Source organism: Streptomyces sp. LARHCF249 (assembly GCF_052871255.1).
Map to the genome: position 1 here is coordinate 1 of NZ_JBIXJQ010000004.1, position 56,636 is coordinate 56,636.

Annotated in this window: 50 protein-coding genes and 1 pseudogene (1 of these 51 running past the window's edge); 32 read left to right on the plus strand and 19 right to left on the minus strand. The window is 72.9% G+C overall.

From position 1 onward, the window contains the following. Positions 1–33: 33 nt before the first annotated feature. The 3 genes from ACIPUC_RS11775 to ACIPUC_RS11785 all read left to right on the plus strand — a co-directional run bounded on the left by ACIPUC_RS11775 (position 34) and on the right by ACIPUC_RS11785 (position 3,641). Complete coding sequence (locus tag ACIPUC_RS11775; protein ID WP_446588950.1) at positions 34–2,010, plus strand: helix-turn-helix domain-containing protein; 1,977 nt, start codon at positions 34–36, stop codon at positions 2,008–2,010. Between the two features lie 65 nt (positions 2,011–2,075). Beyond that, on the plus strand, positions 2,076–2,372 hold the full coding sequence (locus ACIPUC_RS11780; RefSeq protein WP_446588952.1) for a hypothetical protein: 297 nt from the start codon (positions 2,076–2,078) through the stop codon (positions 2,370–2,372). A gap of 90 nt (positions 2,373–2,462) precedes the next feature. After that, a complete protein-coding gene (locus tag ACIPUC_RS11785; RefSeq protein ID WP_446588954.1) occupies positions 2,463–3,641 on the plus strand; it encodes a hypothetical protein in 1,179 nt (392 codons plus the stop codon). 24 nt (positions 3,642–3,665) lie between these two features. Here the strand turns inward: ACIPUC_RS11785 and ACIPUC_RS11790 are convergent, their stop codons facing one another. Both ACIPUC_RS11790 and ACIPUC_RS11795 read right to left on the minus strand, forming a co-directional pair. Next, on the minus strand, positions 3,666–4,286 hold the full coding sequence (locus ACIPUC_RS11790) for an L-threonylcarbamoyladenylate synthase (protein ID WP_446588956.1): 621 nt from the start codon (positions 4,284–4,286) through the stop codon (positions 3,666–3,668). Positions 4,287–4,329: 43 nt separating this feature from the next. Continuing rightward, entirely contained in the window at positions 4,330–4,560 is a 231-nt protein-coding gene (locus tag ACIPUC_RS11795; RefSeq protein ID WP_446588958.1) for a DUF6296 family protein, read from the minus strand. A 200-nt stretch (positions 4,561–4,760) separates the two neighbouring features. Here ACIPUC_RS11795 and ACIPUC_RS11800 point away from each other — a divergent pair, with 200 nt between their 5' ends. Continuing rightward, positions 4,761–6,008, plus strand: a complete 1,248-nt coding sequence (locus tag ACIPUC_RS11800) for an MFS transporter (RefSeq protein WP_446588960.1) — start codon at positions 4,761–4,763, stop codon at positions 6,006–6,008. Between the two features lie 107 nt (positions 6,009–6,115). Here the strand turns inward: ACIPUC_RS11800 and ACIPUC_RS11805 are convergent, their stop codons facing one another. From ACIPUC_RS11805 to ACIPUC_RS11825, 5 genes are all read right to left on the minus strand, one after another. After that, positions 6,116–7,657: a cellulase family glycosylhydrolase gene (locus ACIPUC_RS11805; RefSeq protein WP_446588961.1), complete on the minus strand. Its 1,542-nt coding sequence runs from the start codon at positions 7,655–7,657 to the stop codon at positions 6,116–6,118. 57 nt (positions 7,658–7,714) lie between these two features. Further along, positions 7,715–8,338 carry a class I SAM-dependent methyltransferase gene (locus tag ACIPUC_RS11810; RefSeq protein ID WP_446588963.1) on the minus strand — a complete coding sequence of 208 codons (624 nt, stop codon included), beginning with the start codon at positions 8,336–8,338 and terminating at the stop codon, positions 7,715–7,717. Between the two features lie 83 nt (positions 8,339–8,421). Beyond that, a complete protein-coding gene (locus ACIPUC_RS11815) occupies positions 8,422–8,661 on the minus strand; it encodes a chaplin (RefSeq protein WP_446588965.1) in 240 nt (79 codons plus the stop codon). A 249-nt stretch (positions 8,662–8,910) separates the two neighbouring features. Then, on the minus strand, positions 8,911–9,810 hold the full coding sequence (locus ACIPUC_RS11820) for an aminoglycoside phosphotransferase family protein (RefSeq protein ID WP_446588967.1): 900 nt from the start codon (positions 9,808–9,810) through the stop codon (positions 8,911–8,913). A gap of 75 nt (positions 9,811–9,885) precedes the next feature. Beyond that, complete coding sequence (locus ACIPUC_RS11825) at positions 9,886–10,188, minus strand: putative quinol monooxygenase (protein WP_446588969.1); 303 nt, start codon at positions 10,186–10,188, stop codon at positions 9,886–9,888. A 154-nt stretch (positions 10,189–10,342) separates the two neighbouring features. Here ACIPUC_RS11825 and ACIPUC_RS11830 point away from each other — a divergent pair, with 154 nt between their 5' ends. Both ACIPUC_RS11830 and ACIPUC_RS11835 read left to right on the plus strand, forming a co-directional pair. Further along, positions 10,343–11,506 carry a hypothetical protein gene (locus ACIPUC_RS11830; RefSeq protein ID WP_446588971.1) on the plus strand — a complete coding sequence of 388 codons (1,164 nt, stop codon included), beginning with the start codon at positions 10,343–10,345 and terminating at the stop codon, positions 11,504–11,506. Between the two features lie 67 nt (positions 11,507–11,573). After that, positions 11,574–11,780, plus strand: coding sequence for a hypothetical protein (locus ACIPUC_RS11835; protein ID WP_446588973.1), 207 nt, complete (start codon positions 11,574–11,576; stop codon positions 11,778–11,780). 99 nt (positions 11,781–11,879) lie between these two features. Here ACIPUC_RS11835 and ACIPUC_RS11840 read toward each other — a convergent pair whose 3' ends face one another. Beyond that, positions 11,880–12,134: a DUF6059 family protein gene (locus tag ACIPUC_RS11840; RefSeq protein ID WP_446589693.1), complete on the minus strand. Its 255-nt coding sequence runs from the start codon at positions 12,132–12,134 to the stop codon at positions 11,880–11,882. A 122-nt stretch (positions 12,135–12,256) separates the two neighbouring features. After that, positions 12,257–13,855, minus strand: a complete 1,599-nt coding sequence (locus ACIPUC_RS11845) for an AMP-binding protein (RefSeq protein ID WP_446588975.1) — start codon at positions 13,853–13,855, stop codon at positions 12,257–12,259. Positions 13,856–14,078: 223 nt separating this feature from the next. Between ACIPUC_RS11845 and ACIPUC_RS11850 the strand changes: the two genes are divergently transcribed. From ACIPUC_RS11850 to ACIPUC_RS11905, 12 genes are all read left to right on the plus strand, one after another. Beyond that, on the plus strand, positions 14,079–15,371 hold the full coding sequence (locus tag ACIPUC_RS11850; protein WP_446588977.1) for a condensation domain-containing protein: 1,293 nt from the start codon (positions 14,079–14,081) through the stop codon (positions 15,369–15,371). Next, positions 15,368–16,645: an MFS transporter gene (locus tag ACIPUC_RS11855; RefSeq protein ID WP_446588979.1), complete on the plus strand. Its 1,278-nt coding sequence runs from the start codon at positions 15,368–15,370 to the stop codon at positions 16,643–16,645. The genes ACIPUC_RS11850 and ACIPUC_RS11855 overlap by 4 nt, the downstream gene beginning before the upstream one ends. A 74-nt stretch (positions 16,646–16,719) precedes the next feature. Then, entirely contained in the window at positions 16,720–19,176 is a 2,457-nt protein-coding gene (locus tag ACIPUC_RS11860) for an ATP-grasp domain-containing protein (protein WP_446588981.1), read from the plus strand. Positions 19,177–19,258: 82 nt separating this feature from the next. Continuing rightward, a complete protein-coding gene (locus ACIPUC_RS11865; RefSeq protein WP_446588983.1) occupies positions 19,259–20,917 on the plus strand; it encodes a carbamoyltransferase C-terminal domain-containing protein in 1,659 nt (552 codons plus the stop codon). Further along, positions 20,914–22,269, plus strand: a complete 1,356-nt coding sequence (locus tag ACIPUC_RS11870) for a KamA family radical SAM protein (RefSeq protein ID WP_446588985.1) — start codon at positions 20,914–20,916, stop codon at positions 22,267–22,269. The genes ACIPUC_RS11865 and ACIPUC_RS11870 overlap by 4 nt, the downstream gene beginning before the upstream one ends. After that, positions 22,266–23,546, plus strand: a complete 1,281-nt coding sequence (locus ACIPUC_RS11875) for a pyridoxal phosphate-dependent aminotransferase (protein WP_446588986.1) — start codon at positions 22,266–22,268, stop codon at positions 23,544–23,546. The genes ACIPUC_RS11870 and ACIPUC_RS11875 overlap by 4 nt, the downstream gene beginning before the upstream one ends. Further along, positions 23,543–24,256: a maleylpyruvate isomerase family mycothiol-dependent enzyme gene (locus tag ACIPUC_RS11880; protein ID WP_446588987.1), complete on the plus strand. Its 714-nt coding sequence runs from the start codon at positions 23,543–23,545 to the stop codon at positions 24,254–24,256. The genes ACIPUC_RS11875 and ACIPUC_RS11880 overlap by 4 nt, the downstream gene beginning before the upstream one ends. A gap of 29 nt (positions 24,257–24,285) precedes the next feature. Further along, entirely contained in the window at positions 24,286–25,434 is a 1,149-nt protein-coding gene (locus ACIPUC_RS11885) for a hypothetical protein (protein ID WP_446588989.1), read from the plus strand. A gap of 66 nt (positions 25,435–25,500) precedes the next feature. Further along, positions 25,501–25,779, plus strand: a complete 279-nt coding sequence (locus ACIPUC_RS11890) for an acyl carrier protein (RefSeq protein WP_446588991.1) — start codon at positions 25,501–25,503, stop codon at positions 25,777–25,779. Next, the gene (locus ACIPUC_RS11895) at positions 25,776–26,963 is read left to right on the plus strand and encodes an acyl-CoA dehydrogenase family protein (RefSeq protein ID WP_446588993.1); all 1,188 of its coding nucleotides are present in this window, start codon (positions 25,776–25,778) and stop codon (positions 26,961–26,963) included. The genes ACIPUC_RS11890 and ACIPUC_RS11895 overlap by 4 nt, the downstream gene beginning before the upstream one ends. Then, a complete protein-coding gene (locus tag ACIPUC_RS11900; protein WP_446588995.1) occupies positions 26,956–28,098 on the plus strand; it encodes an acyl-CoA dehydrogenase family protein in 1,143 nt (380 codons plus the stop codon). Before ACIPUC_RS11895 ends, ACIPUC_RS11900 begins: the two co-directional genes overlap by 8 nt. Beyond that, positions 28,095–29,618 (plus strand): AMP-binding protein, encoded by a 1,524-nt coding sequence (locus tag ACIPUC_RS11905; RefSeq protein ID WP_446588996.1) that lies wholly within the window; start codon positions 28,095–28,097, stop codon positions 29,616–29,618. Before ACIPUC_RS11900 ends, ACIPUC_RS11905 begins: the two co-directional genes overlap by 4 nt. Before the next feature lie 83 nt (positions 29,619–29,701). Here the strand turns inward: ACIPUC_RS11905 and ACIPUC_RS11910 are convergent, their stop codons facing one another. Both ACIPUC_RS11910 and ACIPUC_RS11915 read right to left on the minus strand, forming a co-directional pair. After that, on the minus strand, positions 29,702–30,856 hold the full coding sequence (locus ACIPUC_RS11910; protein WP_446588997.1) for an oxygenase MpaB family protein: 1,155 nt from the start codon (positions 30,854–30,856) through the stop codon (positions 29,702–29,704). A 242-nt stretch (positions 30,857–31,098) separates the two neighbouring features. Next, positions 31,099–32,298 (minus strand): serine hydrolase domain-containing protein, encoded by a 1,200-nt coding sequence (locus ACIPUC_RS11915; protein WP_446588998.1) that lies wholly within the window; start codon positions 32,296–32,298, stop codon positions 31,099–31,101. 224 nt (positions 32,299–32,522) lie between these two features. Here ACIPUC_RS11915 and ACIPUC_RS11920 point away from each other — a divergent pair, with 224 nt between their 5' ends. Both ACIPUC_RS11920 and ACIPUC_RS11925 read left to right on the plus strand, forming a co-directional pair. Next, positions 32,523–32,933 carry a hypothetical protein gene (locus ACIPUC_RS11920; protein WP_446588999.1) on the plus strand — a complete coding sequence of 137 codons (411 nt, stop codon included), beginning with the start codon at positions 32,523–32,525 and terminating at the stop codon, positions 32,931–32,933. Further along, a complete protein-coding gene (locus ACIPUC_RS11925) occupies positions 32,930–35,056 on the plus strand; it encodes a tetratricopeptide repeat protein (RefSeq protein ID WP_446589000.1) in 2,127 nt (708 codons plus the stop codon). The genes ACIPUC_RS11920 and ACIPUC_RS11925 overlap by 4 nt, the downstream gene beginning before the upstream one ends. Positions 35,057–35,130: 74 nt before the next feature. Here ACIPUC_RS11925 and ACIPUC_RS11930 read toward each other — a convergent pair whose 3' ends face one another. Next, positions 35,131–36,117 (minus strand): CHRD domain-containing protein, encoded by a 987-nt coding sequence (locus ACIPUC_RS11930; RefSeq protein WP_446589001.1) that lies wholly within the window; start codon positions 36,115–36,117, stop codon positions 35,131–35,133. Positions 36,118–36,414: 297 nt separating this feature from the next. Between ACIPUC_RS11930 and ACIPUC_RS11935 the strand changes: the two genes are divergently transcribed. After that, positions 36,415–37,302, plus strand: coding sequence for a creatininase family protein (locus ACIPUC_RS11935; protein WP_446589002.1), 888 nt, complete (start codon positions 36,415–36,417; stop codon positions 37,300–37,302). Here the strand turns inward: ACIPUC_RS11935 and ACIPUC_RS11940 are convergent. Next, positions 37,295–37,866, minus strand: a pseudogene (locus ACIPUC_RS11940) (hypothetical protein); the annotation flags it as partial. The gene ACIPUC_RS11935 and the pseudogene ACIPUC_RS11940 sit on opposite strands and share 8 nt — an antisense overlap. 468 nt (positions 37,867–38,334) lie before the next feature. Between ACIPUC_RS11940 and ACIPUC_RS11945 the strand changes: the two are divergent. The 8 genes from ACIPUC_RS11945 to ACIPUC_RS11980 all read left to right on the plus strand — a co-directional run bounded on the left by ACIPUC_RS11945 (position 38,335) and on the right by ACIPUC_RS11980 (position 47,237). Further along, positions 38,335–39,102, plus strand: a complete 768-nt coding sequence (locus tag ACIPUC_RS11945; RefSeq protein WP_446589694.1) for an ABC transporter substrate-binding protein — start codon at positions 38,335–38,337, stop codon at positions 39,100–39,102. Further along, the gene (locus tag ACIPUC_RS11950; protein ID WP_446589003.1) at positions 39,069–39,899 is read left to right on the plus strand and encodes an amino acid ABC transporter permease; all 831 of its coding nucleotides are present in this window, start codon (positions 39,069–39,071) and stop codon (positions 39,897–39,899) included. Before ACIPUC_RS11945 ends, ACIPUC_RS11950 begins: the two co-directional genes overlap by 34 nt. 7 nt (positions 39,900–39,906) lie before the next feature. Further along, positions 39,907–40,755: an amino acid ABC transporter ATP-binding protein gene (locus ACIPUC_RS11955; RefSeq protein WP_446589004.1), complete on the plus strand. Its 849-nt coding sequence runs from the start codon at positions 39,907–39,909 to the stop codon at positions 40,753–40,755. 156 nt (positions 40,756–40,911) lie between these two features. Beyond that, entirely contained in the window at positions 40,912–41,115 is a 204-nt protein-coding gene (locus ACIPUC_RS11960) for a cold-shock protein (RefSeq protein ID WP_073907826.1), read from the plus strand. A 195-nt stretch (positions 41,116–41,310) separates the two neighbouring features. Further along, entirely contained in the window at positions 41,311–43,314 is a 2,004-nt protein-coding gene (locus ACIPUC_RS11965) for a hypothetical protein (RefSeq protein ID WP_446589005.1), read from the plus strand. 4 nt (positions 43,315–43,318) lie between these two features. After that, positions 43,319–44,797, plus strand: coding sequence for a branched-chain amino acid ABC transporter substrate-binding protein (locus ACIPUC_RS11970; RefSeq protein WP_446589006.1), 1,479 nt, complete (start codon positions 43,319–43,321; stop codon positions 44,795–44,797). Positions 44,798–44,876: 79 nt separating this feature from the next. After that, positions 44,877–45,431 (plus strand): PadR family transcriptional regulator, encoded by a 555-nt coding sequence (locus tag ACIPUC_RS11975; RefSeq protein ID WP_446589007.1) that lies wholly within the window; start codon positions 44,877–44,879, stop codon positions 45,429–45,431. Positions 45,432–45,494: 63 nt separating this feature from the next. After that, the gene (locus ACIPUC_RS11980; RefSeq protein WP_446589008.1) at positions 45,495–47,237 is read left to right on the plus strand and encodes an acyl-CoA dehydrogenase family protein; all 1,743 of its coding nucleotides are present in this window, start codon (positions 45,495–45,497) and stop codon (positions 47,235–47,237) included. A gap of 47 nt (positions 47,238–47,284) precedes the next feature. Here ACIPUC_RS11980 and ACIPUC_RS11985 read toward each other — a convergent pair whose 3' ends face one another. Both ACIPUC_RS11985 and ACIPUC_RS11990 read right to left on the minus strand, forming a co-directional pair. Next, on the minus strand, positions 47,285–49,222 hold the full coding sequence (locus tag ACIPUC_RS11985) for a protein kinase domain-containing protein (protein ID WP_446589009.1): 1,938 nt from the start codon (positions 49,220–49,222) through the stop codon (positions 47,285–47,287). An 89-nt stretch (positions 49,223–49,311) separates the two neighbouring features. Next, the gene (locus tag ACIPUC_RS11990; protein ID WP_446589010.1) at positions 49,312–50,412 is read right to left on the minus strand and encodes a M20 family metallopeptidase; all 1,101 of its coding nucleotides are present in this window, start codon (positions 50,410–50,412) and stop codon (positions 49,312–49,314) included. A 125-nt stretch (positions 50,413–50,537) separates the two neighbouring features. On the opposite strand from ACIPUC_RS11990, the gene ACIPUC_RS11995 reads away from it, so the two are divergent. The 3 genes from ACIPUC_RS11995 to ACIPUC_RS12005 are packed head-to-tail and all read left to right on the plus strand — an operon-like array spanning position 50,538 to position 52,188. After that, positions 50,538–50,966 (plus strand): hypothetical protein, encoded by a 429-nt coding sequence (locus tag ACIPUC_RS11995; protein WP_446589011.1) that lies wholly within the window; start codon positions 50,538–50,540, stop codon positions 50,964–50,966. Then, the gene (locus ACIPUC_RS12000; RefSeq protein ID WP_446589012.1) at positions 50,960–51,220 is read left to right on the plus strand and encodes a helix-turn-helix transcriptional regulator; all 261 of its coding nucleotides are present in this window, start codon (positions 50,960–50,962) and stop codon (positions 51,218–51,220) included. The genes ACIPUC_RS11995 and ACIPUC_RS12000 overlap by 7 nt, the downstream gene beginning before the upstream one ends. Next, complete coding sequence (locus tag ACIPUC_RS12005; protein ID WP_446589013.1) at positions 51,217–52,188, plus strand: NAD(P)-dependent alcohol dehydrogenase; 972 nt, start codon at positions 51,217–51,219, stop codon at positions 52,186–52,188. The genes ACIPUC_RS12000 and ACIPUC_RS12005 overlap by 4 nt, the downstream gene beginning before the upstream one ends. Here ACIPUC_RS12005 and ACIPUC_RS12010 read toward each other — a convergent pair. The 4 genes from ACIPUC_RS12010 to ACIPUC_RS12025 all read right to left on the minus strand — a co-directional run. Then, complete coding sequence (locus ACIPUC_RS12010) at positions 52,178–53,500, minus strand: LCP family protein (protein ID WP_446589014.1); 1,323 nt, start codon at positions 53,498–53,500, stop codon at positions 52,178–52,180. The two genes, ACIPUC_RS12005 and ACIPUC_RS12010, sit on opposite strands and share 11 nt — an antisense overlap. Positions 53,501–53,610: 110 nt before the next feature. Next, positions 53,611–55,017 (minus strand): hypothetical protein, encoded by a 1,407-nt coding sequence (locus tag ACIPUC_RS12015; protein WP_446589015.1) that lies wholly within the window; start codon positions 55,015–55,017, stop codon positions 53,611–53,613. Positions 55,018–55,176: 159 nt separating this feature from the next. After that, on the minus strand, positions 55,177–55,968 hold the full coding sequence (locus tag ACIPUC_RS12020; protein WP_446589016.1) for a DUF2785 domain-containing protein: 792 nt from the start codon (positions 55,966–55,968) through the stop codon (positions 55,177–55,179). An 82-nt stretch (positions 55,969–56,050) separates the two neighbouring features. Then, on the minus strand, positions 56,051–56,636 hold the 3' end of the coding sequence (locus ACIPUC_RS12025) for a Shedu anti-phage system protein SduA domain-containing protein (protein ID WP_446589017.1). It continues 608 nt past the right edge of the window; 586 of the gene's 1,194 nt are visible here — the last part of the coding sequence; its start codon lies beyond the right edge, outside the window — the gene reads right to left on this strand; its stop codon occupies positions 56,051–56,053.

Consider the following 56,636-nt stretch of genomic DNA (forward strand, 5'->3'; position numbering starts at 1 on the left):
CCCCCCCCGGCCCCGCACCACGGAGAGCCCGACATGGCCACCACCGCGAAGAGCCCCGGCGACGGCGAAGCATGGACCGCTCTGCGCCGGCTCCTGGACCTGCTGGCCCAGGGCGCGCCCGCCGAACACTTCGCGCGCCCGGCCGACGCCGCCCGGCAGGCGGGCCTCACCGCCGCGCGGACGCAGGAGATAGCCGAGGCGACCGAGGTGGCGCTCGCCATCCGCCGCACGCTCAGCCAGCACCGCCGCCGCGAGGCCGAACTGGCGGCCCTCTTCGACACCGCCGGCGACCTCGCGGCGCTGCGCGACCTGGACGCCGTCCTGCGGGCCATCGTCCACCGGGCGAAACTCCTCCTCGGTACGGACGTCACCTATCTGTCCCTCAACGACGACGAGGCCGGCGACACCTACATGCGGGTGACCGACGGCTCCGGCTCCGCCGCCTTCCAGCAGGTGCGCCTGGGCATGGGGGAGGGCCTGGGCGGGCTGGTCGCCGAGACGGCCCGTCCCTACACCACCGGCGACTACCGCGACGACCCGCGGTTCAAGCACACCGCCACGATCGACAGCGCCGTCGCGGAAGAGGGGCTGCGGGCCATCCTCGGGGTCCCGCTGCGCCTGGGCACCCGCGTGATCGGCGTCCTCTACGCCGCCGACCGCACCGCCCGCACCTTCACGCCGGACGAGGTCGCCCTGCTGGCCTCGCTCGCCGACCACGCCGCCATCGCCATCGACAGCGCCCGGCTCCTGGAGGAGACCCGTACCGCCCTGGTCGACCTCAACGCGGCCTCCCAGACGATCGAGGCCCACAGCCGGGCCATGCGGCGCGCCGAGGACGCCCACGACCGGCTGACCGACCTGGTGCTGCGCGGAGCGGGCATCACCGAGGTCGCGACCGCCATCGGCGCCGTCCTGCAGGGCGGCATGCTCATCCACGACGCGGACGGAACCGAACTCGCCCGGGCGGGCGCGGACCCGCAGGCTCCGCCGCCCCAGGCCGTGGCCGCCTCCCGGGCGGGCGGTCGGGCGGTCCCGGTCCGGGGCACCTGGGTGTGCGCGGTCCTCGCCGGGCACGAACTCCTCGGCAGCATCGCCCTGACCGGCCGCCCCGACCTCGACGACGCCGACCGCAGGCTCTTCGAACGGGCCAGCGTCGTCACCGCCCTGCTGCTGCTCCTGCGCCGATCGGTCGCCGAAACGGAGGACCGGGTACGGGGCGAGCTGCTGGGCGACCTCCTCACCCGGGCCGCCGACCCCGCGGGTCTGTCGGCCCGCGCCCGCCGCCTCGGCGTGAACCTCGCCCGGCCGCACGCCGTGTTCGTCCTGCACGCGGACGCGATCCCCCGCCCGCGACTGCTGGCGGCGGCCGCCCGCACCGCGCAGGCGCGCCAGGGGCTGGCCGGACAGCACCACGACGACGTGGTCCTCATCTGCCCCTCGGACACCCCCAGTACCTGCGCGGCCTCGCTCGCCGCCGAACTCGGCCAGGCCGTGGCCGCCCCGGTCACCGTCGGGGCGGCGGGCCGCCCGGTGACCGGCCCGCCGGACTTCGCCGAGGCGCACGCGGAAGCACGCCGCTGCCTGGCCGCCCTGCAGGCCCTGGGCCACCGGGGGACCGGGGCCGCCCTCGCGGACCTGGGCTTCGTCGGCCTGCTGCTGGGCGACCAGACGGACCTGGGCGGCTACGTACGGCAGACCCTGGGCCCGCTCCTGGACTACGACGCGAAGCGCGGCACCGACCTCACCCACACCCTGCGGACCTACTTCGCGCTCGGCATGAGCCAGGCCAAGACCCGGGCCGCGCTCCACGTCCACGTCAACACGGTGGTGCAGCGCCTGGACCGCATCGGGCGGCTCCTCGGGCCGGACTGGCACCTGCCGGAGCGGGCCCTGGAACTGCAACTGGCCCTGCGCATCCACCAGGTGTCGGCGGTCGGCGGATCCGGGGGCGACGGCAACCAGTCGGTCCGGGATCGGGAAACGACCGGGAAGGTCCGGCCGACGCGCTGATACCGATTCGGTTGCGACCGCCGGCCTGCTCGTACCCGATCCGCTCGTACGGCAGTTGCAGGGTCATGGAAGCCACCACCCCAGAGACGTACGCAGTGCTCGACGGCGCGTACTGGCTCGACCCCGCCGACGGTGACTGCGCCCCCTGCGTCCACTGCGCGCTCCTGCACCGGAGCCTCGCGCCCGATGCCCCGAAGGAGCCCGGGCAGGGCGGGGCAGCCGGCCAGGAGGACCAAGACGGGCTGCTGGACCGACTCCAGACCGCCCTCACCTGCGGGAACGCAAGCAGGTTCCGGGCCGTCATGGTCAGCTGCGCGGTCGGCACCGTCATCGTGGGAGCGGCGGCGACCCTGCGTCGCTGAGCGGCGAACGGCTTTGATCGGCAAAGGGGTTGTTGCCTAGCATGTGCACGCCATACGCACCTCGCGTGCCCAGCCCGACGAAAGCACCCCATGCGCATCAAGCGGACCCTCGCCGCGACCGTTCTCCTCGCCTCCCTCACCACGCTCGCGGCCTGCGAGGACGCCGAGCCCGGACGGTCGGCGACCGTACCGCCGGGAGTCGGCGGCCCGTCGGCACCGGCGCCCGCCTCCCTCGCCGAGGCGCAGAAGTACGTCCAGCAGTACGCGTCGTGCGAGAAGATGGGTACGGAGCCGGGCGACAGCCGGCTGCCGCTGACCGACCTGACGACGGTCGGAAAGTGGTCGGTGACCGAGCGCGGCGTGTGCACCGACCGCACCGAGCACGGCGAGATCATCTTCTACATGGCCTCGGACATGAAGGAGTTCCAGGCGGGCTACAAGCAGCGCGTCATGGACAAGATCGCCGGGGGCAGCGGGTCGTACGGCCTGAACAGCCGGGTGTTCGTCGGCAAGAACTTCGCCGTCACCCCGACCGAGACCAAGACGGCCCTCGCCCTGGCCGCGTCCGAGCTGCGCGTCCTCACCTGCAACCCGACCTTCGGCGTACCCAAGGGGTACAAGAAGGAGCAGGCGCTGGTCGAGGGCTGCGTGCTCAGCGACTTCGTCGGAAGCACGGACGGCAGCGGCAGCCCGAACTTCGAGACCCCGCAGGAGGATCCGGCCGCGGCGGGCGGGGCGTCCGCGAAGCCGGGACAGCCGGCGCAGGGCAGCCTCGGCCTGCCCCGGGCGGACAGCCTCGGCGAGCTGAAGAAGCTCGTCCACCCGCACACCGTCGACTGCACGAACATGTCCACCGCTCCCGATGCCCTTGCCGTCGAGTCCATCGACTACAAGCCGGTCGTGGCGGGGGAGCAGCTCGCGTGGGGCATCAAGGAGCGCGCCGTCTGCGGGGAGATGGCGGGGGAGCGGCGGGCGCACAACCTGAACTGGCTCGACGTCGTCCGCGACATGAAGATGCTGCAGACCAAGGCGAAAACCGCCCAGCAGGCCGACCTGAAGGACGACGGCCGCCTCAAGGCCACTGCCAGCATGCTCCTGGTCGGCGAGAACATCGCCGTGGAGACCAACAACGACTCGATCCGGCACGGGCTCTACCAGCTGCAGTTCCTCGCCCTGAACTGCGAACCAGGCTTCAGCGCCCCGGCGGGCTACCGGCTGGAGAAGTCCCAGGTAGAGGGCTGCGTCCTCACCAACTACGAGCGGCGCTGACAGGGCCGGCCGGCCGGGAGGGGGCTACTCGAAGCGGGTGGTGTCGCCCGCCCCCACGCGGACGATCTCGGCCTCGCCGCCGGAGAAGTCGATGACGGTGGTGGGCCTGGTCCCGCAGTCACCCGAGTCGACGACCGCGTCCACCAGGTGCTCGAGGCGCTCCTTGATCTCCCAGCCCTGCGTCATGGGCTCGTCCTCGTCGGGCAGCAGCAGGGTGCTGGAGAGCAGGGGCTCGCCGAGTTCGGCGAGCAGCGCCTGGGTGACGGCGTGGTCGGGGATCCGTACCCCGACCGTCTTCTTCTTCGGATGCATCAGCTGACGCGGTACCTCGTTCGTCGCCCGGAGGATGAAGGTGAACGGGCCCGGCGTCGACGCCTTGATCGCACGGAACACGTCGTTGTCGATGTGCACGAACTGACCCAGCTGCGCGAAGTTCTGGCAGACGAGGGTGAAGTGGTGCCGCTCGTCGAGGTTGCGGATCGACCGGATCCGGGCCATGCCCTCACGGTTGCCCAACTGGCAGCCCAGCGCGAAGCAGGAGTCCGTGGGGTACGCGACGAGCGCGCCGGACCGGATGCTGTCGGCCACGCTGCCGATCGTGCGCGGCTGGGGGTTCTCGGGGTGCACATCGAAGTACTTCGCCATCCACCGAGACTACCCGGCCCGTGTGCCACCTGCGTCACCCGCGTCACTCGGGCAGCGGGCGGGCCTGGACGCCGTGGGCGGGCACCTGCTGGCTGCTCGACGGGAGCATGCGGACTTCGCCCTGGTCGCTGATCTCCGCCTGGACGATGCCGGTCTCGTCCCAGTAGACGGGGTGTCCGCCGGGGCCGGTGCGCTCCGTACGGCTCACCACCACCACGTCCTGGCCTTCCTCGGTGCCGTCGGGGAACACCAGCTCGTACCGCTCCGCGTGCATGTCGTTCCCTCCGGCCGGTCACGGTCTGGCAGCTGCGGACGGCAGGCCGCCCGCCGTTTCATCATGCGGGCCGTGCGCCGGGACCGCATCGCCGTCGATCACGGAGGGTGACACCGGCGCGAGAGGGGCGACGTGGTGCTAGAATGCACGCGTTGGCCTCCGGCGAGCGCACCCCGCGCACACGTCCGAAGGCTTTTTTTATGCCTTCTTCCCCTTCCGGGCCCATCGCGCCCACCGCCCCCGCCACCGGATACCGCGAACTGCTGCGCAACGGCGAGTTCGCCGGTCTGTACGCCGGCTTCACCCTGACGGTCGCCGCGACCACCCTCTCGGGCTTCGCACTCGGCACCATCGTCAACCAGCAGACCCACTCGCCGTTCCTGACGGCCGTGAGCATGTACGGCGCCACGTTCGCGACGGTACTGGGCGCCCTGACCCTGATGTCCGTCGCGGACGGGAAACGTCCGCGGCGCACCCTGGTCGTGCTCCAGTTCCTCGCGCTGGCGGGTGTCGCCGCCCAGGCCGTACCCGGCCTGCCCCTGGCCGTCCGGTTCGCGCTGCTGCTGGTCCTCGGGTTCTTCCAGTCCCTGGGAACCGGTACCCGGATGGGGCTGCTCGCCGAGGTGGTGCCCGGATCCGCCTACGCCCTGGCCCGCTCCCTGATGAACATCACCGCGGGCGGCACGGCGATCCTCGGCTACGCGACCGGCGCCGTGCTGCTGCGGTTCCTGACCCCGCAGGGGGTCTTCGTCTTCGCCGCCGTCCTGACCGCACTCGCACTGGCCGTGGTGGCGGCCACCGTACGGGAGCACTCGATCCGCCTCACCCGCCGACCCGGGCTGCGCCAGACCTGGACCACCAACGCCGCGCTCCTCTCCGACCCCGCCCGACGCCTGCTCCTGGTGAACCTGTGGGTCCCCAACGGCCTGGTCGTCGGCTGCGAGGCGTTGTTCATCTCCTACGATCCGGCCCACGCCGGGACCTTCCTCGCCGCCGGATCGGCGGGCATGCTCCTCGGAGACCTGGCCGTCGGCCGTCTGCTCACCGCCGGCCGGCGCCGCCGCTGCGCCTTCGCCCTGCGGCTGCTGCTCGCCGTTCCGTTCCTGCTCTTCGCGCTCCACCCGCCGGTCGCGCTCGCGGCGGTCGCGGTGTTCCTCGCCGGAGCCGGGTTCGCGGCCACCCTGCCCCTGCAGGAGCGGCTGCTCGAGTTGACTCCCGACCCGGTCCGGGGGCAGGTCCAGGGCGTGGAGTCGGCCGGCCGGATGACCTGGCAGGGCATCGGCGCCGCGATCGCGGGCGGCGTCGCCCAGTACCTGGGCCCCGCTACCGCGATCACCGTCGTCGCCGCCGCCTCCGTGGTGGTGACGCTGGTCTGCGCCGACGGCAGCATGCGTCGCGCCGCGGTTCACACCGCGGAGCCGGGGCCGGCCTCCGCCTCTTCGTCGTAGCGCAGTGACGTAGCGCTCGAAGAGGCCCGCGTGCGCGATCGGCGGGCCCCGCCCGGGACACGCGCGCCGGGCGGGGCCGTGGGACAAGGGGGACGGCTGCTGGACCGTCAGCCGGTGGGGAAGGTGTCCGCGGTACGGATGCGGTCGCGGATCCAGACGCCGGCCGGCTTGAGCGAACCGGTCCCGGCCCACGGGCCGTTGCTGCCGCAGGTGCCCGTCTTGAACACCGCGCCGGTGCGGTTGTCGTCGGAGAAGTTCCAGTTGGTCCAGCTGATCTTCTTGGCCGCCATCAGGTCGAGGTACTTCTGCGACATGGTGAAGTCGTCGCTGCCCTCGCCCGCGTAGTTCTGGGTGCCGAACTCCGTGACGAACACGGGGATCCGGTCGGCGGCGCGGGAGAGGGTGTCGAGGTACTCCTCGCGGTGCGAGTACGCGTAGAAGTGGAACGTGTACATGATGTTGGACGCGTTCACCGGGTTGTCGACGACCTCGGTCTCGTCGGCGCCGTCGGAGACGCCGAGGGAGGACCAGGCGCGGGTGCCCACGAGGACCGGGGCGTCGGAGTCGATGGTCCGGATGACCGGGATGATCTGCTCCGCGTAGCTCTTGACCGAGGCCCAGCCCACACCGTTCGGCTCGTTGGCGATCTCGTAGAAGATGTTGTTCTTGCCCTTGTGGCGGTTGGCGATCGCGGTGAAGAAGGTCTTGGCCCGGGCCAGGTTGTAGTTCGGGTCGCCCGGGTCGAGCATGTGCCAGTCGACGATCACGTACAAGCCCCGGGCCGTCGCCTGCTCGATGAGCGAGTGGGCGAGGTCGGTGAACTTCTGCGGGTCGGTCTCGTAGCCCTCCTCCTGGACGTACGTGGAGACGCGCAGTACGTCGGCGTTCCAGTCCTTCGCGAGGGCGTCGAGGGAACCGCTGGTGAGGCACTGCGCGTACCACTGGGTTCCGTGGGTGCTCATGCCGCGCAGCTGGACGGGCTTGCCGTACTGGTTGCAGAGCTTGGTGCCGCAGACGGCGAGCCGGCCGTTGACGGCGACCGGGGTGGTGCCCGGCACGGGCGGGGTGGTTCCGGCGTCGACCGTGAGGTGGTCGACGTTGGGTCCGCCGTTGGCGGTGGTGGCCGTGGCCCGGATGGTATTGGCGCCGGCCTTGAGGGCGGCCGTCAGGCCGGTGGTGGACCAGGAGGTCCAGGCCCCAGTGCCGTTGAACGCCTTGTTCGAGGCGACGGCCGTGCCGTTGACCGTGATGGTCATCGGCCGGTTGGCGGTGGTGCCGTTGGCGTAGCGCAGGTTGAGGGTGGCGGTGGCGGACTGGGCGGCGTTGACGGTCCACTCGATGTAACTGCCGCTGACGTTGTCGTAGTTGACGAACCCGCTGCCGGTGAAGCCGGTGTGGTTGGACTCGGCCGCGCCGCGGGAGATGACGGCGCCCTCCGCCTCGTGGGTGGCGGGGGCGGCTGCCGCGCCCGAGGCGCCGGGGGCGGCGGTGAGGCCTATGAGCAGTGCACTGATGAGGGTTCCGGCTCCCGCGAGGGAACGCAGCCGAACACGTGGGGGTCTCACGGTGTCTCCATCCCGTTGACGATCCGACGATCGTAAGGAAACTTTCCTAATGGAATGGAATAGCAGCGTCCGGCCTCGCGGCACAAGACCCCGTGCACTCAATCCGCGTACGCGGACGTGGAATTGGCTCCGCCCTGCCGTTCACGGGGATAGGGCGATCCCCAGGGAGTCCGCGGCCAGCACTCTGGGTGCGCCCTTCTCGTAGAAGACGTCGAGCACCGTGATCCGGAACCCGGCCGCGGTCAGCATGTCGGCGGGCTGCCGGGTGAGGTGGCACCCGCCCAAGAGGCGCTTGTTCAGAGGCTCGAGCCGCCGCTGCCAGCGGCGTACGCCCTCGTCCCCTTCCGGGGCCCGCCCGTGTTCCACGAAGTGCAGGGTCCCCCCGGGCTTGAGGACGCGCCGCACCTCGCGCAGGGCCGCGGCGGCATCGGGGATGGTGCACAGCGTCCAGGTGGACAGGGCGGAGTCGAAGGTGTCGTCCTCGAAGGGCAGTGACTGGCCGTCGAGCCCGGCACGCCGTACCGGCACGCGCGCCGCCCTGACCCGGTCGGCGGCGATCCGCCAGCCGAGATCGGACGGCTCGATCGCGGCCACGCCGGTGACGGCCGGGGGATAGAAGGGCACGTTGTGGCCCGTACCGAAGCCGATCTCCACGACCTCGCCCGTCAGGCCCGCGCAGACCCTGCGCCTGAGCGGTTCGGCCGTCTTGACCCCGCAGGCGGCGTTGATGATCCGGGGCAGGATCTGTGCGGAGTAGAACCCCATGTCGGCCTCCGGGGGGCTGGTCGGGCGGCCCGGCGGAGTGGTGCCGTGCCCCAACACGGCACCACCCGGGGGCAAGAGGAGTGTCAGAGGTTGACGCAGGTGTTGCCGGCGGCCGGGTTGAGCGCCCCGATGATGTTGATGGAGTTGCCGCACACGTTGATCGGGATGTGGATGGGAACCTGGACCAGGTTTCCGGAGAGAACGCCGGGGGAGCCGGCCGCAATACCCGAGGCTTCGGCGTCGGCGGACGCGACCGAGGCACCACCGAGGAGCGCGAAACCGACGGCGAGGGCCAGCCCGGCACTCTTCAGGACACGCGACATGTGAAGTCTCCTTGTACAGACTGAAAGCGCAGCCAGCTGCGCACGGCCCCGGACGGGGTCCGCATCTTGTCTTCGGCAGCCCTCACCCCCGTCGCCCGGTGATGCCCGCCGGATTCCCCCGAAGGAGTGCCCCGGGCGCTGCATTCGGCGGCACCGGAAGCCGCGGCGCTTCGCAGCCCGGCCGGTTCGGGCGTTCGCCGGTGTGCGGTTCCGGGGCTCACCCACTACACCCTGCGCCGCTGACGGGCGTCAGTCCTCGCCCAGGACCGTCCGGATCACGTGCCGGGCGTTGCGTGCCATGGCCGGGTTCGTCGTGCGGTGGTGCGGCAGGGCGATCAGCGCCTGCGAGAGCGTCCGGCCCCGGCCCCGGATCCACGTCGCGTCGTCCACGCCGAGCGCCTCGCGGAAGACTTCCCTCCCCTCGCGTGGCAGCAGGTTCCACGCCGGGAAGAGGTCGCAGGCCGGATCGCCCACTCCCGTGCACCCGAAGTCGATCACCGAGGTGAGCCTGCCGCCGTCCACCAGCAGATTGCCCGGCATCAGGTCGCCGTGCAGCCACACCGGCGGCCCGTCCCAGTCCGGGGCCCGCAGCGCGTCCTCCCACACGGCGAGCGCGGCGTCGCAGTCGATGCCCTCCTGCGGTATCCCGCGCAGGGTCTCGATCGCCGTCCTGGTCCCGGTGTCGAGCGAGGAGAGCGGCCCGCCGCGGTAGGCCTGCGGCGCGCCGGGCAGGGTGATGCCCCGCATCGCCGTCACGAACGCGGCCAGGTCCCCGGCCAGCAGCACGGGCTCGTCCAGCGCCCCTGCCTCGGGGTGCTCGCCCGTCAGCCACGCGTACACCGACCACGGCCACGGATACCCTTCGGCGGGCACCCCGACCCCGAGCACCTCGGGAATGGGTGTGGGCAGGCAGGGGGCCAGGCGGGGCAGCCACTCCCGCTCCAGGGACACGTCCTCGGCGCCGCCCTTGCGCAGCGGCAGCCGTACGGCCATCGCCTCGCCGAGCCGGTAGACGTCGTTGACGGTCCCGCCGGAGGGGAAACGCTCCACCGCCAGCCCCGCCCACTGGGGGAACTGCCCGCCGACCAGCCGCCGTACGAGATCGTCGTCGACGGGATGCCGGGCGTCAGGAATCCGTACTGTGCTCATGGTCCGCCATCCGAACCCGGCACGCCGGTGGGCGTCAAACGAGTTGTGGCGGGGGCGGTCAGACCGGCGGTGCGGTCAGGCCACGGGTTCGGCGTCGAGCCGGATGACGTCGGCGGGTCCCGCCCGGAACGCCGGGGCGGCCGCGTCGGCTTCGATCATGTGCGGGGCGGCGTCATGCGCGGCGAGCGCCGCCTGCGACGACCACCGCTCGATGAGAACGAAGCGGTCGGGGTCGCCGCTCACCTGGTGCAGGTCGTACTGCAGGCAGCCCTCTTCGGCTCGAACGACCGGTGCGAGGCGCTCGAACGCGGCGATCTGCTCCTGGCCGCGGCCCGGGAGCGTGGTGATCAGGATGACGAGGCGTATCGGCTGCGACATGCGCCGAAGCCTACGTCGGACGGGACGGGCGGTGGACGAGGGGCGGAGGTGACGGCCGTTCGCGTGGATTTGCGGAGGGTCCGAACTCGGGTGCGGGGGCCTGCCGGAATCGGGAGATACCTCTGGTCCCTCCGAACCGAGGAGAGAGAAGCGCATGAAGAACCGACTCGCACTCGCCGGATCTGCCGTGGTCGCAAGTGTCGGACTGTGCGCGGCGGCCGCGCCCGCCGTGGCGCAGGTCCCGTTGAACCTCAGCATCGGCTGCGGTGACGTCGCCGGGCTCATCACGGCCATCGGGCAGGTGAACGCGCATGCCGACGGCGGCACGGTCACCCTGGCGAAGGACTGCGCCTACCGCTTCCAGGACGACTTCGAGGACTCGGGCACCGCCCTGCCGGCCATCACCGGGAACGTCGGCATCGTCGGGCGGAACTCGACCCTGATCCGCTCCGTGCGCGAAGGCCTCCCGTACTTCCGCATCCTCGCGGTCAGCACGGGCGGCCGGCTCACCCTGAAGGGTGTCGGCGTGACCGGGGGCCACACCGAGGGGGACGGCGCGGGCATCGCCAACGCCGGAACCCTGCGGCTGGAGGCCAGCAAGGTCGTGGGCAACCAGGCGGGCGGGGACGGCGGGGGAATCGCCAACGACGGCGGCGACGTCACACTCGTCGACAGCAAGGTCCTGGTCAACGTGGCCACCTCCGCGGCGGGTGAACCCGGCGACGGCGGCGGCCTCAGCAACAGCGCGACGGGCACCCTCACGCTGAAGGAGAGCACCGTCGCCGGCAACACGGCCGACGAGGACGGCGGCGGCATCCAGAACCACGGCACGCTGACCGTCGAGCACAGCTACGTCACGAACAACGAGGCCCGTGACGACGACGGCGGCGGCATCAACAACCTCGGCACCGCGAAGATCAAGCACACCAGGATCATCGAGAACTGGGCCGGTATCGACGGCGGTGGCATCGCCAACGGTGAGGACGGGACACTGGAGGTCGAGAACTCGTTCCTCATCCGCAACAAGGCGGGCAACGACGGCGGCGCCCTCAACAACGAAGGCACGGCGACGCTGCGGAAGAGCAAGGTCGAGAGGAACTCGTCGGGCCGCGACGGCGGCGGCATCAACAACGAGCAGGTGGCAGGGGCCGACACCACGCAGCTGACGCTCGAACGCACGACCGTATCGGAGAACCGTGCGGCCGGTGCGGGCGGCGGCATCAACAACCGGGTCGGGGCCGCGGTGACCCTCACGGACAGCAAGATCGTCGAGAACCTGCCCGCGAACTGTGCCGGAACGGTCCCGGGATGCTCCTGACAGGCACGTCGCGGCAGGTGGAGCACATGGAGCTGCCACGGGCGAGGGGGAGTGGTCGGATCGGTGCATGAACGATCCGTACGCGATTGACGTCCTGGCCGTATCGGCTCCAGCCGGCCTCGCCGAGCGGCGGGCGGCCCGCCGCACGGCGGCCGCCCATGCCGCGAACGCCGAGGAGCTGGAGGTCCTCCTCGACATGCTCGGCCTCCACCCCGACCACGACGCCTCGGCCTCGGGCGGGACGGGCGCCCCCTTGCGCCCCCGGTGCCCGTAGGCCGTACGGGCCCAAGGCCCCGGGAGACTCGCGGCTCACCCGGACGAGCACCCGATGGATACGGCTCCCCGTGCGCGCCCGCCCCGGGGGAGCCGTGCCTCAGTGGACGGGGCCCGGGGCCTGGAGGTCGCGGAGCAGGGCGCGTTCGACCGGGCTGAAGGGAACATCGGGGCGCAGGCGTTCGGGGTGGCCCGGTGGCGGGCCGTCGAGCGGGAGGGGCGTCGGCTCGGGCTCGGCGGCGCGCAGCGTCTCCCCGTGCATGTGGAGGGTGCCGAAGGAGACCAGGCCGTCCCACACCACGCCCGCCCAGCGCCGTGCGAGGGAAGACCGCCGGAACCGCCTGCCGGGTCGCATGTCCACTGTTACCTCATTCGTCGGAACGATCATGCTCCGAGAGATGCTTCCGGCCCGCCCTGGGCCCCCGCTCGACATCGACTCGGGATGCGCTCGGGTCCCGCCGGAGCCGCCCGCCCCGCTCAGAGCAGGGCCAGCAGCGCCGCCCGGTCGGTCTTGCCGTTGGCGGTGGTGGGCAGGGCGGGAACCGACCTGACCTCCTGCGGCACCATGTACGCGGGCAGCGCGTCCGCGCAGAAGGCCCGGACCCGGGCGGCGTCCGGGGCGGCCGCGGCCGCGCCCCCCGTCCTCGGCTCCGGGACGACGAACGCGCACAGCACGGCTCCGTCGCCGCCGCGCTCCTCGGCGAACACCGCTGCCGCGGCCGTCCCGGGGAGTTCCAGCAGCCGGCGCTCCACCTCGCCGAGCTCGACCCGGTTGCCGCGGATCTGCACCTGCGAGTCCGTCCGCCCCTTCAGCCGGAAGGCGCCGCTCGGGTCGCGGTAGGCGAGGTCCCCGGTGCGCAGCAGCGGCTGCCCGGAGCGCGGCTCCAGCGGATCGGCCGCCAGCGCCGCACCGGTGGCCCGCGGGTCGTCCCAGTACCCGGAGAAGAGCGCGGGCGTCCGCAGCAGGATCTCCCCGGTGACGTACGGCTCGTCGACGATCCGGCCGTCGGCGTCGACCAGCAGCATCTCCGCGCCGGGGTGGGCGACACCGATGGACAGGTCCGTCTCGTCCGCGGGCAGCGGCCGGGGCACCTCGGCGAAGGAGGCGGCCATGGACTCGGTGCTCCCGTAGCAGTTGACGATCCGCAGGTCGGGCCGGATCTCCTGGATGCGGCGCAGCTGCGGCAGGGGGAACTTCTCACCGCAGAACAGGATCGTGCGCAGCGCGTCGAGTGCCACGAGCCGGTCGGCGTCGCGGCGCAGGACGGAAGTCCACAGCGACGGCACCCCGTTGACCTGGGTGACGCCCGCCTCGCGCAGCGCGGACAGGAAGCGCCGCGGCCAGCGCACCACCTCGGGCTTGAGCGGTACCACGGCGGCGCCGGCGCCCAGGGCCATGCCGAAGTTCAGCAGCGAGAAGTCGAACTGCAGGGGCGAGGTGGAGGCCACCCGGTCGTGCTGGGTGACCAGCCGCGCCGCCAGCATGCCGCGGTAGAAGGCCACGACCGCCCGGTGGCTCATCACGACGCCCTTCGGCCGCCCCGTGGTGCCCGAGGTGAAGATGATGTACGCCGGGTCGGTCACCGACCGCTCGGTGCGCCGCCGTTGCCGTGGCGCGGGCGCCCGCTCGGCGCCCACCCCGTCCGCCGTGAAGGTGGCGCTGCCCGCGCCCGCGGGCAGTTCCGTGGCAGGGGTCCCGGCATCGCGCAGGTGCAGCGCCGGATCCGTCGCGGCGACGATCGACAGCAGCCGCTCCCGCGGGGTCTGCGGGCTGACCGGGATGAAGGCGGCGCCCAGCGTGGAGCAGGCCAGCAGCGCGGCGAGGGCCGCGGCGGAGGCGTCCGCCTCCAGGACGACGCGGTCACCGACTCCGACTCCCAGCGCGGCCAGCCCGTCGGTGAGGACCTCCACCGCCGTGGCCAGTTCTCGATAGGTGGTCTCCCGTGTGCCGCTATCGGCCGGCTCGATGACGGCCGGCCGGTCGGCAAAATCCGCCGCGGCCGCCAGCAGGAATTCGTGCAGGAATTCCGCAGGTGGCGCGCCATAAGGCGGGGACAGTCGGTCGCCGTGGTTCATCCGGATCTCCCATTCGTCCTCACAGTGCGTCAATTACCGCACTGGACATGCTTCAACAGGTTGTGTAATCGTCTCTCCAGTGGCGGAAAAAAGTTTCCGCAATGCAGAATTATCGATGCTCTTTCGAGAATTGCCGGAGCGTCGGTGGACCGCCACTAGAAAGCCGCTCGAGAAACACTGGAAAACCTTTCGAACAGCACCGGAATTGGAGGTCGGTCCCCAAATGTTTCAGGCCATTCCGCTTTCGCTGGGCCAGCTGTCGGTCTGGCACGACATCCGGGATCTGCCCCCGGCCAGACGCCACGAGCCCAACAACGCCGCCGTGTGGACCCTCCCCGCGGACACCGGCGTACGCGAGGTGCGCAGCGCCCTCGGCACGCTGGCCCGCCGGCACCCCTCGCTGCGCACCCGCTACGACCTGACCGACCCCGACGCGCCGCGCCAGCTGCCGGCCGACGAGACCGCCACCGCCGTGCTCGACCGGGCCGAGGCCGACCCGGGCGACCCGGGCCACGCCGACGCCGTCGCCGCCGAACTCGCCGCCCGCCCCTTCGACCTCGGCTCCGAACACGCCTGGCGGGCCCGCCTGCTGACCCACGGGGACACCGCCCGCGCGCTGGTCTTCGTCAAGCACCACATCGTTGCCGACGCCTGGGCGCAGGAGCTGCTCCGCGCCCAGCTGTCACAGGCCCTCGCCGGTGCCGTCCCCGCCCCCGCGGCCGAGGCGCCGGCGCCGGGCCCGGCCGAGCTCGCCGCCGAGCAGTTCTCCGAAGCCGGGCTCAGCCGGCAGGCCGCGGCCTTGCGGCACTGGGAGCGGCTGCACGCCGACACGCCGCGCACCGCCCTCCCGCACCGGCCCGCCGACCGCGGCACCGCCGTGCAGGCCACCCTCCGCTCGGCCCCCGCCCTGTCCGCCGCCCGCGCCCTCGCCGACCGAGCCGGTGTCTCCGTCGCCTGCGTGGTCCTCGCCGCGTACGCCCGCTCCGTGGCAAGGCTGTGCGCCGACGGCCAGGCCGAACCGCAGGCCCTGACCGTTCAGTTGATGAGCGCCAACCGGTTCACCCCCCGCTGGAAGGGCCTGGTGACCTCCATGAACCAGTGGGCGCCGGCGCTGCTCCCGCTGCCGCCCGCCACCAACCTCGTCGGCCTCGCCCGCGCCGCCCACTGGAGCAGCCTCACCGCCTTCCGGCACGGCATGCACGACGTCACCGCCGTGGCCCGCCTCCGTGACCGGGCCGCCGCCCCCGAACCCACCTGCGCCTACAACTTCGTAGCCCTCCCCGAGGGTGCTTCCGCCGCGGGCGCCCGCACCGTGCCCGACCCGGGCGACCAAAGCCCCAGCCTGCGCTGGGAGACCCCGTTCACCACCATCGGACCGCGCTGCTACGCCCGCGCCGACGACCTCGGCGGGGTGCTGTCCGTACGGCTCACCGTCCGGGACCTCGGCCGTGACCAGGCGGCCGCCCTCCTGTGGGACCTGCACGCACGGCTGCTCGCCGAAGGGAAGACGGCATGACCGCGCCCACCGCACCCGCCCCCGCCGCTCCGCGCCCGAGCCTGTGGCGCAACGCCGACTTCCTCAAGCTGTGGACCGGCCAGACCGTGTCCCAGTGCGGCACCTACGTCACCCAGCTCGCGCTGCCGTTCGTCGCCCTCACCGTGTTCGACGCCTCGCCCGCCCAGATCGGCACCCTCACCGCCGTGCAGTTCCTGCCCGTCCTGCTGCTCACCGTGTTCGCGGGCCGCTGGGTGGACCGCCGCAGGCGCCGGCCCCTGCTCGTCGGCGCCGACCTGGTCCGCGCCGTCGCCCTGGCCGCCGTACCGCTCGCCTGGTGGGCCGACGGCCTCAGCCTCGGCCTGCTCTACGCGGTCGCGCTCGCCATGGGCTGCTGCACCGCCCTCTTCGACGTCGCCTACCTGTCCTACCTGCCGAGCCTGGTCGACCGCCGGGACCTGGTCGCCGCCAACAGCAAGCTCCAGGGCAGCTACGCGGTCGCCCAGGTCGGCGGCCCCGGCCTCGGCGGGCTCCTCATCCGCTTCGCCGGAGCCCCCCTCGCCCTGCTCATCGACGTGGCCTCGTACCTGGTCTCCGCGGTGTCCCTGCTGCTGATCCGCACCCGTGAGGACGCCCCGGCCCGGCCCCGCCCCGACGAGGACGGCGGACTGCGGCGCCAGCTCGGCGCCGGGTTCGCCTTCATCCTCAAGGAGCCGGCACTGCGCCTGCTCACCTTCAAGGGCGCCTGGTTCAACCTGTGCGAACAGGCCCTGCTCACCGTCTTCCTGGTCTACGCCGTACGGGAACTCGGCCTCGGCGCCGGGGCCCTGGGCACCTGCATCGGCCTCGGCAGCCTCGGCGCCGTGCTCGGCACCGTCATCGCCCGCCGCGCCGGGCGGGCCCTGGGCGTCGCACGCGTCCTGGTCGGCTCCATGGCCCTCGGCTGCGCCGCCCCCGCCGCCATCCTCCTGCCGGACGGCAACGACCCGGGCTCGCTGGCCCTGATCACCGGCGCGTTCGCGGTGTTCAGCATCGGATTCACCGTCTTCAACGTCTACTTCGTCACCCTGCGGCAGACCGTCACCCCGCCCGACCGCCTCGGACGGGTCACCGCCGCCTACCGCACCCTGGCCTTCGGAACCTTCCCGCTGGGCGCCTGGGCGGGCGGCGCCCTCGCCGAACAGCTGGGCCTGCGCACCGCACTCGTCGTGGTCTGCGCCGCCTTCGCGGCGGGCTGGCTGCTCTTCGCCGCCTCCTCGCGCGTGCTGCGGCCCCTGACCGTCGCCCTCGACTGAGCAGCACCGAGCACACGAACGCCGAGCACACACCGCCGCCTTCCCGCCGCAACCCACCCTCTGGAGGCTCCGCCATGCCCGAACACGTGATCATCATCCACCGGTGGACCGACCGCTACGCCGACTACGCCGCCTACATCGACCACACCGCCCACCGCGTCAGCTACGTCACCACCGAGCGCGCCGCCGGCTCGCTCCCCACCGACCTGGCCGCCGGGGTGGCCCTGGTCGACAGCACCGAGAACGCGCCGGCGGTCCGCGCCCGGGTCGCCGAGCTGGCGGCCCGCAGCGGCCCGCCCACCCGGATCGTCGCCCTCCAGGAGACCGACCTGGACCTCGCCGCCGACCTCCGCGCCGCCCACGGCCTGCCCGGCACACACCCCGCCGACCTGGAACCGCTGCGCGACAAGCTGGTCATGGCCCGCCGGCTGCACGCCGCCGGGCTGCCCGCCCCCGCCACCGCGCCCGCCCCGGACCGTGCGGCCATCGAGGAGTTCGCCGCCGACCACGGCTGGCCCGTACTCGTCAAGCCCCGCCGAGGCACCGCCAGCGCCGCCATCACCCGCCTCGACGACGCCGGACAGCTCGCCGCCTACCGGCTGCCGGCCGGCACGGGCCCGCACACCGAGATGATCGTGCAGCCCTGGCAGCCGCACCAGGTGTTGCACGTCGACGGCGTCTACACCGGGTCCTGCCTCGGTGCCTGGCGGGCCTCCCGCTACCTGAACACCTGCCTGGAGTTCACCTCCGGCAGCGCGCTCGGCTCCGTCGAGATCGACCACGAGGCGACCCTGGAAGCCGTCGGCGCGCTCACCCTGGCCGCCGCCCGGGCCCTGTTCACCGGGCCCTCCGTCTTCCACCTCGAACTCTTCCGCGACGACCTCGGCGAGCTCTCCGTCCTGGAGATGGCCGCCCGCCCCGGCGGCGCCGAAGTCCCCTTCGTATGGCGCGAGGTGCACGGCACCGACCTGATGGCCGCCGCCTTCTCCCACCAGACGGGCCTGCCCGACACCTCGGGCCGCGCCGTCGACGACCCCTCGCAGGTCGCCGGCTGGCTGCTGGTGCCCCCGTCCGAAGCCACCCCCAGCCGGGTCCGCGCCGTCAGCTCGCACCAAGGCGAAGGCCCCTACGCCGAAGCCCTCCCGGCCGTCGGCGCCCTCGTCACCGGCGGCGGGTACGAGCACGCCGGAGCCCGCTTCCGGTTCCGCGGCCACAGCACCGCCGAGGTCGAGGCCGCCGTACGGCGCACCGCCCGCACCGCCCGGCTCGAGACCACCGCACTCGATCCCGAGGCCCCCGCCCGCATCGTCGTCGTGGGGTGCGGCACCCCGGCCTACCGGACGTACTCCCTGGACGCGGTGGCCGCCCGCGCCGAGACCGCCCTCGTCCAGCCCGCCCCCGCCGACTGGCAGCTCCCGTACGTCCAGGACCGCCACCGCACCGCCGACACCTCGGACCCGGCGGCGACCGCCGCCGCCGTCGCCTCGCTGCTCGCCGGCCACCCCGGCCCCGCCGGAGTCCTCACCTGGGACGAGACGCTGCTGCGCACCACCGCCGAGGCCGCCGCCCGGCTCGGCCTGCCGCACATGGCCCCCGACGCCGTGGACCGCTGCCGGGACAAGCTCACCACCCGCCGCGTCCTGGGCGCCGCGGGCGTCCCGTCAGCCGGGTTCCGCCACGTCCGCACACCGGCCGAGGCCCTGGACGCCGCCGAGGCCCTCGGCTACCCCGTCGTCGTCAAGCCCCGCGCGCTGGCCGGCTCCATCGGGGTCACCCTCGCCGCCGACCCCCGCGCACTCGCCGCCGCCTTCGACCAGGCCGCCGGATCGGCCTTCCCCGGCATCACCGGACTCGACGGAGTGATCGTCGAGGAGTACCTGACCGGCCCCGAGATCAGCGTGGACTGCGCCGTCCGCGGCGGTCGGGCCGTGGTGGCCAACGTCGCCCGCAAGCGCCTCGGCTTCGCCCCCTACTTCGAGGAGGTCGGCCACCTCGTGGCGCCCTGGCGGCACGAAACCTGGGCCGACGCCGTCGAGACCGTGGTCACCGAGGCCCACGCGGCGCTCGGCATCCGCACCGGACTCACCCACACCGAGCTGCGGCTCACCCCCACCGGACCGCGCGTCGTCGAGGTCAACGGCCGCCTCGGAGGGGACTTCATCCCGCTGCTCGGCGCCCTCGCCACCGGAGTCGACCTGGTCGCCGCCGCCTGCGACATCGCCCTCGGCCGCACCCCGGACCTCACCCCGACCCGGGACCGCTGCTCCGAGGTCACCTTCGTCTACCCGCCCCACGACGGGCAGGTCCGCTCCCTCGACCTCAGCGCCGCCGAGGCCGTGCCCGGCGTCGAACGCGCCGTCGCCCTGGCCGCCCCCGGCACCGAACTCCTGCTGCCGCCGCGCGGCATCGTGCCGCGGCTGGCCGCCCTGCTGGTCACCGGGGACACCCCCGAGCAGTGCGCCACCGCGTCGACGCGCGCGGCCCGGGCCGTACGCGCCGACGTCACCCCGCTGGTCACGGCCGCCGGCTGACACCCCGCCACACCCCGCACAGCAGAACGCTCGACCGCACGACACCACGACCGTACGCATTTCCGATGAAAGGGCGATCACCATGTGGACCCTCGGCGTCAACGCTCCTCCCACCGGCTGGCACGACACCGCCGCCTGCCTCGTCAACGGCGAAGGCGAGATCATCGCCTTCAGCGAGGAGGAGCGCATCAACCGCCACCGCCACTCGCTGTACCGCAAGCCCGTCAGCGCCGCCCGCCTCTGCCTCGACCGGGCCGGCATCAGCCCCGCCGACATCGACGTCGTCGCCCTCGGCTGGGACGTCGACCAGCTCTACCCCGGCCGCTTCACCAGCGACGCCGACTTCCTCGCGTACGCCGTCGGGCTCGACTTCGGCAGCGACCTCCCCGAGGTCGTCCGCGTCCCCCACCACGCCGCGCACGCCGCCTCCGCCTTCTACGCCTCACCGTTCCGCAAGGCCGGCGTCCTGGTCATCGACGGCCACGGCGAGAACGAGTCCTCCAGCATCTGGACCTTCGAGGACGGCAAGGAGCCCCGCCAGGAGCGCTCCTGGGGCCGCACCGCCTCCCTCGGCTACGCCTACGACGCCGCCTCCACCTGGCTCGGCTTCTCCTTCCTCAACGCCGGCAAGACCATGGGCCTCGCCGCCTACGGCCGGGCCGCCGGGATGCCGGCCGAACAGCTCGTCGACATCCGCGACGAGGACTTCCGGCTCGCCATCGCCCCCCTGACCGAGGCGCCCGGCCGGGCCACCGCCGAGGACATCAAGCGGCAGTACGAGGCGCAGGTCGCCGCCTGGCGCGACCGCTACACCCGCATCGTCGGAGCCGACCGCCCGCAGGCGGACGAGGAGAACCTCCCCGACGACCCCAAGGCCGTGACCGTCGCCTGGACCGCGCAGCGCATCATCGAGGAGACCGTCACCCACCTCAGCTCCCTCACCCGGAAGATCGCCGGCGTGGACGAGCTCTGCCTGGCCGGCGGCGTCGCCCTCAACTGCTCCACCAACGGGACCCTGCCCGGCCCCCTGTACGTCCCGCCCGTGCCGCACGACGCCGGTGTCGCCCTCGGCGCCGCTTGGGCCGTCAGCCCGCCCAAGCAGCACACCCGCGCCCTCAGCCCGTACCTGGGCAGTGACATCGGCAGCGCGGCCGGCCTGGACACCAGCGGCCTGCACCGCACCGACCTCGACGTCGACGCGGTGACCCGGCTGCTGCTGGAGGGCCGGGTCGGAGCCGTCGCCCAGGGCCGCGCCGAGGTCGGGCCCCGCGCCCTGTGCCACCGCTCCATCATCGCCTTCCCGAACACCGCCGAGGTCAACACCCGGGTCAACACGGTCAAGAACCGCGAGCAGTGGCGCCCCTTCGCCGGCGTCACCCGCCCCGGATACAGCGCCCGGCTGTGGGATCAGCAGGAGCACCTCAGCCGCTACATGCTCGGCGCGGCCAAGGCCACCGAGCTGGGCCGCCGGGTCGCCCCCGGCGTCGTGCACGTCGACGGCACCACCCGCCCGCAGGTGCTGCGCGGCGACGACGCCCCGCTCGTCGGCGCCGTCCTCGACGCCCTCGAGCGCCAGGGCGTCCCGCCGGTCCTGTTGAACACCTCCTTCAACGACAAGGGTGAGCCGATCGTCGACACGGCCGTCCACGCGCTGGGCGCCTTCCGGGCGATGCAGCTGGACTTCCTCGTCCTCGACGACTCCCTCTACACGAAGGAGACCGGCCAGGGGGCAGCCCGGTGACCGTGCCCGGAGCCCTCGCCACCGACCGCTTCACCGCGTACGGGCCGCGCCACCTCGACGAGATCGCCGCCCGCTACGGCCTGCCCGACGACGTCCGCGAGACCGTCCGCCGCGTCTCCCAGGTCCTGCCGTTCCGGGTCAACTCCCACGTCCTGGACCAGCTCGTCGACTGGGACCGGGTCCCCGACGACCCGATGTTCCAGCTCACCTTCCCCCAGCGGGGCATGCTCACCGCCGCCGACGAGAAGGAGATCGGCGGCCTGCTCGGCGACGCCGCCCGCAAGCCGGAACTGCGCGCGGCCGTCGCCCGGATCCGGGCCGGGCTCAACCCCCACCCCTCCGGCCAGCGCGAACTCAACGTCCCCCACCACCAGGGCCGGCCGGTACCGGGACTCCAGCACAAGTACCGCGAGACCGTGCTGTACTTCCCCGGCCAGGGCCAGACCTGCCACGCCTACTGCACCTACTGCTTCCGCTGGGCCCAGTTCATCGGTGACGCCGACCTGCGCTTCGCGGCCCCCGACCCCTCCGGTCTGATCGGCTACCTGGGCGAGCACCCCGAGGTCCACGACGTCCTGGTGACCGGCGGCGATCCGCTCATCATGTCCACCGAGCGGCTGCGCTCCCACCTCGAGCCGCTGCTCGAGGTGGACTCCGTGCGCACCCTGCGCATCGGCACCAAGTCGCCCGCCTACTGGCCGCAGCGGTTCACCACCGACCACGACGCGGACGACCTGCTGCGGCTCTTCGAACAGGTCGTGGCCTCCGGACGGCAGCTCGCGGTGATGGCGCACTTCAGCCACCCCCGCGAACTCGACAACGACCTGGCGCGCCGGGCACTGGCCCGGATCCGGGCCACCGGCGCCGTCGTCTACTGCCAGGCACCGCTGATCGCGCACGTCAACGACGACGCCGGGGTGTGGAGCGAGCTGTGGCGGTCCGAACTCGCCGCCGGAGCCGTCCCCTACTACCTCTTCGTGGAACGCGACACCGGCCCCCACGCGTATTTCAAGGTGCCCCTCGCCAAGGCCGTCGGCATCTTCCGCGCCGCCTACCGCACCCTGCCCGGCCTCGCCCGCACGGTCCGCGGCCCGGTCATGTCCGCCACGCCGGGCAAGGTCTGCGTCGACGGCGTGGAGGAGACCGGCGAGGGCCGCTGGTTCCAGCTGCGCATGGTCCAGGCCCGCGACCCGGCCCTGGTCGGGCGCCCCTTCCGGGCCCGCTACTCCACCACGGCCGCATGGCTCGACGACCTCCAGCCGCACCCCGACACCCCCGCCGACATCGTGGCCGCGCTGCGCGGCACGGCACCTCGTACGGAATCCGGCACGACCCGGGGGGAAGCGGCATGACGGACCCGTCCCCGAACCTGACCCTCAACCACCTCGTGGAACAGCGCCGCGCCGCCGGCGAGCCCCTGGTCAACCTCACCTTCGGGGAGGCCCGGCTGCCCGTCCTCCCCGAACTGGCAGAGCAGCTCGCCGCGGGCGCCCACCGCGCCTCCTACGGCCCGGTCGCGGGCGCCGAGGACGCCCGAAGCGCCGTCGCGGGCTACTTCGGGCGGCGGGGCCTGCCCACCGACCCGGCCGACGTCGTCCTCGCCCCGGGCAGCAAACCGCTGCTGATGGCCCTGAACCTGGCGGTGGACGGGGACGTACTGCTGCCCCGGCCCGCCTGGAACACCTACGCCCCGCAGGCCCGCTACGCGGGCAAGGAGCCCATCCCCGTGCCCGTCCCCGACGCGTGCGGGGGAGTGCCCGATCCCCGAGCGCTGCGCGGGGCGATCAGCCGTGCCCGGGCCGCCGGGCGCACGCCGCGCCTGCTGGTCCTGACCCTGCCCGACAACCCCACCGGCACCCTCGCCCCACCGGACCTGGTCCGCGAACTCGCCGCCGTCGCCGAGGCCGAGGACCTCCTGATCGTCTCGGACGAGATCTACCGCGACGTCGTGCACGACCCGGCCACGCCCTTCCTCAGCCCCGCCGAGGCCGCGCCCGCGCGCACCGTCGTCACCACCGGCCTGTCCAAATCGCTGGGCATCGGCGGCTGGCGGATCGGCGCCGCCCGCTTCCCCGCGGGCCCGCGCGGCCGCGCGGTCCGCGACGGGGTCGTCGCCGCGGCCAGCGAGATCTGGTCCACCCTCGCCGGCCCGCTCCAGCAGGTCGCCGCCTACGCGTTCGCCGAACCGGAGCCCGTCCGGGCCCGGACGGCCGCCGCGGCCCGCCTGCACGGCGCCGTGGCACGCGCGGTGCACGCCCGAGCAGTCGCCGCGGGGGCGCACTGCCGGCCGCCGACCGCCGGCTTCTACGTCTACCCCGACTTCGAGCCGCTGCGCGCCGAGCTGGCCGGGAACGGCGTCACCGACTCCGCCTCGCTCGCCGCCCACCTCCTCGACCACGGGGGCGTCGCCGTCCTCGCCGGACACCTGCTCGGCGACGACCCCGCGGCCCTCCGCTTCAAGGCCGCGACCAGCCTGCTCTACGGCGGCGAGGAGGAGCAGCTGCGTGCCCTGCGGGCCGAGGACCCCACCGCCCTCCCGCACATCGCGGACCAGCTCGCCCGCGTCGAGGAAGCCTTCACCCGTCTGACCAAGGGGCCCGGGCCCCGCCGCACCAGGAGGCCGTCATGAAGTCCCTGCCGCCCACCCCGGAGACCTTCGCCCTCATCGCCGGCGCGGGCGACCGGCTGCTGCGCGGCCTCGACCGGCTCACCGACGCCGACGCGGCCGCCCCCTCCCGTCTCGACGGCTGGAGCCGCGCCCACGTACTCAGCCACCTCAGCGCCCAGGTCGACGCCCTGGAGCGGCTGCTGCACTGGGCCCGTACCGGCACCGAGACACCCCAGTACACCGACCGGCACGCCCGCGACACCGAGATCGAGGACGGCTCCCGGCAGCCCGCGGCCGCCCTCGTCGACCGGGTACGCGGCTCCGCGGCCCGCTTCCTGGACACCGTCCGGGAGCTGCCCGACCCCGCCTGGCAGACGGTCGTGCGCCCCTTCACCGGCGAACTGTGCACACCCGAGCGCATCCTGGTGATCCGGCTGCGCGAACTCGAGGTCCACCACACCGACCTCGACCTCGGCTACGGCTTCGGCGACATCCCCCGGCCGGCCGTCGACGTCCTCCTCGACGACGTGTCCGGCTTCCTCGCCGAGGCAGCCGGCACCCCGCCCTGCACCCTCCGCGACGACGCGGGAGACCCGGTGGCCGCCTTCGGCTCCGGCGGGCCCGTCGTCACCGGCCCGCGCGGCGCCCTGCTCGCCTGGCTCACCGGCCGCTCGAAGGGGGAGGGGCTGAACACCCCCGGTCCGCTGCCCGAGCTGCCCGCCTGGATCTGACGTACCGAACCACCCGGAAGGAGTACCAGATGAACGACCACCCGGCGCCGGAGCCGCTGCCCGAACGCCACGCGCTCGGCTCCGTGCACACCGAACTGCTCGACTGCATCCAGGTCAACCTGGCCGTGCTCGCCGACCACCACCACGGGCCGGACACCCACCTGAGGCTCGGGGCCGCCCTGCGCTGGCACGACCGCCCCGGACCGCACGGACTGCCCACCGTCGACCCGTCGCTCGACCAGCGGATCGCCGAGGCCGAACAGCTGCTCGGCCTGAAGGTCCGCAGCCGTACGCGGCTCACCGGAGCAGACCTGGCGGCGGCCGTACGGGCCCGCGGCACCACCCACTACGTCGTCGCCGACGCCCATGCGATGCCCTGGCTGCCCTACCACGGCCGCCGCCACATGGACCACAGCTTCCTCCTCGCAGCGGGACCCGACGGCTTCCACGTCGCCGACGGCTACCGCACCGACACACCCTGGGGCCCCGCGGTCCCGGGGCACTGGCAGTACGGCGCCGACGCCGTCGCCGGCATCGAGCGGGCCGAGGTCATCGAGTGGGCGCCGCGTCCCCTCGACGCCACCGGCCCGCGGCCCGCGTACGACGGCGGCGACCCCGCCCCCTACCTCGCCGCCTACGCGGACCACCCCGACCGGGCGGCCGCCCTGGAGCAACTCGCCTCCGAGACCTGGCTGCTGGCCCGCGCCCGCGCCCTGCACGCCCGGTGGCGCGCCCGGCTGTCCCTGCCCGTGGACCCCGAGCACACGCGGCGCTGGGACCTGGTCGTGGAACAGTCCTACCTCGCCCACCGCAGGGTGGCCCGCGGCCGCACCGAACCGCCCGGCGTACTGGACCGGCTCGCGGCGGCGCTCGACGCCGACGCCGCCGCGTTCGCCACGCCCGCACCGCAGGCCCCGGCGGATCCCGCGCTGCGCGACGCCGTCGCCGACATCGCCGCCGCCGTGCTCGACGCGCCGCGCCAACGGCTCCTCGACGGAGCCGAGTTCGCCGCCTTCCCGACGTTCAGCTCCTTCCGGCTCGTGGAGCTGATCGAACGGGTGGAGCGGGACCTCGACGTCGAACTCGACGCCGACGAGCTGATCCCGGAGAACCTGCGCCGCGTCGAGGACCTCTGCCAGATCGCCTCCCGGCCCCTGGCCGCGGCCCCGGCCGCCTGACGCGCGCACGGCGGGCCGCCCGTTCCCGTACCCGTACTGACTGCACCCGAGGAAAGGACCCCTCCCATGGACCCCCGATTCATCGAGATCCTCCGCCCCTCCGTCTCCGTCTCCGTCGACGGCGCCACCGGCGTGGAGATCACCCCCGACACCGACCTGCGCGCCCTCGGCATCGACTCCATGGCCGCGATCGAGCTGCTGTTCACCCTCGAGGACACCTTCGGGATCTCCCTTCCCGACGCCGACCTCAACGACGAGACCTTCGCGACCGCCGGCAGCCTCTGGCAGGCCGTCGCCGCCCAGATCTCTCCGGGCCAGAGCTCCCCGGGCCAGGTGGCCGCATGACCACGGCCGTGACCACCGACCTCCGTACCGCACGTGAGGCCGCACTCGAGGCCGCCGAGGAGGTCGCCTCCGTCGCCGCCGAGCACGCGGCCCGCACCGACCGGGACGCGACCTTCCCCGTCGAGGCACTCGCGGCCCTGCGCCGCACCCGCCTGCTGGGCCTGCCGGTCCCCGCCGAACACGGCGGCACGGGCGGCACGCTGCGCGACGTCGTCGAAGTGACCGAGCGGCTGGGCCGCGCCGACCTGTCCGTGGCCATGATCTTCGCCATGCACTGCCAGCAGGCCGAGGCCGTGGTGCGCCACGCCCACGAGCCGCTGCGCTCCGCCCTGCTGCCCCGGCTCGCGGCCGGCGAGGTCTACCTCGCCTCCGTGACCACCGAGGCGGGCAAGGGCGGCCGTCTGCTCACCGCAGAGGCGGCCCTGGCCGAGCAGCAGGGCCGCCTGGAGATCGACCGGTTCGCGCCCGTGGTCACCGGCGGCGCCCACGCCGACGGCTTCCTCGTCACCATGCGCAGCCCCGGCGCCACCTCCGGCCACCAGGTCTCCCTCGTCTACGCCGACCGCGACCAGCTCCGCATCACCGGCGACGGGGACTGGCAGCCGCTCGGCATGCGGGCCAGCCACAGCGTGCCGCTCCGCCTCACCGGCAGCGTCCCCGGCCACCAGGTCGTCGGCGAGCACGGCGACTTCTCCCGCATCGCCGGCGAGATCTTCGCCCCGTACGCGCACCTCGGCTGGTCCGCGGCCTGGCTCGGCACGGCCGCCGGCGCCCTGTCCCGCGTCCTGCGGCTGCTGCGCGGCCCGGACGGCCGCGGCCGCTTCGACATCGGCTCCGAACTGCTGCTCACCCGGCTGTCCCGGGCCCGGCAGCGGCTGGACACCGTCCACGCCCTGCTCCGCCACACGCTCGCCATGGTCGAGGAAGGCGCCGAACTGCACACCCCCAGCGGCCAGTTGCTGCTCAACGGCCTCAAGATCACCGCGGCCGAGCAGTGCCACGAGGCCGTCGACGACCTGGTGACCGCCGTCGGACTGCGCCACGGCTACCTCAAGGACTCGCCGACCCGCCTCGAACAGGCCCTGCGCGACCTGCGGTCCGCCGCCCTCAACTACAGCAACGACCGGCTCCACCTCGCCGACGGCCGCCTCGCGCTGCGCGACACGGGGGTGCGCCTTGTCTGACCTCCGCATCCTCACGCCGGACGACACCTCGCACGGCACGCCGGACAGCGCATGGGAGACCCTGCACCCCGGCGCCTCCGGCGCCGAGGTCTGGTCGGCCCTGGGCGCCGGAGGCCGCCTCGCCGCCTGCTACCGGGACGGCGACCCGCGCCGCGGGCTGAACCCCGCCGCCCTCGCCCGGCTGCTGGCCGCCACCGACGCCCGCTTCGGCATCCCCGCCACCCTCTCGGTGAGCGTCCCGCTCGCCACCACCCTGCCGGTCCTGGCCACCGGCACCACCACCACGGCCCGCCGGGCGCTGGCGGACGCCCTCGCCGGGCGCGTCACCACCGCCCTCGCCGCCACCGACGTCACCGCGGGCACCGACCTCACCGGCCTGCGCACGGCCGTCCACCTCGACGGGGACACCGTCGAGGTCACCGGCGAGAAGCAGTGGATCGCCAACGCCACCACCGCCGCCTGGTTCCTGGTACTGGCCCGCCTGCGGCCCGGCCGCCACTTCACCTCCTTCACCTGGGTGCTCGTGCCGTCCGATGCCCCCGGCGTCCACGTCCGGCCCGCCGATTCCGCCCTCTACGCGGGCTCCGGCACCGGTCACGTCCGCTTCGACGGCGTACGCCTGACCGCCGGTCACCTCGTGGACCGCGTGGGCATGGGCCTGCCCTCCTTCGCCCGGCACATCGCCGGGGAGCGGCTCGCCGGCGCCCTGTGGGCAGTCGCCCTCTGCCGGCGCGTCCTGGCGGACACCCGCCGCCACCTGGCCGGCCGCGCCCACGGCGAGGCCACCCTGTGGGACAACGAGGGGATCCGGCAGCGCTTCGCCGCCTGCCTGGTCCGCACCCAGGAACTGCACGCCCTGTGCGAGCAGTTGGCGCAGCCCGTGGCCCGCCGCCACGACGCGACCGCGGCCGCCGCCCTCAAGGCCGCGGCCGCGGCCACCGTCGGCCAGGTCCTCGGCGACTGCGCGCAGTGGTGGGGGGCCGCCGGATTCGCCGACGGCTCCCTCCAGCAGACCAGGGCGCAGGCGGCGCTGTTCGGGATCGGCGGCGGCGCCACCGAGGTCGTCCTCGCGGCCCTCGCCGACTCCGCCGAGCACGTCCTCGCCCGTCTCGAATTCCGAGGAGAGACACCATGACCGCACCCGCCGGACACCGCACCCTCCACGACTGGTTCGCCGCCTCCGCCGCGGCCCATGCCCAGCGGCCGGCCCTCGAGGCCGCCGGACGCGTCGTCGCGTACGCCGAACTCGAGGACCTCGCCGGCCGGATCGCCGCAGCCCTCCTCGACCACCTCGGCGGCCGCGCGCCCCGCCGGGTGGGCCTGCTCGCCGGGCGCACCCTCGTCGCGTACGCCGGGTACCTCGCCGTCCAGCGGCTGGGCGCCGCCGTCGTGCCGCTCGGCCCGGCCTTCCCGCACGCCCGCCACATCACCGTGGCCCGCGCCGCCGCCCTGGACGCCGTACTCGCCGACGAACACGCCGCGCCCGATCTCACCCTGCCCGCGCCCGTGCTGCGGCTGACCGACACCGGTCTCGACGCCCTGGCCGCGGGCTCCGCACCGCCCCCGGTCCCGGGCGCACCCGGCGACCTCGCCTACATCCTGTTCACTTCGGGCTCCACCGGCGTGCCCAAGGGCGTACCGGTCCTCCAGCGCAATGCCGACGCGTTCCTGCGGCACGTCGTCCCCGCACACGACGCGGGACCCGGCGCGCGGCTCTCCCAGACCTTCGACCTCACCTTCGACCCCTCCGTCTTCGACATGTTCTGCGCCTGGGGCTCCGGCGCGACCCTCGTCGTCCCCGACCGCACCGAGCTGCTGACCCCGGTCCGGTTCGCCGCCCGGCGCGAGCTCACCCACTGGAATTCGGTCCCCTCCCTCGTCTCGCTCGCCCGGCGGCTGCGCCAGCTCCGGCCCGACAGCCTCCCGGCCCTGCGCCGCAGCGTGTTCTGCGGCGAACCGCTGACCCTGCAGCAGGCGGAGGCCTGGCGGCTGGCCGCCCCGCACAGCACCGTGGAGAACGCGTACGGCCCGACCGAACTGACCGTCACCTGCACCTCCCACCAGCTGGCCGGGGAGCCCGGCGGATGGCCGCGCACCTCCAACGGCACCGTCCCCATCGGCCGGCCCTACCCGGGCCTGGAGGCGCTCGTACGGGACGGCGAACTGTGCTTGCGCGGCCCCCAGCGCTTCCCCGGATACCTGGACCCCGCCGACAACACCGGCCGCTTCCTCGCCCCCGACGGCACCCCCTGGGACCCGGCGACCCCGCTCGGCGACGACCACTGGTACCGCACCGGAGACCGGGTCGCCGCCCTGTCCGACGGCGGCTACCTCCACCAGGGCCGGCTCGACCAGCAGGTCCAGGTCAACGGCTACCGGGTGGAACTCGGCGAGGTCGAGGCGGCCCTGCGCGAACAGGCCGGTGTCACCGAGGCGGCCGTCATCGCCGTCCCGAACGCGGGCGGCGGCACGGAGCTCGCCGCCGCCTGCTCCGGCCCCGGGCCCGACCACGCCGCCGCCCTCACCGAAGCCCTGCGCGCCCGCCTGCCCGGCTACATGGTCCCCGCCACCGTCACCGTGCTCGACGCCCTCCCGCTCAACGCCAACGGCAAGACCGACCGCACCACCCTGCGCGCCCTCCTGACGGCCGCCTGAGGCCGGGCCGAAGAATCCGGTGGCGGCCGGGCAGACGGACACCCCGGCGCGACGGCCGGGGTGTGCTGTCGGGCGGCGGTGGGTCAGCGGTTGTCGCCCAGCTCCTGGTGCATCTGGGGCTGGTCGTCCTCGTCGTGGGTCAGGGCGTGGCGCTCGACCTCGTTGAACGCCTTCGAGGCGATGCCGAGGACCTCCTTGTACGGGTTGACTCCGACGGCCTTCTTCGCGGTGCCGCCCAGGAGTCCGCCGGCGGCGCCGCTGAGCACCCCGTGGCCGGCGGCCAGGGGCTTGCCCGCGGCGTCCAGGACGCTGCGCTTGATCCCGGCCATGTCGGCGTACTTGTCGGTGAGCGCGGTGCGGACCATCGCGACGTACGCGTCGTGGACGCCGGGCGGCAGGAACTTCTTGTAGAAGTCGATGGCCTGCTTGGTCATGAAGACGCCGTCGTCGGTCTTCATCCACTCCTTGTCCCGCTCCTGGTTCCAGAGCGCCTCGACCTCATCGGCGTTCTTGGGCAGCAGCCACTTCTCGGGGGTGCCGAGATAGTGGTTGACGTAGTGCCAGGCGCACATGAAGCCGTGCGCGTCGTCGCGGGAGACCTCCAGGCCGAGGTTCCTCATCGCCTGGAGGATCTGCGTGCTGAAGACACAGGCGGCGCCGGTCGTGTACTTCTGCGAGACCGGCTCGCCCCACTTCGCGTAGTCCCACACCCCGCTCTTCTTGTGGAGCTGGCGCACCGACGCGTGGACGAGCCGCACCTTGGTGACGGTCGCGGTCAGGCTGCCGTCCCGCAGGGCGTTCTTGTCGCCCATGTCGATGAACAGCCGCGAGGACTGCGACAGGCGCCGGCCCGGTCCCTCCACCCCGCCCAGGCGCCCGGTGGAACGGAGGGTGAACGCGCCCGTCGGTGACAGGTAGGTGCCGATCAGGCCGACGGTGCCCTGGAGCATGGAGGCCTCGCCGTGGTGGTGGGCGAAGAACCCCTCGGCCGCCTTGACGTCCGCCTCGCTCCAGTCCGGCGGGGGCGCCGCGGCCTCGCGCATGAACTGCGCCAGCCGCTCGGGCAACTGCGACAGGTCCTGGCCCGGTCCCAGCTTGTTGATCGTCCGGAACAGGGCGTTGACCCCGTCCACTTCCTTGTTGTCGATCAGGTCGGACACGAGCTGGTCGGCGGCCGGATCCCCGACCTTGCTCGCGGCCTCCAGCTCCGCCGCGACCGATGCCGTCGTCAATGCCACTGCGAGACTCCCTCTTCCTTCGTGGGCAGACTGAACGGGGCCGCCGGGCCTGGCCAGGGCGCCGGCGGCAGGGGCGCACCGCGCCCGGCCTCTTGATCAAGATTGCCGCCCCGATCCTGCCCCCGCCGCAGTCCGCTCCGCGATGCCCCATCCGGGTCACGGGGGCGTACGCGCCCCGCGCACCAGCGGGCGCACCTCTGCCCGAACGTTCCTGCGCCGCGGGCGGGCGCACGCGGTGGCCGTCACCTGCACAAGGCGGTGTCGACGAGGGCCTGGGCGTTGTCGCGGTGCTCGGTCGTGAGCGCCCCGTCGACGGTCACGGCCACCGCGGCGGCCCGGCCGTCGTCGGTGACCGCGTTGCGCGTGGCGTAACCGGGGATGTTGCCGCCGTGGCCCCACGCCAGGCCGCCGCAGCTCAGCGGCGTACTGGTCACTCCCAGCCCGAACCGCACGCCGGTCTCCACGCCGTCCTCCGCGGGGACCGCGACGGTGGTGCGCATCTCGGCGAGCTCCGCGGGCCCCAGGAGCTTGCCGCCGACCAGGGCGGAGAAGAACCGGTTCACGTCGCTCGGGGTGGAGACCAGCTGCCCGGCGGCCCATCCCCAGGAGGGGTCGATACGCGTCACGTCCTCCAGGGGACCCCCCGGCTGCGCCACCTGGTAGCCCCGGGGGTGGGCTTCGCGGATGCCCTCGTCGCCCACGCCGGGGAAGTAGGTGTGGCGCAGTCCGATGCGGTCGATGACGCGGTGGGTGATCTGCTCGGCCAGCGGCCGGCCGGTGACCTTCTCGATGAGCAGGCCGGCCAGGACGTAGTTGGTGTTGCTGTACGACCAGCCGGTCCCCGGATCGAAGAGGGCCTTGTGGGCCAGCGCCGTGTCGAGCAGGGCGCGGGGCTGGTAGTAGGTGTGGCGCGAGGCTTCGCCGCGGTAGTCGTCGACCATGTAGTCCGTGTAGTCGGGCAGTCCGCTGGTGTGCTGGAGCAGCTGGCGCACCGTGATGCGGCTGCCGTCGATGCCCTCGCCCCGGACCAGGCCCCGGAGGTACTCCTCGATGGGGGTGTCGAGGGCGACCCGGCCCTCACCGACCAGCTGGAGTACGACCGTTGCGGTGAACGCCTTGGTGTTGCTCCCCACCCGGACCTGTCCGTCGACGGGCACCTTCGCCCCGGTCCGCACGTCGGCGACACCCGCGGTGTAGTTGCGGGTGCGCCCGTCACGGCCGACGGTGGCCGCCAGGGCGGCGGGGTAGCCGTCGTCGCGCACCAGACGCTCCAGGCCCTGCCGCACCGCATCACCGGAACCGGGGGCCTGCGCCGCGGCCGCGGGGAGCGTGCCGCCCACGGCCAACGCGGCCGCCAGCACCGCCACCACCGCGGTGCCGCGCCGCAGTCCGGTGGACGTGGGGACACGAACGGACGACGGCCGACGGGAACGATCGGTCATGGGAAACCCTCCTTGTGCACCCTGCCGGGTGCATCGGCATCGATCATGTGGATGCCCCGAGGCTAGGAAGCGGTGCGGGCCCGGCACATCGCCCGCCGGACCGAGGGCCCGGGTCCTGCTTCCCGCCCGCGACCGGGACCCACATCCCACTCGGCTCTCTCCCTCGAACCGATCGCCATCGTTATGTGATGCTGGGACAATTACGGTGTGGAGATGGGGGTTTGATGGAACCGGAGATCACCGCGCTGGCGGCGAGCGCGGGCACGGCGCTGGTCACCGCGCTTGCCACGGAGGCCTGGCAGACCGCGACCGTGGGGCTGGTCGCGCTGTGGAGGCGGGTGCTTCCCGAGCGGGCCGACGCGGTGGAGGCCGAACTCGACGCGACGCGGGACGACCTCGTCGGCGCGCAGCACGAGGGGGACAAGGAGACCCCGGCCGAGCTGGCGGCGGAATGGCAGGGCCGGATCCGGCGGCTGCTGAGCGCGCACCCGGAGGCGGCCGACGAGCTGCGCGCCCTGCTGCTCCCGCCGCAGGACCAGTCGCCCGCCGCGCCCGCGATCACCCAGCACGCCACCGCGTCGGGCCAGAGCCGCGTCTACCAGGCCGGCCGGGACATGCACCTGGGTCCGCAGTGAACGGCCGCACCGAAGGCCGGGCCAGCGGCCAGGGCCGCGTCTACCAGGCCTCCGGCGACCAGCACATCGTCGAGCACCACCACCACGGCCCGTCGTGGTCCGGCCCGGACACGGTGCGCAGTCCCGCGCTGGGCCGCACTCCGCTCGTACTGCGCGACCGCGTCGAGCTGATGGACACGCTGCGGGCCTCCGTCGCACCGGGCGCGGGCGGCCGGGTCCACGTCCTCCACGGACTCGGCGGCTGCGGCAAGACCGCCGTCGCCTGCGCGCTCTTCGAGCACGCGACCGCCGACGCGGGCCGCGTCGGCCTGTGGGTGAATGCCTCCGACACCACCTCGCTCCGCTCCGGCATGCTCGCCGTAGCCGCCGACCGCGGCGCCGCCGAGGGCGAGTTGATGGCCGCGCGCAGCGGGCTGCGCGCCGCGGCGGACCTGGTCTGGGACCACCTGGACCGGTCCGACCGGCCCTGGCTGCTGGTCATCGACAACGCCGACGACCCCTCCGTACTCCGCGACGGCGGCTGGCTGCGCAGCAGCCCGCGCGGCACCGTACTGGTCACGAGCCGTCAGGCCGCCAGCCGCTGGTGGCCCGGAGCCCAATTGCTCCACGTGGGCGTACTGCCGCGCACGGACGCCGCCCAGGTGCTCCGCGACCTCGCTCCCGACGCCGGGACTGCCGAGGAGGCGGAGGAGATCGCCGACCGGCTGGGCCGGCTTCCCCTCGCACTCACCCTCGCCGGCACCTTCCTGGCGCACCAGGTGATCAGTCCCTGGACGCTGACCGAGTACGGGCAGCGCCTGGACATCGACCTGATAGACCAGGGAGCCGTGGGCATCGCCGGCGACTCGCGCCACCTGGTCAGCAGCACCTGGGAACTGTCCCTCGACGCGGTGGCCGGCCAGGGCCTGCCCGAGGCCCAGACCCTGCTGCGCCTGCTGGCATGCTGGGCGGGCGACCCGCTCCCGCTCTCCCTGCTGGCCGGCCTCGACCTGGGCGCGGACCTCCCGGCCGGGCGGGTCGAGCCGGCGCTGCGCGGCCTGCTGGACCACTCCCTCACCGAACTCGTACCGGGCCCGCCCCGCGGCCTGCGGACCCACGGGGTCCTCCTCGACAGCGTGGCCCGCGGCACCCCTGCCGAGCAGATCGGGGAACTCGCGGCCAAGGCCGCCGAGTTGTTGCTGGCGGTGCTTCCCGAGATCCCCGAACGCGGCATCGAGGCAGCTCCGTTCCGGCCGCTGGCCCCCCATGTGCTGGCGCTGCTGCGCCGGGTGTCGCAGCGGGAGGACGCGGACCCGCCGCTCGTGGAGTCGGCGGCGGAGTGCGCGCTGCGGCTCGCCGTCAACCTCCACCGGTCGGGCGACTACGCCTCCGCGCTGGCGGTCGGCGCCACGGCCGTGGACCTCGCGACGGCACGGCTGGGCGACGATGACCCGCTGGTCGTGCGGCTGCGCCAGCGCGTGTCGCGGACCCTGCGCAGGCTTGGCCGCTTCGACGAAGCCGAAACCCTTGCCCGCCGGACCCTCGCCGACTGCGAGCGCCTGTTCGGCCCGACCGCCCCGGACACGCTCGAGAGCTGCGCGACGCTGTCGATCGCCGCGTGGGTGAACGGTCGGCAGGCCGAAGGCGCGGCCCTGATGCGGCGGGCCGCCGAGGGCCGGACCGCGCTCCTGGGACCGGTACACCCGCAGACGCTGAGGGCGCGCTACATCCTGCTCGAGATCGTCCGCGGTGCGGAGCTCGCCCGGGAGCTCGAGGGAGCGCCCGCCCTGGTCCAGCAGTGCGCCGACACCATGGGGCCGGACCATACGATCACCATGGGCGCGGAGCTCAACTACGCGAACGCCCTGTTCTACGCCGGCCGGCCCACCGAGGCGCTTCCCCTCGCCCGACGGGCCTTCACGGCGGCCGAGCGGCGTTACGGGCCGGACTACCCGATCACCCTGGCCTCCCGGTCACTCCTCGCGCTGACCCTCGCGGGCGCCGGGGCATTCCCCGAGGCGATCGAGCAGATGGAGGCGGTCCTGGAGAAGCGGACTCGTGTCCTGGGGCCGGACCACCCCTGGACGGGGCATTCCGCGGCGAACCTGGACGCGTTCCGGGACGGCGTGGCCTCCGCCTACTGACGACTCCGCTGCCGCCCGCCCCCGGCCGTGCTCCGGCCGGGGGCGGGCGGCGGTCGCGGTGTCGTCGCGCGGGGTCAGCGGAACAGTTGGCCGCGTACCGCTCCGTCGGGGAACTCCGCGGTGTGGATGTTGGAGTAGTAGTCCCGGGGGTTCTCCCGGACCCGGCGGACGTCCTCGGCGTTCTGCCCCGCCAGTCGGCCGGACACGGCGAAGATCCCGTCGGGCACCGGCTTGTCGAGCAGGTTGAAGACCACGTTGCCGTTCTTGCCGAACGGGCCGCGGTGGATGTGCCCCAGCGCCGGGCTCTTGATGCCGACCCACGCCAGCGAGTAGTCGACGTCCGTCCCCGAGGGCTGCAGGAAGGTCACGGCGTGGCCGTCGGGGTCGCCCACTTTGGAGGCGTCGGTCTTCGGTACCTCCTGGGCGCCGTTGGACAGCGCGCGGAGCTCGCCGCCCTTGAGGACCGAGAGCGGGTTGACCGGGCGGTCGAGGGGTCCGAGCCGGCCGCGTACCGCTCCACCGGGGAATTCGGCACTGCGCAGGTTGACGTAGAAGCCGGCCGGGTTGGTCTGCAGGCGCTGCGCGAGCGCCGCGTCGGTGACGGACACCTGGCCCGCTGCGGAGTGCACCGTGGAGGGCATGGCGCTGCCGAAGAGCGGAACCTTCACCGCGCCGTTGCGCCCCGCGGCGCCCTCGTGGATGTGCCCGAGGCTCGGCACGAGCCCCTTCCAGGTCAGCGAGAAGGTCACGCGGTCGCCCTCGACCTGCACCAGCGCGACCGCCTCGCCGTCCGGGTCGTCGACGGCGGGACCGCCGGTGACCGGTACCTCCTGATCGCCGTCGAGCCGCGCGACGAGGGTGACGGCGCGGCCGGACGCGGGCGTCGTGAGCGCGGCGGCCGTCCCGGCCGCAGCGGGCGGGGAGACGTGCCCGCCGTGCTCGCCGTGCCCGTCGTCGGCGTTCGCCGGGATGACGGTGCCGGCGCCCACCGCGAGCACGCAGGCCGCGGTCGTGAGAACGCGCAGCTTCGTCTTGGGCGTCTTCATCGGGTTCTCGTTCATGGGGGTGATCCTCCCCTGAGGTCCCGGCCTTCGGCGCCCGGACGCTGTACGGCTTCACCAAGGACCAGGCGGGCGCGAGCAACTGCGACGCGGCATGCGTCGCCGGCTGGCCCGCGCTCACCGCGCCGCCCCTCGTCCTTGCCGGAAGGGAGAAGGGGGAGCGGGTATTTGTAACCTCCCTACAAGTCGCGGGCGTACATTCCGGCGCGGGTGCCGCTCGTGAGCGGCACGTCCCGCCGACCAAGATGATCATGGAGGGCGACCAGGCCGTTCAGGACATCGAGCAGGGGGAATCACATGGAGAGCGGATACTCGGTCTTCGCGGGGACGATGGCCGACCTCACGTACCCGCAGGTGGAGGCGGCCGCAGCGGCAGGGGCATGCGTCCTGCTGCCCACGGGCGTCATCGAGCAGCACGGCCCCCATCTGCCGCTGGGCACCGACGCCTACGGCGCCTATCGGCTGTGCCGGATGGTGAAGGAGGAGCTCGATCGGCGCCAGGTACCGACGCTGATCGCGCCGCCCGTGTTCTGGGGCATCAACCAGGTGTCCGGCGCCTTCGCCGGGACGTTCCGCACCCGCCCCGAGACCGCGGCCGCATTGCACTTCGACATCTTGGAATCCCTCGAGACCGACGGGTTCCGGCATGTCTTCGTGATCAACCATCAGGGCGACATCGCCCACAACCGGATGCTGCTCGACGTGGTGACGCGTCGGCACGAGCAGGGCAGCACCGGGGTCGTCCTCATCGAGCCGGACTTCATCGCCGACCGCCTGGGCGACGCGGCGAAGACACCCGCACTGGCCACCTTCGCCATGCAGCCGCTGTTCGAGGGCCTGGAACTGACCGGTGAGCTCGGCGTCCATGCCGAAGAGACCGAGAGCGCGCTGATGATGCGCTGGTTCCCCGAACTCGTCGACTACGACGCCATGACCCGGCTTCAGCCGACCGGTCTGGGGCCGGCGGACCTGGCCGAATGGCGCAAGGGGGGCGAACACGCGCGCCGGGTGACGCCGCAGGGTTACTTCGGCGCACCCAGCCCGCGCGACCCGTTCCTCTGGCGCTTCTACGAGCGCATGGCCCGTGCCATGGCGGACGCCGCGAGTCGCCTGCTGCTCCTCGACGAGGGCCGCACCGTCCAGGACGCGTCGTGTGCGGAATTCCGCTCCCGCACCGCTACTTGAGGTACGGGCCCGCCGCGCCGATCCGGCCCGGGCCGTTCAGGACGTGGACCCGGAGGTTGCCCCGGCCGGGGCGGCCACGGTGAGCGTTCCTCCGGTGACGACCAGCGTGTCACCCGTGACGGCGTCGGTGTACGTGCCGTCGGGGACGCCCGTGAAGGTGGCGCCGTGGGTGACGGCGACCAGGGCGAAGCTGTCCGTGGTCCCGCTGGGGTAGCGGCGCTTGAACGCCATCCCGCCGGAGATGCCCTCGGTCGAGTACTGGCCCATCTGCAGGGCGGGGATCGCCCTGCGGATCTGGTTCAGCCGCTGCACGTGTCGGACCAGCGGCTTCTCCAGCGTCGTGGCGACCTCGCCGGAGGCGGAGTCGGCCCTGGAGAACTGCGAAGCCCGCACGTCACCGGCGAGGTGGTCGCCGAAGTCCATGTGCATGCGCATGTCGATGACGTTCATGCCGGAGAACGTGCCGCGGTCGGGCGCGTGGTAGCTGTTGCCCTGGAGGAACGCGTTGGCCGACGTGGGCTGGCCGGCCGGTCCCGACTGCTGTTCGTAGGCGTACATCTCCAGCTGGCGGGCCGGTCCGCGGGCGGGGCTGCGGCGGGTGCGCCGGACGCCAGGGCCAGGGCGGTGCAGGCGGCGATCGCGGCGGCCGGCGGTCTGGCGAGCCGACCCGCGATGGAGGCTCGGTCGGAAGCTTGCTGAAACCCCTTACACCGCTGGGAAGTTACTCGGCCGTGACGGCTGAGTAAAGAGGTTGAACCGGAAACGGACCTGCCGGGTCGGGAGGACTCGAGCGGCGGCGGCGCCGCGCTGGGGTCCGGGCGGAACGGGGCCGCAGCGGCCGCGACGCATCACGAATGATCCCTCGCGGCGCCCCGCGGGGGGCTTACGATCGCGACCGGCGGTCTCGTCCCGCGACCGCCGCCCGACCCGCACCCGTGGAGGTCAACCGTGTTCCGGACGGCCCAAGGACACCGCACGCACCGCACCAGCCACCGCATCCGTTCGGCGGCCGCCGCTGCCGCCGCCGCGGGGATGTTCCTCGTGGCGGGCTGCTCCTCCGGCGACAGCGGTCCCTCGGAGGCCGCCGGAGGCGTGCCCGTCGTCGAGAAGGGCAAGCTGACCACCTGCACCCATCTGCCGTACCCGCCCTTCCAGTTCGAACAGAGCGGCAAGGTCGTCGGCTTCGACGTGGCCCTGATCGACCTGGTCGCGAAGAACCTCGAAGTCGAACAGAAGATCCTCGACACCCCGTTCGAGAACTTCAAGACCGGTGCCTTCCTCAACTCGGGCCAGTGCGACCTCGCCGCGGCCGGTATGACGATCACCGACGAGCGCAAGAAGAACGTCGACTTCTCCGTCCCCTACTTCGACGCGACCCAGGCCCTGCTCGCGACGAAGAAGAGCGGCATCACCTCGCTCGCCGACGTCAAGGCGAAGGAGAAGAAGCTGGGCGCGCAGGCCGAGACCACCGGCGAGAGCTACGCCAAGGCCCAGGGTTTCAACCCCGTCGCCTTCGAGAGCTCGGACGCGGTGCTCAACGGGCTGCGCACGGGTCAGGTCGACGCGGTCGTCATCGACTACCCCGTCGTACAGGGCTGGCTCAAGGACAAGGCGAACGCCGCGGAGTTCGCCCTCGGGCAGAACATCGAGACGGGCGAGCAGTACGGCTTCTCGGTGAAGAAGGGCAACACCGCCCTCCTCGCCGCGATCGACAAGGCGATCACGACCGCCAAGGCGGACGGAACCTACAAGAAGATCTACGAACAGTGGATCGGACCGCTGCCCCAGGCCACGTCGTGACCTCTCGGCTGACCCGGCGCCAGCGGCGCCGGGTGTCGCAGGGCGTCCAGTACGCAGTCTTCGTCGCGGCGGTGGCCGCGATCGGCGTACTGGCCGACTGGGACCGGCTGCAGAACCAGTTCGCGCAGACGGACCTGGCCCTCCGGCTGTTCCCGAAGATCATCACCATCGCCCTGCGCAACACGGTGGTGTACACGCTGTCCGGGTTCGTCTTCGGCCTGGTGCTCGGTCTCGTCATCGCCATGATGAGGCTGTCCTCGGTGACCCCCTACCGGTGGGTGGCCAGCGTGTACATCGAACTGTTCCGGGGCCTGCCCGCCCTGCTGATCTTCATCTTCGTGGGCGTGGCCGTACCGCTGGCCTTCCCCGGTACCGAGATCCCCGGCGGTACGTACGGGAAGGTCGCGCTCGGCCTCGGCCTGGTCGCCGCCGCCTACATGGCGGAAACGATCCGGGCCGGCATCCAGGCCGTGCCGAAGGGGCAGATGGAGGCGGCCCGCTCGCTGGGCTTCTCACACGCCCGCGCCATGGTGTCGGTGATCATTCCGCAGGCGTTCCGCATCGTCATCCCGCCGCTCACCAACGAGCTGGTCCTGCTGTTCAAGGACTCCTCGCTGGTGCTGTTCCTGGGCGTGACACTGGAGGAGCGGGAACTGACGAAATTCGGCCGCGACCTTGCGAGCGAGACCGCCAACTCCACCCCGATCCTGGTCGCGGGTCTGTGCTACCTCCTGGTGACCGTGCCGCTGAGCCTCGTGGTGCGCCGTCTCGAGGCCCGCGCGGACAAGGCCACGTGAGGACGAGATGAGACCCAAGACGGGAACGGTGGACACGATGACCACGGACCGCCCGGAGATCGAGATCCGGGGCCTGCACAAGTCCTTCGGCGACAACCACGTCCTGCGCGGCATCGACCTGGACGTCGCCCGCGGCGAGGTGGTGTGCGTCATCGGGCCGTCCGGCTCCGGGAAGTCGACGCTCCTGCGCTGCGTGAACCTCCTGGAGGAGCCGAACGAGGGCCAGGTCTTCGTCGGCGGCACCGAGGTCACCGACCTCGACGTCGACATCGACGCCGTGCGCCGCCGCATCGGCATGGTCTTCCAGCAGTTCAACCTGTTCCCGCACATCAGCGTCACCGAGAACCTCACGCTGCCGCAGCGCCGGGTGCTCGGCAGGGACAAGGCACAGGCGGCCGCCATCGCCCGGGAGAACCTCGAGCGCGTGGGCCTCGCCGACAAGGCGGACGCCTTTCCGGCGCAGCTGTCCGGTGGCCAGCAGCAGCGGGTGGCGATCGCCCGGGCCCTGTCGATGGGGCCCGAGGTGATGCTCTTCGACGAGCCGACCTCGGCGCTCGACCCGGAACTCGTCGGCGAAGTGCTGTCGGTGATGCGGGTGCTGGCGGGCGAGGGCATGACGATGATGGTCGTCACCCACGAGATGAGCTTCGCCCGCGAGGTCGCGGACCGCGTCGTGTTCATGGACGGCGGAGTGATCGTCGAGCAGGGGCCCGCTGCGCAGGTGGTCGCCCGTCCGCTGCACGAGCGGACCCGGAACTTCCTCAACCGGATCCTCGACCCGGCGGCGGCCCCGGCACCCGCCGCCCACGAAGGCCCCGAACCCGGCAAATCGGCCGACGGCGGGCCCGGCGAGTGAACTTCGCTCCACCCGTCGGCGTTCATGCTGTTATCCGGTCGCCGCTCGCAGGTGTAGGGGTGGGGACACCGGGGGAGAAGTGGCTCAGGCGCCTGTGACCGGGCGCCGCGGTGGCCCGGACCCGGGCCACGCGCTGAATTGAGCAGAGGGATGAGTATGGCCAGCGGCACCGTGAAGTGGTTCAACTCCGAGAAGGGCTTCGGCTTCATCGCCCAGGACGGAGGCGGACCGGATGTTTTCGCCCACTACTCCAACATCTCCGGCAACGGGTACCGCGAGCTGACCGAGGGCGAGACGGTGTCGTTCGACGTCACGCAGGGCCAGAAGGGCCCGCAGGCGGAGAACATCGTCCGCGGCTGACCTCCCGCCCCGGCTCTTCCGGCGGCGCCCGCACCCGGTGCGGGCGCCGCTGGCGTGCTTGCACGCCGCCGCCCGCCCGCACCCGGCTTCACGCGTACGGGCGACCCGGCGAATCCGGGCGATACGGGCTATGGCAGCGATGGGTTTCGGATGGCACTCTCGTGTCCTCGAAAGCGCACCCGGGGGGGTACACACGTGAGGGAGTCGGGTACGGGCATGGGCCTGCGCGGCCGCAGCGGCATCCTGTCGCTGGTCGACGCCTGCCTGAAGGAAAGCCCCGCAGCCGAGCGGCCCCTCACCATGCTGCTCGGCCCACCCGGCAGCGGCGCCAGCGAGGCGCACAGCGCCCTCATGGAGCACTTCGGGCCCCAATACCCCTTCGCCTTCGTCAACTTCGGCGGAGCGCAGTCACTCCTGCCGCGCTACGCCCTAGGCCTGCTCGCCCGCCAGCTCGAACGCAAGCTGCCCCGCTACGGCCGCTCCCACTTCCCGCTCCTCAGCCTCGGCCTGCTCGCGTCCGACCAGGAGCTGAGGATGCGCAGCCTCGCCGAGGGCCGGCGCGCCGTACAGCGGCAGCTCGACCGGTTCCAGGAGGAGAACGAAGCCCGGCACGGTGACTACCTGGCCGCCTTCTTCGAAGTGGGCATGGGCGCCGTCGGCATGCCCGAAGGCGCCTCCACCGCCGCCCTCGCCCTCTTCCAGGACGCCCTGCGCCGCAGCCGCCGCAGCATGCCGACCCTGCTCGGCGGCAGGGTCGGCAACCGGCTCACCTCGGGCGCCCAGTGGTACGGCCGCCACCCCATGACCCGCAGCGGGGACCCCATGGAGGCCCTCGTCGAGCTCAACCTGTGGCGCCACGAGGGAGACGAGAACGAGCAGGAGCGCCTCGACCTCGTCCTCTTCTCGGCGTTCCTGGAAGACCTCAGACGCAACACCGCCCGCAACTTCATGCCCCGCTCCTACCTGCTGCTCCTCGACAACTCCCACACCGCGTACGGCCGCCGCTTCCTCGACCTCCTGGTGCGCGCCCGGCACGACGAGACGGTCGTGGCCGGCCACGACAGCGACCCCCTGACCGTCGTCGCCAGCTCCAACCGCTGGCTGCCCCGCTGGGGCCCGGCCACCGGGGACTCCTGGCCCTGGCAGCTCCGCGGCCCCGACCGGGCCTCCCTGTCCGACTGGAACACCCACCGGCCGACCCGGGACAGCGAGGACACCTGGTGGTACCCGTTACGCCTGCGCGACCTCAACCTGGACGAGGTGCGCATCCGCATAGAGCTCCAGCTCGGCGGACACAGCGACCTCGCCCCGCTGACCCGCCTCACCCCCTTCGTGCACCGGCTCACCGGCGGCCTGCCGCGCGCCGTCCACCAAGTGCTCGACGTACTGCGCCAGTCCGGGCCGCCCCCGGACTCCGGGCCCCAGCAGGACCGCTGGCTGCGCACCCTCCCCGACCGGCAGCTGCGCAGCGGCGAACACACCGCCACCCTCGCGGACACCGCCCTCGGCCACCTTCTGCGCGACTTCGACGACGCCGAACGCGTGACCCTCGCCGAATGCGCCGCAGCCCGCGACTTCTCCGTCGGCACCCGGCTGCTCAGCCCGGGCGACGCCCTGTTCGGCGAGATCCGGTCGCGCTGGCTGCTGTCCGGACCGCTCACCGTCGTCCCCGTACTCCACCCGTGGCTGCGCCGCCTGCTGCTGTGGCGGCTGGCCGGGCGCCCCGACGCGTGGGACGCCGCGCACGAACTCCTGGCGGAGTTCTACCGCGGTGAGGGCAAGCCGGTGCAGGAGATGTACCACCAGCTCGCCGCCGGGCGGACCGACGAGGTCACCGCCCATCTGACACGGCGCTTCACCGAGGTGCCGGCCGCCCAGTGGATCGCCGAGTTCAACGCGATCACCGCGGCCCCCAACCGCCTCCCGACGGACCGCGGCCCGGTGGAACTCCTCGCCGGACTGGGCCCGGCCCGCCCCGAGCGCGTGAGGGACGTCGAGTCCGTGATCCACACGCTCGTCACCACCCGCTGGGTGTGGAGCGATCCGCTCGCCGACCCGGCCATGCGACTCAACGACATGATCGCCGACGGCTACACCCAGCTGTCACAACTGCGGAGGAACGACATCGTGGCCCTGTTCAACGAGGCGGAGCGGCACCGTCACTGGCGCGATCCCCAGACGGCCGGCGGAGAGGGCTGAGCCCGTGGCCAGACTCGAATGGCCGCTGCACATCGTGCGCCGCGTCGCCCTGGCCACCGCCGTCGCCGTCGCGCTGGCGGCGGCCGGCTGGCTGGGCGTCGGCTGGATCCAGGAACGACAGGCCAGATGCGCCGACGGAGTGGTCGAACAGGGCCCGGACGACGAATGCGTCGGGGTGACCGACGGCGCCTACGCGTTCGCCCCGCACCTCGACGACGTCCGCAAGAAGATCCTCGAGGAGAACGCCCGCGTCCTCGACAACGCGGACAAGGAGCCCTACGTCAGCGTCGCGTACATGACGTCCTTCACCGTGACCACCGAGGACAGCAACTCCGCGGAAGGCGTGCGGCACGAACTGCAGGGCGCCTACCTCGCCCAGTACCGGCACAACCGCGGCGACCTGTCCGCCACGCCCAAGATCCGGCTGCTGATCGCGAACGCCGGCAGCAGATCGGCGCACTGGCAGCACACCGTCGACGAGCTGATCGCCCGCAAGGACTCCCCGGACCGACTGGTCGCCGTGGCCGGGCTGGGCCCCAGTACGGACGAGAACCTCGCGGCCATACGGCGTCTCTCCGAGCACGGCATCGCCATGGTCGGCGCCACCATGACCGCCACGAACATCCAGGGCATCAACGGCTTCGTGCGGGTCGCCCCCACCAACGAGGACGAGGCGTACGCGGCCGCCGGCTTCCTCAAGCGGCGGGGCGTCGGTACCGCCGTCGTCATCCAGGACGTGGCCAAGGGAAACCTGTACGCCTCCACCCTCGGCACCGCCTTCACCCAGGCCTTCCAGGAGGGAGACAAGCACAAGCTGGTCGCCGAACGCATGACCTACGACTCCTCCGTGAGCAGCGCCTGGCAGAACGAACTGCGCTACATGCCCGGGCAGCTGTGCCTGCAGCGCCCGCAGCTCGTCTACTTCGCGGGCCGGGGCCGCCACCTCACCCACTTCCTCGACGCCCTGTCCAACCGCAGCTGCACCGACCAGAAGTTCACCGTCTTCGCCGGCGACGACACGACCAACCTGACCGCCGAGCAGCTCGCCCACGCCGCCGAGACGGGCGTCGAGGTCCTCTACACCGGCCTCTCCCACCCCGACATGCACCGCACGGCGCCGCAGTCGGTGTCCGCCCCGTCGGCGAAGAACTTCCAGCCGGGCGGGCTGCTCGACCAGTGGTTCCCCCACGACCCCCGGCACGACGGCGGGGCCCTGATGGGCCACGACGCCGTCCTCACGGCGGCCCACGGCATCCAGATGGCCGCCCGCTGGCAGGGCAAGGTCGTCGGCGACGCCGTGGCCCGCATGTTCCACCAGATGGACGGCAGCCAGCAGGTGGCCGGAGCCAGCGGCTTCATCTCCTTCCAGAACAACGGCAACCCCCGGAACAAGGCCGTCCCCATCCTGCGGCTCAACGCCAAGGGCCAGGCCGAGTTCGTCGAGGTGTCCGCGGCGGAGGGCAAGCCCCCGGAACAGCAGTGAGCGGGGCGGGCGGGTGAGCCGCGTCTCACCGGAGCGGAGGCGCTTGTCTATGCAACGAGTTGCATAGAAAGATCGGGGCATGGCACTCGAGCACGCGATCCTCGTCTCCCTGCTGGAGAAGCCGGGCTCCGGCTATGAGCTGGCGCGCCGGTTCGAGCGGTCCATCGGCTACTTCTGGACCGCCACCCACCAGCAGATCTACCGCGTGCTGGGGCGCATGGAGGGCGACGGCTGGATCGACGTCCGCGACGTGCCGCAGGAGGCCAGGCCGGACAAGAAGGAGTACTCGGTCGCCGCGGCCGGCCGGGCCGCCCTGTCCGCATGGCTCCACGAGCCGATCCAGCTCGAGAGCGTCCGGCACGAGCTCGCCGTGAAGATCCGCGGCGCGGCCTTCGACGACCCGGCGGCCCTGATCGCCGAGGTCGAGCGCCACCACGGCGCGCACACCGACCGGCTCACGCGCTACCTCGCGGGGGAGCTGCGCGACTTCACCGGCCCGGACGCACCCGCGCCGGCCGACGCCGGGCGGGAACTCCAGCACGTCGTGCTCCGCGGCGGCATCGCCTACGAGCGGATGACCATCGCCTGGCTCGAGGACGTACTCGCCACGCTCCGGCGCCTCGCCGGGCGCTGACCCGCGCCCCGCCGCTCCGCCTCCCCCACCCTTCGACCCCTCGACCCGAAAGACGGACACTCCATGACCGACCCGCTGCTCTTCAACCCGCGCACCTACGACCCGGCGCACTTCGACCCCGAGACCCGCAGGCTGCTGCGCGCCACCGTCGACTGGTTCGAGGACCGCGGCAAGCGCAGGCTGATCGAGGACTACCGCTCCCGTGCCTGGCTGGCGGACTTCCTCGCGTTCTCCGCGAAGGAGGGGCTCTTCGCGACCTTCCTGACCCCGGCCCCCGCCGCCGGCGAGGGGGAGCCGGACAAGCGCTGGGACACGGCACGGATCGCCGCCCTCAACGAGATCTTCGGCTTCTACGGCCTGGACTACTGGTACGCGTGGCAGGTCACGATCCTCGGCCTCGGCCCGGTCTGGCAGAGCGACAACGCCGAGGCCCGCGGCCGCGCGGCGCAGCTCCTCGGCGAGGGCGAGGTGTTCGCCTTCGGCCTGTCCGAGAAGACCCACGGCGCCGACATCTACTCCACCGACATGCTGCTGGAGCCGTCCGTCGACGGTGACGATGCCGGCGCCGGCGGTTTCCGCGCCACCGGCTCCAAGTACTACATCGGCAACGGCAACGCCGCCGGCCTCGTCTCCGTCTTCGGCCGCCGCACCGACATCGAGGGCCCCGACGGCTACGTCTTCTTCGCCGCCGACAGCCGCCACCCGGCTTACCACCTCGTGAAGAACGTCGTCGACTCCTCCAAGTACGTCAGCGAGTTCCGGCTCGAGGACTACCCGGTCCGCGCCGAAGACGTCCTGCACACCGGCCGCGCCGCCTTCGACGCCGCCCTCAACACCGTCAACGTCGGCAAGTTCAACCTCTGCACCGCTTCGATCGGCATCTGCGAGCACGCGATGTACGAGGCCGTCACCCACGCGCAGGGCCGCATCCTCTACGGGCGCCCCGTCACCGCCTTCCCGCACGTGCGCCGCGAGCTCACCGACGCGTACGTCCGCCTCGTCGGGATGAAGCTGTTCAGCGACCGCGCCGTCGACTACTTCCGCTCCGCCGGCCCCGACGACCGCCGCTACCTGCTGTTCAACCCGATGACCAAGATGAAGGTGACCACCGAGGGCGAGAAGGTCATCGACCTGATGTGGGACGTCATCGCGGCCAAGGGCTTCGAGAAGGACACCTACTTCGCCCAGGCGGCCGTCGAGATCCGCGGCCTGCCCAAGCTGGAGGGCACGGTCCACGTCAACCTCGCGCTGATCCTCAAGTTCATGCGCAACCACCTGCTGGAACCGGTCGAGTACGCCCCCGTCCCGACCCGCCTCGACGCGGCCGACGACGCGTTCCTCTTCCGCCAGGGCCCGGCCCGCGGCCTGGGCTCCGTACGCTTCCACGACTGGCGCACCGCCTACGACGCGTACGCGGCCGTGCCCAACGTCGCCCGCTTCCGCGAGCAGGCCGACGCCCTGTGCGCGTTCGTCACGACCGCCGCCCCCGACGAGGAGCAGAGCCGCGACCTCGACCTCCTCCTGGCCGTGGGCCAGCTGTTCGCGCTGGTCGTGCACGGCCAGCTGATCCTGGAGCAGGCCCGCCTGACCGGACTGGACGAGGACGTGCTCGACGAGCTGTTCGGTGTCCTCGTGCGCGACTTCTCCGCGCACGCGGTCGAGCTGCACGGCAAGGACTCGGCCACCGCGGACCAGCAGACCTGGGCTCTCGGAGCGGTCCGCCGCCCGGTCGTCGACGCCGACCGCTCGGCGCGGGTCTGGGCGCGGGTGGAGGCCCTGGCCGGGGCGTACGAGATGGCGCCGTAACGAGCGTACGGACGGCCCCCGTGCGACGGGGGCCGTCCGTGGACGGCCTAGGCCTGCTTCGTCCAGCGCTGGGAGGCCTGCCCGCCGCAGGTGTTCGCCACCAGGCCGGCGCTCATGCCCAGGTCGAGGCAGCCGCCGTTGGAGGCGTTCCGCAGGCTGCCGTCCGAACCCGTACGCCACAGCACGCTGGAGCCCGAGCAGTCGCCCACGAAGACGGCCTGGCCGAGCATGTTGGCGTACAGACACCCGCCCGTCTGCTTGTTTACGAGCTTGAAGCTGCCGTCGGACCTGCTCTGCACGGTCCACCGGGCGGTCGAGTCCGAGCAGTCACCGTGGTCCGAAGAGCCGTAGACCTGCGTGATGCACCTGCCGTTGTTGCCGTTGCGGTACCGGTAGGTGCCGGAATCCGGGGGTGCCGGGGCCGAGGGGGCCGCGGTGGTACCGCCGCCGGAAGGCCGCGGACTGCCGGCGCCGCCCACGTTCGCGGTGCTTCCGGAGCCGCCCGATCCGGGCTGTGTACCGCCGCCGGCGTTCCCGCTGCCGGGGCCTGCTCCGGTTCCTGTTCCTGTTCCGGTCCCGGCGCCCCCGGCGACCGGGACCGGGGCGCCGGCCGTCCCGCCCTGTCCCGGGTCCTTGCCGTCCGCTCCGGCCGTCTCCTGGCCAGGCGACTGCGCGGGAGCAGGAGCGGACGGGCTGCCGCCGGCCGTCGGCGCCGTCGGATCCGCCGGCGCCGAGACCGGTGTGCTCGGAGTTCCCTGTGCGCCGGTCTGCGGCGCGGAGCCGTACGGCAGGTGCTGGATGGCGAGGGTCGTACCGCCCGCGACCACGACGACGGGGAAGACGGCGAGCAGGACACGGGTGCGGCGGCGGCGTTCGGGCCGCTCCGGCCGCTCGGGCCGTCCCGGACGCGATGCGGTCCCGGATGCGGGCTGCGGGGCGGGGCTCTTCTCCGAGGCCTGCTCCGGTTCCTTCCCCGCTTCCGGGGCGGGCTTCCCCGGCTTCGATTCCGGTTCCGATTCCGCTTCTGGAGTACCGCCGGCGAGCGGGACCGTCGGTACGTCGACGTCCTTCACGTGTGCGGCGAAGGCGGCCCGCTCGGCCAGGCGCTCCGTGATGCCCGTGGGCCACCGCGGGGCTCCGGCCGGGCCGTGCCGGGTGGCGCGTTCGAGGAGTTCGGCTGCGGTGGGCCGGCCCTCGGGGTCCTTGTCGAGGCAGGACGCGACGAGTTCGGCGAGTTCCGGCTCCAGCTCCCGCAGCGGCTCCAGGTCGGGCGCCTCGTGGACGATGCGGTACAGCACTCCGTGCCCCGACTCGTCGCCGAACGGCGGCTGGCCGCACGCCGCGTACGCGAGGACCGAGCCCAGCGCGAACACGTCGGTGGCGCCGCTCAACTGCCTTCTGCCGGTGGCCTGTTCGGGTGCCATGTAGGCGGGCGTGCCCACGACCATGCCGGTCCGGGTCAGCTGGCTCTGTTCGGCGGCCCGGGCGACGCCGAAGTCGATGAGGGTGAGGCCGCCGAGGGTCAGCATGACGTTGGACGGCTTGAGGTCCCGGTGCACCATGTCCAGCGCGTGCACCGCCGCCAGGCCCGTCGCCGCCTCCCGCAGCAGCAGCCACAGGGCGTCCGCGGGCAGCGGACCGCCGTGCAGGGCGATGGCCTCCCGCAGGGTGAGCCCGGGGATGTACGCGGTGGCGAACCACGGGGGCCTTGCGCTGCGGTCGCTGGCGAGCAGCGGCGCGGTGGCCTCGGCGGGCAGCCGGGCGAGGTTGTCCAACTCGTGCCCGAAACGGCGCAGGAAGTCCTCGTCCTCGCCGACCACGGAGGCCAGCAGCTGCTTGACGGCGACGTACCGGCCCTCGTGGACCCCGAGGTACACCCGTCCCATGCCGCCGGCCCCGAGCCGGCCCGCCAGCGCGATCGGGCCGATCCGGCGCGGATCCTCCGCCTCCAGCGGTTCGGCCCCGCTCCCCGTCAGCTCCAGCACGTCAGCCCCGCCCCCGCTAGGAAATGGAATCAGTTTCTAGAAATCTACCTGATGCGTCCCACGGGCAACACGCCGAGGCGGGCGTCGACTTACCGGTGCTGAATCTCCGTCACCAGCCCCGCGACAAGCTGCGCCCGCTCGGCCATCGCCTCGATCACCAGGTACTCGTGGTCGGCGTGGGCGCCGCCCCCGACCGCTCCGAGGCCGTCGAGGGTGGGCACCCCCAGGGCGGCGGTGAAGTTGCCGTCGCTTCCGCCGCCGACTGCCTTGCCTTCGAGGCCGGGAAGCAGCCGCTGGGCCACGGCGAAGAGTCCGGCCGCCGCCGACTCGGGCATCGGGGGCCGGCCGACGGCTCCGGTGACCGCGATCCGCGCCCCGTCGAGGTGCGGAGCCAGTGCCGCGAAAGCGGATTCGATGCGCTCCTTCTCGCCGGCCGACTCGACCCGGACGTCGACGACGACGGTCGCCTCGGCGGGCACGACGTTGTCCAGGGTTCCGGCGGAGGCGACGGTGGGGGTGACGGTCGTGCCGATCTCGGGCCGGCCGAGCGCCGTGATGTCCAGCACCTGGTGAGCCGCTTCGATCAGGGCGTTGACCCCGGCCGCCGGCTCGAGGCCCGCGTGCGAGGCGCGGCCGGCGATGGAGACCCGGAACGTGCCGCAGCCCTTGCGGCCGGTCTTCAGGGCTCCGCCGTCAGCGGCGCCCTCGAACACGAGTACCGCGCCGCAGGCGAGGGCCCGTTCCTCGATGAGGGCTCGAGAGGAGTGCGAGCCGACCTCCTCGTCCGCGGTGATCAGGATCTCGACGCCCGAGCGGTCCTCGAGGCTCGCCAGGCCGTGGACGGCCTGGACCAGACCGCCGAGCATGTCGAACACCCCGGGGCCGGTCACATGCCCGTCGGCGACCCGGAACGGGCGGCGCTCCAGGGTGCCGAGCGGGAACACCGTGTCGTGGTGACCGAGGATCAGCACCCTGGGGTCGCCGCCGCCCGACCAGTGGACATGCGGCCCGGCCTCGCTCTCGACGAGGACGGCCCGCCCGCCGAGGCGGCTCTCGATGACCGCGGCGACCACCTTGGCCGAGGCCGCCAACGCGTCGAGATCGCGCGAGGGCGACTCGGTTTCGACGAGTGCCCTGAGGTCCTCGATCATCGCGTCCACGTTCACCTGGGTGGTCTTGTGCATCGTCATGCCCCACAGATTAGTGGCCGGGCATCTCGCGGCCGTGCGGCGAAGTAAAGAATGCTTGACATGTTGTCGCGGTTGTTTGACACTCCGGATGTCGGGTTTTCTTGACATGGGGAGTGGGAGCGGACGTGGCAGTGGAGGAGAAGCGTGCCTGGAGCATGCTCGTGATCGCGGTCGGGTCGTACGCCGCGTACCTGTGGGTGGTGTTGGGGCGCCCGGCGGCGGTGCCGCTGACCCGGGCGCCTTACGTGGAAGCCCTGTTGTGGGCGGTGGGCCTGTCGATCGCCGTGTCGATCGCGGCACACATCGTGATCGCCGCGTTCTCGCCGCGCGAGGCGAACATCAAGGACCAGCGGGACCGCGAGATCCACCGCTTCGGTGAGTACGTCGGGCAGTCGCTGGTCGTGATCGGCGCGGTGGCCGGCCTGGTCCTGGCCATGGCCGGGGCCGCTCCGTTCTGGATCGCCAACGCCATCTACCTGGCGTTCGTCCTGTCCTCGGTGCTCGGCTCGGCGGTCAAGGTGATCTCCTACCGGTTCGGATTCCACCCGTGGTGAAGGCGACGCGGGTCACCAACACCATCCGGGCCCAGCGCTTCGCCCACGGCGAGATGACCCAGGCCGAGCTCGCCCGCCGCATCGGCGTGAGCCGGCAGACCGTCATCGCCATCGAACAGGGCCGCTACTCGCCGTCCCTGGAGATGGCCTTCCAGATCGCCCAGGTGTTCGGCGTCCCCCTGGACAGCGTCTTCCAGTATTCCGCCCATCCGGGCAGCTCGGACAACACCGGTACAGAGGGAGGCAGTTCATGAGAGCCATCGTCCAGGACGTCTACGGACCACCCGAGGTCCTCCACCTCGACGAGATAGCCCAGCCCGTGCCCGGCCGCGGCGAGGTGCTCCTGCGCGTGCAGGCGGCCGGTGTCGACATGGGCGTCTGGCACCTGACGGCGGGCATGCCCATGGCGATCCGCGTGGCGGGCTTCGGCCTGCGGGCACCCAAGCAGCGGGTCCCCGGCATGGACGTCGCGGGCCGCGTGGAAGCCGTCGGCCCGGACGTCACCCGCCTGCGGCCCGGCGACGAGGTGTACGGCACCTGCACCGGCTCCTTCGCGGAGTACGCGTGCGCCAAGGAGGACGAGCTGGCTCCCCGCCCCGGCCGGCTGACGCCCGAACAGGCGGCCGTCGTCACGATCTCCGGGTCCACCGCCCTCCAGGCCCTGCACGCGGGCCGGCTCCAGCCCGGCGGGCGGGTCCTGGTGATCGGCGCCTCGGGCGGGGTGGGGACCTACGCCGTCCAACTGGCCAAGGCCCAGGGGGCCGCTCACGTCACCGGGGTCTGCAGCGCCTCCAAGGCGGACCTGGTCCGCGACCTCGGTGCCGACGAGGTCCTCGACTACGCCCGCGAGGATCCCACGGACGGCGGCCGGCGCTACGACCTCGTCCTCGACATCGCGGGCAACCATCCCCTGAGCCGGCTCCGCCGGGTGCTCACCCCCGGCGGAACCCTGGTCATGGTCGGCGGCGAGACCGACGGCCGCTGGCTCGGCGGCTACCACCGCGCGCTGGGGGCCCTGCTGCTGTCTCCCTTCATCCGCCAACGGGTGCGCGTACTGGCCTCCACCCCGAAGCCCGAGGACCTGCGCGCCCTCGGGGAGCTCATCGAGTCCGGCGCGCTCACCCCGGCCATCGACCGTACGTATCCCCTGGCCGAAGTCCCCGAGGCGGTACGCCGCTTGAAGTCGGGTCAGGTACGGGGAAAGATCGCGGTCAGCGTGTGAGGGGCGTGGCGGATGCGCCGGCGCAGCGGAGGCGGTCGGCGGTGACGGGGGCGCCGTCGACGACGTTGCGGTCGTAGGTGACCGTCTTGACCTGGACGGGCCGGGTGCCGACGGCGACGTCGAAGACCTTGTCCTCCTTCGGTCCGGGCCGCAGCAGGGCGCCGGGCAGGGCGGCCGCGAGGGTCGCGGCGTCCTCGTCCCGTCCGGCCGGATAGGTGATGACCGGCGGACCGTCGGGACGCGTCGACGGTGCGGACTGGCTGCTGGTGGCGGCGAAGCCCGTCGCGCGGAGGGCCGCGGCCACGGTTTCGTCGTCCACGCGGACCGCGATGGCCGCGGGGTTGCTCGCGACCGGGGTCTGCGGGACGGGCTGGATGCGGGTGTCGCCGGTGATGGGGCGGTCGGCGCCGAGGGCGTCCCACAGCGCCGCGGACCGGGGCTCGTCCCACAGCAGTGTGGAGCCCACCCCGGGCACCCGGTGGTCGAAGAGCCGGATCGGAACGGTCGCGAACTCGGTGCGGTCCGGGCGCAGCCGGCCGAGCGCCCAGCCGATCCGGACCAGGTCGACCAGACCGGTGCGTTCGTCGGCCCGTACGGACTTCAGCAGGGCCCGGGCGGTGCGCGCGGTGTTCACCGGACCGTCCAGGGCGCCCTCGGCCGTGAGGCGGGCCAGCAGGTCGTTGACCACGCGCTGCTGGCGGCGGACGCGGCCGAGGTCCCCGGGCCGCTGGTTGACGTGGCGGGCCCGGACGTAGCGCAGCGTGCCGTTGCCGTCGGTGTGGTGGACGCCCGCGGCGACGTCGAGGCCGGAGTTCTCGTCCTTGAGGGGCTGGTCCGTGCAGACGGTGGCGCCGCCGAGGTTGTTGACCGCCTGTTCGAAGCCGGTGAAGCCGGTCTCCAGGTAGTGGTCGATGTGCAGGCCGGTCACGTTCTCGACGGTGCGCACCGTCAGGGGGCCGCCGCCGATCGCGTACGCGCCGTTGATCTTGCCCCAGCGGGCGGGGGCCGTGTCGCCGGCGGCGCCGGCGTACGGGACGTAGGAGTCGCGCGGGATGGACACGACGCTCGCGCGGCGCTGGTCCTCCGACAGGTGCACGAGCATCATCACGTCGGTGCAGTTGCACCCCTTGCCGCCGACGTGCAGCCGGCGTTTCTCGGCGGCGGAGAGGCCGGCGCGGCTGTCGATGCCGACGACGAGGATGTTCGTACCCCGGCCGGGCCCCTCCTGGTCGGCCGAGACGGCCTGTGGACCCAGGAAGGAGCCGGCGCCGAGGGTGGCGAGCAGGGTGAGGGCAACAGTGAGACGACGCACCGTACATCTCCAAAATCGTCCGATTCTGCAATGAAACGGACAGTAGTGCGTCGCTGTGCGCGCGACCGGGCTACGCGCCGGGCAAGCCGCCCCATTGGTGCAGCCGGCCGCTACTGCCCGGCGCGACCGCTCGCGAGCGGCCACTCGCGGTTGAGGGTGCCCAGCGGGATGCGGTGCTGGATGACGGGGGTGCCGAACAGGGACAGCTCGAAGTGGAGTTGTCCGCTCAGGTCGAAGCCGCCGTACAGCGCCCAGGAGCCGCTCACCGCGTTCTTCCCGTCGGTGGACGCGGTCGCCTTGGCGTCGGCCTCGCCGCGCAGGTACGGGGCGAAGTCGGCGCTGACGCCCACGGCCCCGTACAGGCCGACGGAAGCCTCGGCGCCGAGCGCGCCCTTGACGCGTCCGGCTGCGGTCACGGCGGCCTTCACCGGGGAGCTCTGCACGGCCGATGTGCTGACCGGGGTCCAGCCCTGGCCCGACGCGTAGCTGCCGCCGACACGGAAGTCGCCCTTGACCTCCTGCTGGACCTCGAGGGTGACGCGGCCGTCCGCCTCCACCTGGACGTAGCAGGTCAGGTCGAGGTTGACGACGACCGGCACCGGGCCCACCTGGATGACGGGGGTGCTGTGCAGCCTGGCGAACGGGATCCGCTTGGGCGCGTCGCCGGTGCTCGCGGCGGCGCGGCCCTTGAGGGCCCACTGCGAGGACCACTCACCGCTCATGCCGAGGAAGGCGGACTTCGGTCCGAAACCGCCCGAGCTGCCGTCGTACGAGAACTCCACCTGGGGGGAGAGCTGGACGAACCCGGACACCGAGGCGCCGGCCGAGGCGGGGGCGTCCTTGGCGGTGTCCACGGCGGCGTTCACGTCGAGCCGCAGGCTGCCGAGGGGCAGCGTCGCGCCCTGGGGCCCGAACCGTACGCCCTGGCTCTTCGCCCAGGAGAGGGTGACGCCCTTCATCAGCGGTTCGACGGTGACCGAGGCGGGATCGACCGGGACCTTCCCGTCGGCCTTGTCGTCGTCGAGCACGGAGGCCAGGGTCGTGGCGGCGGTCTTCACCTCGGTGCCGCGGTCGGTCTTCCCGACGACCTCGGTGACCTTCGCGAGCAGGCCGTTGGGGGCGCCGGGCGCCGGTGCGCTGGCGATGACGTCGCCCGCCGCCACCGGCTTGTCGGGTGCGGGGGAGTGGCTGGGCGAGGCGCTCCGCTTCGGGGCGGGGTCGGGGGCCGGAGCGGATATGACGGCCCGTCCGCTCGCCTTGTCGTACGAGGCCACCTGCAGCGAGGACTTCTCGGGCCGGCCCTTGCCGCCGCCGGCGCGGGCCACGGCCGTCGGCGCGGCCGATCCCTGCGGTGCGGCGGCCACGTCGAGCTGCCGCGTGCCGTCGGCCGCGGACGCGGTGCCGGCGGCCGCTCCCGGCGCGGCCGCGCCGGTGTGGGCCGGCGAGGAGCAGCCGGTGGTGGCGAGCGCGAGGGCGGTCAGGCCGGGGAGCAGGAGGCGTCTGGCGAGCGTGCGCACGTGGGTGGGACCTTCGTGTGGGGGAGGAGGGAGCCGTTACCCGCAAGTAACGTGAAGGTCGATCATGCCACGGGCACACAGCGGCAGTCATCTTCGGATCCGGCCAACTGGCCCGGGCTGGAAGATGGTTGAGGCTTCACTCATAGCCGCTCGCCGCCATCACCGCTCGACGATCCGATCGAGGGCCTCGCCGAGGCGAACCTTGACGGCCTCGTGGTGGTGCAGGGCTACCGGTGCCGCCCCGGGGCTCGTCCGCACGCCCCGGTCGGCAAAGACGTAGAGCATGCGCAGCGTGCGCAGGCAGTTGCCGAGGGCTGCGGGAACCGGGACCGCGGTGCGATCGGCGGCGAAGCGGGCGGCGACCGGGTCCAGCCACGCGGTGGCGTCGCGCTCGCTCACGTCGGACCGGGTGAGGACACGGGCGACCGCCTTCGCCAGTCGGTCGTCCTCCAGCTGCCCCCATACGTGAACGGTGGGCGCCGTCAGCCGCGCGGCGGCGAGGTCCAGCATCCGCGCCGGAGCCACCTCGGGGTGACAGCCGAAGCTGCCCAGCAGGTCGGCGCCGTGCGCGACCGCGTGGAGCCAGCCGAGCTCCGCGTCGTAGCCCCGCAGGTCCTCCTCCTCCGGGTACCACCGCTCGAACGCGCTCACCCAGTCGGCCCTGAAGTCCCCCTTGCACACGAGCATGTCGAGCACGAGAGGGGCGAAGGTGCGGGCCTGGATCTCCCGGTCGAGGAAGCGGGCGGCCATCTCGTCCCCCAGCGCCAGCCGCCGGGGCGCGTCGATCACCCCGCCGGCTATCCAGGTCGAGAGGACCGAGTAGGCCGCTCCGTCCCGGATGAGCGGATCGGGATCCGCCAAGGCGTGAGAGAGCCCCCGTACCAGTTCTTCCACGGGGTGGTCCTCGGGTACGGCGCAGCCGGCCGCTTCGATGCTGTTCCAGTCGATCATGGCGGGCAGGATAGACGCCCGCCACCGTGCCGCGCCCCGCATTAACGCCGACCCCCGCGGCGCTGCCGCCTCGGGGCTCCGGCTACATCACTTCACCTGACGCGAGGGCTCTTTCCGCACTGTCGATGAGCTCCTTGTAGGTGAGGATCTCGATCCGGTTCAGGTGCGAGGTGTGAATGCGCAGAGTCTCGTTGATGTCCCGTTCGTCGACTTCTGGCTGGCTCAGCGGATGCCCGATGAGGACGATCGCGCCGGCGCGGCGGGTGTCGATGCCGAACTCCACGGATATCCGTTCTCGATTCTCGTCCAAGCCGACCAGGTAGTTGATGGCTTGACCCACGGCGTCGTGCACCGCTCTCCTGGGCACCAAGGAGCCCCGGTGCTCCTTGACGAGCTTCACCGCCGCGGATTGTTTCAGCTCAACTATCTGAAGCGAGCCGTCGCCACGGATCAGCGGGATGTCAACCTCGTCCCCGGGTACCAGCCTCCGCTGCTGTGCCTCACCGATGAAGCGTCCGCCGAAGACCCAGTACATCCCCTTCAACGCCCGCTGCACAGCATGTTCGGAAGCGGTCGGGTCTTCGGCCACCCGGCGCAGCTCCCGGAGATGGGCAGCTCGACGCTGTAGTTCTGCTGCACGCAGGATCGTTCGTCCGTCTTCGTCCGCC

What these genes read in the sequence shown, in the direction of transcription:
- ACIPUC_RS11775 (WP_446588950.1), top strand. Translation starts at nt 34, where the DNA reads ATGGCCACCACCGCGAAGAGCCCCGGCGACGGCGAAGCATGGACCGCT.
- ACIPUC_RS11780 (WP_446588952.1), top strand. Translation starts at nt 2,076, where the DNA reads ATGGAAGCCACCACCCCAGAGACGTACGCAGTGCTCGACGGCGCGTAC.
- ACIPUC_RS11785 (WP_446588954.1), top strand. Translation starts at nt 2,463, where the DNA reads ATGCGCATCAAGCGGACCCTCGCCGCGACCGTTCTCCTCGCCTCCCTC.
- ACIPUC_RS11790 (WP_446588956.1), bottom strand. Translation starts at nt 4,286, where the DNA reads ATGGCGAAGTACTTCGATGTGCACCCCGAGAACCCCCAGCCGCGCACG.
- ACIPUC_RS11795 (WP_446588958.1), bottom strand. Translation starts at nt 4,560, where the DNA reads ATGCACGCGGAGCGGTACGAGCTGGTGTTCCCCGACGGCACCGAGGAA.
- ACIPUC_RS11800 (WP_446588960.1), top strand. Translation starts at nt 4,761, where the DNA reads ATGCCTTCTTCCCCTTCCGGGCCCATCGCGCCCACCGCCCCCGCCACC.
- ACIPUC_RS11810 (WP_446588963.1), bottom strand. Translation starts at nt 8,338, where the DNA reads ATGGGGTTCTACTCCGCACAGATCCTGCCCCGGATCATCAACGCCGCC.
- ACIPUC_RS11815 (WP_446588965.1), bottom strand. Translation starts at nt 8,661, where the DNA reads ATGTCGCGTGTCCTGAAGAGTGCCGGGCTGGCCCTCGCCGTCGGTTTC.
- ACIPUC_RS11820 (WP_446588967.1), bottom strand. Translation starts at nt 9,810, where the DNA reads ATGAGCACAGTACGGATTCCTGACGCCCGGCATCCCGTCGACGACGAT.
- ACIPUC_RS11825 (WP_446588969.1), bottom strand. Translation starts at nt 10,188, where the DNA reads ATGTCGCAGCCGATACGCCTCGTCATCCTGATCACCACGCTCCCGGGC.
- ACIPUC_RS11830 (WP_446588971.1), top strand. Translation starts at nt 10,343, where the DNA reads ATGAAGAACCGACTCGCACTCGCCGGATCTGCCGTGGTCGCAAGTGTC.
- ACIPUC_RS11835 (WP_446588973.1), top strand. Translation starts at nt 11,574, where the DNA reads ATGAACGATCCGTACGCGATTGACGTCCTGGCCGTATCGGCTCCAGCC.
- ACIPUC_RS11840 (WP_446589693.1), bottom strand. Translation starts at nt 12,134, where the DNA reads ATGCGACCCGGCAGGCGGTTCCGGCGGTCTTCCCTCGCACGGCGCTGG.
- ACIPUC_RS11845 (WP_446588975.1), bottom strand. Translation starts at nt 13,855, where the DNA reads ATGAACCACGGCGACCGACTGTCCCCGCCTTATGGCGCGCCACCTGCG.
- ACIPUC_RS11850 (WP_446588977.1), top strand. Translation starts at nt 14,079, where the DNA reads ATGTTTCAGGCCATTCCGCTTTCGCTGGGCCAGCTGTCGGTCTGGCAC.
- ACIPUC_RS11855 (WP_446588979.1), top strand. Translation starts at nt 15,368, where the DNA reads ATGACCGCGCCCACCGCACCCGCCCCCGCCGCTCCGCGCCCGAGCCTG.
- ACIPUC_RS11860 (WP_446588981.1), top strand. Translation starts at nt 16,720, where the DNA reads ATGCCCGAACACGTGATCATCATCCACCGGTGGACCGACCGCTACGCC.
- ACIPUC_RS11865 (WP_446588983.1), top strand. Translation starts at nt 19,259, where the DNA reads ATGTGGACCCTCGGCGTCAACGCTCCTCCCACCGGCTGGCACGACACC.
- ACIPUC_RS11875 (WP_446588986.1), top strand. Translation starts at nt 22,266, where the DNA reads ATGACGGACCCGTCCCCGAACCTGACCCTCAACCACCTCGTGGAACAG.
- ACIPUC_RS11880 (WP_446588987.1), top strand. Translation starts at nt 23,543, where the DNA reads ATGAAGTCCCTGCCGCCCACCCCGGAGACCTTCGCCCTCATCGCCGGC.
- ACIPUC_RS11885 (WP_446588989.1), top strand. Translation starts at nt 24,286, where the DNA reads ATGAACGACCACCCGGCGCCGGAGCCGCTGCCCGAACGCCACGCGCTC.
- ACIPUC_RS11890 (WP_446588991.1), top strand. Translation starts at nt 25,501, where the DNA reads ATGGACCCCCGATTCATCGAGATCCTCCGCCCCTCCGTCTCCGTCTCC.
- ACIPUC_RS11895 (WP_446588993.1), top strand. Translation starts at nt 25,776, where the DNA reads ATGACCACGGCCGTGACCACCGACCTCCGTACCGCACGTGAGGCCGCA.
- ACIPUC_RS11905 (WP_446588996.1), top strand. Translation starts at nt 28,095, where the DNA reads ATGACCGCACCCGCCGGACACCGCACCCTCCACGACTGGTTCGCCGCC.
- ACIPUC_RS11915 (WP_446588998.1), bottom strand. Translation starts at nt 32,298, where the DNA reads ATGACCGATCGTTCCCGTCGGCCGTCGTCCGTTCGTGTCCCCACGTCC.
- ACIPUC_RS11920 (WP_446588999.1), top strand. Translation starts at nt 32,523, where the DNA reads ATGGAACCGGAGATCACCGCGCTGGCGGCGAGCGCGGGCACGGCGCTG.
- ACIPUC_RS11930 (WP_446589001.1), bottom strand. Translation starts at nt 36,117, where the DNA reads ATGAACGAGAACCCGATGAAGACGCCCAAGACGAAGCTGCGCGTTCTC.
- ACIPUC_RS11935 (WP_446589002.1), top strand. Translation starts at nt 36,415, where the DNA reads ATGGAGAGCGGATACTCGGTCTTCGCGGGGACGATGGCCGACCTCACG.
- ACIPUC_RS11945 (WP_446589694.1), top strand. Translation starts at nt 38,335, where the DNA reads ATGTTCCTCGTGGCGGGCTGCTCCTCCGGCGACAGCGGTCCCTCGGAG.
- ACIPUC_RS11955 (WP_446589004.1), top strand. Translation starts at nt 39,907, where the DNA reads ATGAGACCCAAGACGGGAACGGTGGACACGATGACCACGGACCGCCCG.
- ACIPUC_RS11960 (WP_073907826.1), top strand. Translation starts at nt 40,912, where the DNA reads ATGGCCAGCGGCACCGTGAAGTGGTTCAACTCCGAGAAGGGCTTCGGC.
- ACIPUC_RS11975 (WP_446589007.1), top strand. Translation starts at nt 44,877, where the DNA reads ATGGCACTCGAGCACGCGATCCTCGTCTCCCTGCTGGAGAAGCCGGGC.
- ACIPUC_RS11980 (WP_446589008.1), top strand. Translation starts at nt 45,495, where the DNA reads ATGACCGACCCGCTGCTCTTCAACCCGCGCACCTACGACCCGGCGCAC.
- ACIPUC_RS11990 (WP_446589010.1), bottom strand. Translation starts at nt 50,412, where the DNA reads ATGACGATGCACAAGACCACCCAGGTGAACGTGGACGCGATGATCGAG.
- ACIPUC_RS12005 (WP_446589013.1), top strand. Translation starts at nt 51,217, where the DNA reads ATGAGAGCCATCGTCCAGGACGTCTACGGACCACCCGAGGTCCTCCAC.
- ACIPUC_RS12020 (WP_446589016.1), bottom strand. Translation starts at nt 55,968, where the DNA reads ATGATCGACTGGAACAGCATCGAAGCGGCCGGCTGCGCCGTACCCGAG.